This is a genomic window from Tessaracoccus sp., from assembly GCF_016714275.1.
Taxonomy (GTDB): domain Bacteria; phylum Actinomycetota; class Actinomycetes; order Propionibacteriales; family Propionibacteriaceae; genus Arachnia.
Genome location: NZ_JADJNP010000005.1, coordinates 1 through 55,068 on the forward strand (window position 1 = coordinate 1; position 55,068 = coordinate 55,068).

The 55,068-nt window shown below is 67.8% G+C and carries 47 protein-coding genes, 4 tRNA genes, 8 pseudogenes and 3 CRISPR repeat arrays; of the genes and pseudogenes, 30 read left to right on the plus strand and 29 right to left on the minus strand.

Annotation, left to right across the window (positions count from 1 at the left end; all coding sequences use genetic code 11):
* Both IPJ61_RS18050 and IPJ61_RS18055 read left to right on the plus strand, forming a co-directional pair.
* A pseudogene (locus tag IPJ61_RS18050) lies at nt 1-905 on the plus strand (amidophosphoribosyltransferase); the annotation flags it as partial.
* A gap of 144 nt (nt 906-1,049) precedes the next feature.
* On the plus strand, nt 1,050-1,298 hold the full coding sequence (locus tag IPJ61_RS18055; RefSeq protein WP_297111061.1) for a hypothetical protein: 249 nt from the start codon (nt 1,050-1,052) through the stop codon (nt 1,296-1,298).
* A gap of 1,938 nt (nt 1,299-3,236) precedes the next feature.
* Here the strand turns inward: IPJ61_RS18055 and IPJ61_RS18060 are convergent.
* Nucleotides 3,237-3,452, minus strand: a complete 216-nt coding sequence (locus tag IPJ61_RS18060) for a hypothetical protein (protein WP_297111064.1) — start codon at nt 3,450-3,452, stop codon at nt 3,237-3,239.
* A 2,323-nt stretch (nt 3,453-5,775) separates the two neighbouring features.
* On the opposite strand from IPJ61_RS18060, the gene IPJ61_RS18065 reads away from it, so the two are divergent.
* Nucleotides 5,776-6,312, plus strand: a complete 537-nt coding sequence (locus IPJ61_RS18065) for a hypothetical protein (RefSeq protein ID WP_297111067.1) — start codon at nt 5,776-5,778, stop codon at nt 6,310-6,312.
* Between the two features lie 1,045 nt (nt 6,313-7,357).
* Here the strand turns inward: IPJ61_RS18065 and IPJ61_RS18070 are convergent.
* Together IPJ61_RS18070 and IPJ61_RS22370 are read right to left on the minus strand one after the other, a co-directional pair.
* On the minus strand, nt 7,358-7,756 hold the full coding sequence (locus IPJ61_RS18070) for a hypothetical protein (protein WP_297111070.1): 399 nt from the start codon (nt 7,754-7,756) through the stop codon (nt 7,358-7,360).
* A gap of 10 nt (nt 7,757-7,766) precedes the next feature.
* The gene (locus IPJ61_RS22370) at nt 7,767-8,003 is read right to left on the minus strand and encodes a type IV toxin-antitoxin system AbiEi family antitoxin domain-containing protein (protein WP_366505883.1); all 237 of its coding nucleotides are present in this window, start codon (nt 8,001-8,003) and stop codon (nt 7,767-7,769) included.
* 292 nt (nt 8,004-8,295) lie between these two features.
* Here IPJ61_RS22370 and IPJ61_RS18075 point away from each other — a divergent pair, with 292 nt between their 5' ends.
* Entirely contained in the window at nt 8,296-8,715 is a 420-nt protein-coding gene (locus tag IPJ61_RS18075; RefSeq protein WP_297111073.1) for a hypothetical protein, read from the plus strand.
* A gap of 100 nt (nt 8,716-8,815) precedes the next feature.
* On the opposite strand, the gene IPJ61_RS18080 is transcribed toward IPJ61_RS18075, so the two are convergent.
* From IPJ61_RS18080 to IPJ61_RS22595, 8 genes and pseudogenes are all read right to left on the minus strand, one after another.
* Nucleotides 8,816-9,313 (minus strand): FAD-binding protein, encoded by a 498-nt coding sequence (locus IPJ61_RS18080; protein ID WP_297111076.1) that lies wholly within the window; start codon nt 9,311-9,313, stop codon nt 8,816-8,818.
* 138 nt (nt 9,314-9,451) lie between these two features.
* Nucleotides 9,452-9,583, minus strand: a complete 132-nt coding sequence (locus tag IPJ61_RS18085; RefSeq protein ID WP_297111219.1) for a hypothetical protein — start codon at nt 9,581-9,583, stop codon at nt 9,452-9,454.
* Nucleotides 9,584-10,050: 467 nt separating this feature from the next.
* Nucleotides 10,051-10,179: pseudogene (locus IPJ61_RS22570) on the minus strand (DUF7485 domain-containing protein); the annotation flags it as partial.
* A gap of 394 nt (nt 10,180-10,573) precedes the next feature.
* On the minus strand, nt 10,574-10,684 hold the full coding sequence (locus tag IPJ61_RS22575) for an NADP-dependent isocitrate dehydrogenase (protein WP_459251313.1): 111 nt from the start codon (nt 10,682-10,684) through the stop codon (nt 10,574-10,576).
* Nucleotides 10,685-10,860: 176 nt separating this feature from the next.
* Nucleotides 10,861-10,995, minus strand: a pseudogene (locus tag IPJ61_RS22580) (NADP-dependent isocitrate dehydrogenase); the annotation flags it as partial.
* Between the two features lie 59 nt (nt 10,996-11,054).
* Nucleotides 11,055-11,255 (minus strand): annotated as a pseudogene (locus IPJ61_RS22585) (NADP-dependent isocitrate dehydrogenase); the annotation flags it as partial.
* Nucleotides 11,233-12,471, minus strand: a pseudogene (locus IPJ61_RS22590) (NADP-dependent isocitrate dehydrogenase). The pseudogenes IPJ61_RS22590 and IPJ61_RS22585, both read right to left, overlap by 23 nt.
* Entirely contained in the window at nt 12,386-12,742 is a 357-nt protein-coding gene (locus tag IPJ61_RS22595) for an NADP-dependent isocitrate dehydrogenase (RefSeq protein ID WP_297111090.1), read from the minus strand. Before IPJ61_RS22595 ends, IPJ61_RS22590 begins: the two are co-directional and overlap by 86 nt.
* Nucleotides 12,743-12,921: 179 nt before the next feature.
* Here IPJ61_RS22595 and IPJ61_RS18130 point away from each other — a divergent pair, with 179 nt between their 5' ends.
* Nucleotides 12,922-13,668, plus strand: coding sequence for a hypothetical protein (locus tag IPJ61_RS18130; protein ID WP_297111093.1), 747 nt, complete (start codon nt 12,922-12,924; stop codon nt 13,666-13,668).
* On the opposite strand, the gene IPJ61_RS22600 is transcribed toward IPJ61_RS18130, so the two are convergent.
* Nucleotides 13,560-13,934 (minus strand): hypothetical protein, encoded by a 375-nt coding sequence (locus IPJ61_RS22600; protein WP_297111095.1) that lies wholly within the window; start codon nt 13,932-13,934, stop codon nt 13,560-13,562. The two genes, IPJ61_RS18130 and IPJ61_RS22600, sit on opposite strands and share 109 nt — an antisense overlap.
* On the opposite strand from IPJ61_RS22600, the gene IPJ61_RS18140 reads away from it, so the two are divergent.
* Nucleotides 13,933-14,154 carry a hypothetical protein gene (locus tag IPJ61_RS18140; protein ID WP_297111097.1) on the plus strand — a complete coding sequence of 74 codons (222 nt, stop codon included), beginning with the start codon at nt 13,933-13,935 and terminating at the stop codon, nt 14,152-14,154. The two genes, IPJ61_RS22600 and IPJ61_RS18140, sit on opposite strands and share 2 nt — an antisense overlap.
* A 210-nt stretch (nt 14,155-14,364) precedes the next feature.
* Here IPJ61_RS18140 and IPJ61_RS18145 read toward each other — a convergent pair whose 3' ends face one another.
* Nucleotides 14,365-14,670, minus strand: coding sequence for a hypothetical protein (locus IPJ61_RS18145; RefSeq protein WP_297111099.1), 306 nt, complete (start codon nt 14,668-14,670; stop codon nt 14,365-14,367).
* Here IPJ61_RS18145 and IPJ61_RS18150 point away from each other — a divergent pair.
* The 4 genes and pseudogenes from IPJ61_RS18150 to IPJ61_RS22385 form a co-directional block, all read left to right on the plus strand.
* Nucleotides 14,663-15,058 (plus strand): MFS transporter, encoded by a 396-nt coding sequence (locus tag IPJ61_RS18150; protein ID WP_297111102.1) that lies wholly within the window; start codon nt 14,663-14,665, stop codon nt 15,056-15,058. The two genes, IPJ61_RS18145 and IPJ61_RS18150, sit on opposite strands and share 8 nt — an antisense overlap.
* 118 nt (nt 15,059-15,176) lie before the next feature.
* On the plus strand, nt 15,177-15,413 hold the full coding sequence (locus IPJ61_RS18155) for a DUF3073 domain-containing protein (RefSeq protein ID WP_459251314.1): 237 nt from the start codon (nt 15,177-15,179) through the stop codon (nt 15,411-15,413).
* A gap of 2 nt (nt 15,414-15,415) precedes the next feature.
* Nucleotides 15,416-15,715, plus strand: coding sequence for a hypothetical protein (locus IPJ61_RS18160; protein ID WP_297111105.1), 300 nt, complete (start codon nt 15,416-15,418; stop codon nt 15,713-15,715).
* A gap of 23 nt (nt 15,716-15,738) precedes the next feature.
* Nucleotides 15,739-15,975 (plus strand): annotated as a pseudogene (locus IPJ61_RS22385) (alpha/beta hydrolase); the annotation flags it as partial.
* 50 nt (nt 15,976-16,025) lie between these two features.
* On the opposite strand, the gene IPJ61_RS18170 reads toward IPJ61_RS22385, so the two are convergent.
* The 10 genes and pseudogenes from IPJ61_RS18170 to IPJ61_RS18215 all read right to left on the minus strand — a co-directional run bounded on the left by IPJ61_RS18170 (nt 16,026) and on the right by IPJ61_RS18215 (nt 21,709).
* Nucleotides 16,026-16,292: a hypothetical protein gene (locus tag IPJ61_RS18170; protein ID WP_297111111.1), complete on the minus strand. Its 267-nt coding sequence runs from the start codon at nt 16,290-16,292 to the stop codon at nt 16,026-16,028.
* A 67-nt stretch (nt 16,293-16,359) separates the two neighbouring features.
* Nucleotides 16,360-16,608: an SUMF1/EgtB/PvdO family nonheme iron enzyme gene (locus IPJ61_RS18175; protein WP_297111114.1), complete on the minus strand. Its 249-nt coding sequence runs from the start codon at nt 16,606-16,608 to the stop codon at nt 16,360-16,362.
* Nucleotides 16,491-17,126, minus strand: coding sequence for an SUMF1/EgtB/PvdO family nonheme iron enzyme (locus IPJ61_RS18180; RefSeq protein ID WP_297111117.1), 636 nt, complete (start codon nt 17,124-17,126; stop codon nt 16,491-16,493). The genes IPJ61_RS18175 and IPJ61_RS18180 overlap by 118 nt, the downstream gene beginning before the upstream one ends.
* Before the next feature lie 580 nt (nt 17,127-17,706).
* Nucleotides 17,707-18,153, minus strand: a complete 447-nt coding sequence (locus tag IPJ61_RS18185; protein ID WP_297111120.1) for a saccharopine dehydrogenase family protein — start codon at nt 18,151-18,153, stop codon at nt 17,707-17,709.
* 101 nt (nt 18,154-18,254) lie between these two features.
* Nucleotides 18,255-18,536: pseudogene (locus IPJ61_RS22390) on the minus strand (saccharopine dehydrogenase NADP-binding domain-containing protein); the annotation flags it as partial.
* 168 nt (nt 18,537-18,704) lie between these two features.
* A tRNA-Phe gene (locus tag IPJ61_RS18195) sits at nt 18,705-18,778 on the minus strand.
* A gap of 27 nt (nt 18,779-18,805) precedes the next feature.
* Nucleotides 18,806-18,879, minus strand: a tRNA-Asp gene (locus tag IPJ61_RS18200).
* Between the two features lie 125 nt (nt 18,880-19,004).
* Nucleotides 19,005-19,077, minus strand: a tRNA-Glu gene (locus IPJ61_RS18205).
* 173 nt (nt 19,078-19,250) lie between these two features.
* Nucleotides 19,251-20,618 (minus strand): SH3 domain-containing protein, encoded by a 1,368-nt coding sequence (locus IPJ61_RS18210; RefSeq protein ID WP_297111126.1) that lies wholly within the window; start codon nt 20,616-20,618, stop codon nt 19,251-19,253.
* A gap of 446 nt (nt 20,619-21,064) precedes the next feature.
* Nucleotides 21,065-21,709: a TCP-1/cpn60 chaperonin family protein gene (locus IPJ61_RS18215; RefSeq protein ID WP_297111129.1), complete on the minus strand. Its 645-nt coding sequence runs from the start codon at nt 21,707-21,709 to the stop codon at nt 21,065-21,067.
* Nucleotides 21,710-21,745: 36 nt separating this feature from the next.
* Here IPJ61_RS18215 and IPJ61_RS18220 point away from each other — a divergent pair.
* A tRNA-Lys gene (locus IPJ61_RS18220) sits at nt 21,746-21,818 on the plus strand.
* 7 nt (nt 21,819-21,825) lie between these two features.
* Here IPJ61_RS18220 and IPJ61_RS18225 read toward each other — a convergent pair.
* The gene (locus IPJ61_RS18225) at nt 21,826-22,845 is read right to left on the minus strand and encodes a LacI family DNA-binding transcriptional regulator (protein WP_297111132.1); all 1,020 of its coding nucleotides are present in this window, start codon (nt 22,843-22,845) and stop codon (nt 21,826-21,828) included.
* Between the two features lie 171 nt (nt 22,846-23,016).
* Between IPJ61_RS18225 and IPJ61_RS18230 the strand changes: the two genes are divergently transcribed.
* From IPJ61_RS18230 to IPJ61_RS18245, 4 genes are all read left to right on the plus strand, one after another.
* The gene (locus IPJ61_RS18230; RefSeq protein WP_297111134.1) at nt 23,017-24,399 is read left to right on the plus strand and encodes an extracellular solute-binding protein; all 1,383 of its coding nucleotides are present in this window, start codon (nt 23,017-23,019) and stop codon (nt 24,397-24,399) included.
* The gene (locus IPJ61_RS18235; RefSeq protein WP_297111137.1) at nt 24,399-25,316 is read left to right on the plus strand and encodes a carbohydrate ABC transporter permease; all 918 of its coding nucleotides are present in this window, start codon (nt 24,399-24,401) and stop codon (nt 25,314-25,316) included. Before IPJ61_RS18230 ends, IPJ61_RS18235 begins: the two co-directional genes overlap by 1 nt.
* Nucleotides 25,317-25,326: 10 nt before the next feature.
* A complete protein-coding gene (locus tag IPJ61_RS18240) occupies nt 25,327-26,160 on the plus strand; it encodes a carbohydrate ABC transporter permease (protein ID WP_297111139.1) in 834 nt (277 codons plus the stop codon).
* Between the two features lie 140 nt (nt 26,161-26,300).
* On the plus strand, nt 26,301-27,722 hold the full coding sequence (locus IPJ61_RS18245; RefSeq protein ID WP_297111142.1) for a glycoside hydrolase family 32 protein: 1,422 nt from the start codon (nt 26,301-26,303) through the stop codon (nt 27,720-27,722).
* Here the strand turns inward: IPJ61_RS18245 and IPJ61_RS18250 are convergent.
* Complete coding sequence (locus IPJ61_RS18250) at nt 27,715-29,178, minus strand: patatin-like phospholipase family protein (protein ID WP_297111144.1); 1,464 nt, start codon at nt 29,176-29,178, stop codon at nt 27,715-27,717. The genes IPJ61_RS18245 and IPJ61_RS18250 overlap by 8 nt on opposite strands.
* Nucleotides 29,179-29,336: 158 nt before the next feature.
* On the opposite strand from IPJ61_RS18250, the gene IPJ61_RS18255 reads away from it, so the two are divergent.
* From IPJ61_RS18255 to IPJ61_RS18285, 7 genes are all read left to right on the plus strand, one after another.
* A complete protein-coding gene (locus IPJ61_RS18255) occupies nt 29,337-31,037 on the plus strand; it encodes an ABC transporter substrate-binding protein (RefSeq protein ID WP_297111149.1) in 1,701 nt (566 codons plus the stop codon).
* An 83-nt stretch (nt 31,038-31,120) separates the two neighbouring features.
* Nucleotides 31,121-31,588 (plus strand): ATP-binding cassette domain-containing protein, encoded by a 468-nt coding sequence (locus IPJ61_RS18260; RefSeq protein WP_297111152.1) that lies wholly within the window; start codon nt 31,121-31,123, stop codon nt 31,586-31,588.
* Nucleotides 31,585-32,394, plus strand: coding sequence for an ABC transporter ATP-binding protein (locus IPJ61_RS18265; RefSeq protein WP_297111155.1), 810 nt, complete (start codon nt 31,585-31,587; stop codon nt 32,392-32,394). The genes IPJ61_RS18260 and IPJ61_RS18265 overlap by 4 nt, the downstream gene beginning before the upstream one ends.
* The gene (locus tag IPJ61_RS18270) at nt 32,391-33,473 is read left to right on the plus strand and encodes an ABC transporter permease (protein WP_297111159.1); all 1,083 of its coding nucleotides are present in this window, start codon (nt 32,391-32,393) and stop codon (nt 33,471-33,473) included. Before IPJ61_RS18265 ends, IPJ61_RS18270 begins: the two co-directional genes overlap by 4 nt.
* Before the next feature lie 3 nt (nt 33,474-33,476).
* Nucleotides 33,477-34,466, plus strand: a complete 990-nt coding sequence (locus IPJ61_RS18275; protein WP_297111162.1) for an ABC transporter permease — start codon at nt 33,477-33,479, stop codon at nt 34,464-34,466.
* An 86-nt stretch (nt 34,467-34,552) separates the two neighbouring features.
* Complete coding sequence (locus tag IPJ61_RS18280; protein ID WP_297111167.1) at nt 34,553-36,784, plus strand: glycoside hydrolase family 3 N-terminal domain-containing protein; 2,232 nt, start codon at nt 34,553-34,555, stop codon at nt 36,782-36,784.
* 121 nt (nt 36,785-36,905) lie between these two features.
* Nucleotides 36,906-37,688, plus strand: coding sequence for a TetR/AcrR family transcriptional regulator (locus tag IPJ61_RS18285; protein WP_297111170.1), 783 nt, complete (start codon nt 36,906-36,908; stop codon nt 37,686-37,688).
* Here the strand turns inward: IPJ61_RS18285 and IPJ61_RS18290 are convergent.
* On the minus strand, nt 37,593-38,117 hold the full coding sequence (locus tag IPJ61_RS18290; protein ID WP_297111173.1) for a lipocalin family protein: 525 nt from the start codon (nt 38,115-38,117) through the stop codon (nt 37,593-37,595). The genes IPJ61_RS18285 and IPJ61_RS18290 overlap by 96 nt on opposite strands.
* A gap of 125 nt (nt 38,118-38,242) precedes the next feature.
* On the opposite strand from IPJ61_RS18290, the gene IPJ61_RS18295 reads away from it, so the two are divergent.
* From IPJ61_RS18295 to IPJ61_RS18315, 5 genes are all read left to right on the plus strand, one after another.
* Nucleotides 38,243-39,289, plus strand: a complete 1,047-nt coding sequence (locus tag IPJ61_RS18295; RefSeq protein ID WP_297111176.1) for a FecCD family ABC transporter permease — start codon at nt 38,243-38,245, stop codon at nt 39,287-39,289.
* Nucleotides 39,286-40,362, plus strand: coding sequence for a FecCD family ABC transporter permease (locus tag IPJ61_RS18300; RefSeq protein WP_297111179.1), 1,077 nt, complete (start codon nt 39,286-39,288; stop codon nt 40,360-40,362). The genes IPJ61_RS18295 and IPJ61_RS18300 overlap by 4 nt, the downstream gene beginning before the upstream one ends.
* Complete coding sequence (locus IPJ61_RS18305) at nt 40,359-41,159, plus strand: ABC transporter ATP-binding protein (protein WP_297111182.1); 801 nt, start codon at nt 40,359-40,361, stop codon at nt 41,157-41,159. Before IPJ61_RS18300 ends, IPJ61_RS18305 begins: the two co-directional genes overlap by 4 nt.
* Before the next feature lie 83 nt (nt 41,160-41,242).
* The gene (locus IPJ61_RS18310) at nt 41,243-42,283 is read left to right on the plus strand and encodes an iron-siderophore ABC transporter substrate-binding protein (protein WP_297111186.1); all 1,041 of its coding nucleotides are present in this window, start codon (nt 41,243-41,245) and stop codon (nt 42,281-42,283) included.
* Between the two features lie 502 nt (nt 42,284-42,785).
* Nucleotides 42,786-43,394: a pentapeptide repeat-containing protein gene (locus IPJ61_RS18315; protein WP_297111189.1), complete on the plus strand. Its 609-nt coding sequence runs from the start codon at nt 42,786-42,788 to the stop codon at nt 43,392-43,394.
* Here IPJ61_RS18315 and IPJ61_RS18320 read toward each other — a convergent pair.
* On the minus strand, nt 43,372-44,106 hold the full coding sequence (locus tag IPJ61_RS18320; protein ID WP_297111192.1) for a phosphotransferase: 735 nt from the start codon (nt 44,104-44,106) through the stop codon (nt 43,372-43,374). The two genes, IPJ61_RS18315 and IPJ61_RS18320, sit on opposite strands and share 23 nt — an antisense overlap.
* A 230-nt stretch (nt 44,107-44,336) precedes the next feature.
* On the opposite strand from IPJ61_RS18320, the gene IPJ61_RS18325 reads away from it, so the two are divergent.
* The 3 genes from IPJ61_RS18325 to IPJ61_RS18335 all read left to right on the plus strand — a co-directional run bounded on the left by IPJ61_RS18325 (nt 44,337) and on the right by IPJ61_RS18335 (nt 47,177).
* On the plus strand, nt 44,337-44,507 hold the full coding sequence (locus IPJ61_RS18325) for a hypothetical protein (RefSeq protein ID WP_297111195.1): 171 nt from the start codon (nt 44,337-44,339) through the stop codon (nt 44,505-44,507).
* 19 nt (nt 44,508-44,526) lie between these two features.
* Nucleotides 44,527-46,167 (plus strand): hypothetical protein, encoded by a 1,641-nt coding sequence (locus IPJ61_RS18330; protein WP_297111199.1) that lies wholly within the window; start codon nt 44,527-44,529, stop codon nt 46,165-46,167.
* 68 nt (nt 46,168-46,235) lie between these two features.
* Nucleotides 46,236-47,177: a nuclease-related domain-containing protein gene (locus IPJ61_RS18335; protein WP_297111202.1), complete on the plus strand. Its 942-nt coding sequence runs from the start codon at nt 46,236-46,238 to the stop codon at nt 47,175-47,177.
* Between the two features lie 304 nt (nt 47,178-47,481).
* Nucleotides 47,482-50,005: direct repeats of the CRISPR family, unit length 36 nt; unit sequence GCCTCAACGAAGTCCCGCTCGGTGACGAGCGGGAAC.
* A gap of 109 nt (nt 50,006-50,114) precedes the next feature.
* A CRISPR array of direct repeats spans nt 50,115-51,089; the repeat unit is 36 nt; unit sequence GCCTCAACGAAGTCCCGCTCGGTGACGAGCGGGAAC.
* A 327-nt stretch (nt 51,090-51,416) separates the two neighbouring features.
* A CRISPR array of direct repeats spans nt 51,417-52,624; the repeat unit is 36 nt; unit sequence GCCTCAACGAAGTCCCGCTCGGTGACGAGCGGGAAC.
* 366 nt (nt 52,625-52,990) lie between these two features.
* Here the strand turns inward: IPJ61_RS18335 and cas2 are convergent.
* On the minus strand, nt 52,991-53,191 hold the full coding sequence (gene cas2, locus IPJ61_RS18340; RefSeq protein WP_297111206.1) for a CRISPR-associated endonuclease Cas2: 201 nt from the start codon (nt 53,189-53,191) through the stop codon (nt 52,991-52,993).
* Nucleotides 53,188-54,817: pseudogene (gene cas1, locus IPJ61_RS22395) on the minus strand (CRISPR-associated endonuclease Cas1). The gene cas2 and the pseudogene cas1 overlap by 4 nt, the downstream one beginning before the upstream one ends.
* Nucleotides 54,818-55,068: the final 251 nt, after the last annotated feature.

Consider the following 55,068-nt stretch of genomic DNA (forward strand, 5'->3'; position numbering starts at 1 on the left):
AGAAGACGCTGTACGCGGCGCGCGCACCCCCAGGGCATCCGCCCGCTGGTGCTGGGGCGGCTGGCGAACGGCTGGGTCATGGCCTCGGAGACCGCCGCGCTGGACATCGTCGGGGCATCCTTCGTGCGCGAGGTCGAGCCGGGCGAGCTGCTGGCCATCGACGAGGCCGGCCTGGGCACGCAGCGCTTCGCCACGCCGAGCCCAAGGGCTGTATCTTCGAGTACGTCTACCTCGCTACGGCCGGACGCCACGATCGCGGGCACGGCGTACTCGAGCGCGGGTGCGGAGATCGGCCGGCAGCTGGCCGAGGAGTACCCGGTCGAAGCCGACCTGGTGATCCCGGTGCCCCGAGTCAGGCACCCCGGCGGCCATCGGGTTACGCCCAGGGTCGGCATCCCTTCGGACGGCAGAGCCTATGCTGAAGAACTCGTACGTCAGGCCGCACCTTCATCCAGCCCTCATGGACCATCCGCCAGCTGGCATCCGGCTGAAGCTGAACCCGCTCCGCGACGTCATCCGGGGCAGCGCATCGTCGTCGTCGACGACTCGATCGTCCGTGGCAACACCCAGCGAGCGCTGGTGCGGATGCTGCGCGAAGCAGGCGCCGCGAGGTGCACGCATCTCCTCACCGCCGGTCAAGTGGCCGTGCTTCTACGGCATCGACTTCGCCACCCGCGCCGAGCTGATCGCCAACGGGTTGACGGTCGAGGAGATCCGCCGCTCGATCGGCGCCGACTCGCTGGGCTACATCGCCTCGACGGCCTGATGCGAGGCCACCGAAGCGGCCGAGGGACGCGCTGTGCCTGGCCTGCTTCGACGGCGCTGTTCCCGTCGCCTTGCCGGACGGGTCGCGCCTGGGCAAGCATCGCTTGACAACTCTCGCGCCACAGCCGGGTCCTACCTGAGCCAACAACCCCTGGCCCGCAGGCGTGACCAATCAGCCCACCGCCACCGAGGGCGTCGCCGCCGAGGGCTGATCGAAGACCGACCGCGCGTCGCGGTGATGAGCCTGGGTCAGGAACCGCCGGCCGAGTGGTCGGCGGGCCCGGGTGGCCCCTGCCGGGCTCTTCGACGCCTGCGTGCTGAACTATCGCCAGCCGGTGCTGGCGACGTCACCGACGGTGTGGGCACCGAAGGTGGCCAGTCGCAGGTCGCTGGACAACCACGACACCATCGGCTTCGACCTGATGGGCATGTTCGTCGACGACCTGGTCGTCTGGGCGACGAGCCGCTTTCTTCGCGACCGACTACATCGCCTCCGGGCGGGTCTTGCCGAGCGGATCGCGGCGATCGTCTAAGGCGTCGCCGACGCCTGCGTCGCGGCCGGCTGCGCGCTGGTCGGCGAGACCGCGGAGCACCCCGGGCTGTTGAGCCGCAGGAGTACGACATCGCGGGGGCGAAGACGGGAGTCGCTGAGGGTGACAAGATGCTCCGGCGCGGGTCGCGTCGCGCCGGTGACGCGGTGATGGCGATGGAAGGCGTCCGGCCTGCACTGGAACGGCTACTCGCTGGTGCGGCACGTGCTGCTGAACCAGGCTGGTTGGGCGCCGGACCGGCACGTCTCGACGAGCTGGGCCGCACCTGGGCGAGGAGTTGCCTGAGCCGACGAAGGTCTACGCCTCGACGTCCTGACCTGATCGCCAAGGCCGACGTCCACGCCATGAGCCACATCACCGGCGGCGGCCTTGCCAACAACCTGGCCTGCGTCATCCCTGACGGCATGACTGTTGCTCCGGCAGCGTTCGTCCTGACCTCCCGCGATCTTCCAGTTGGTCCAGCAGGTGGGCTGTCCTGCAGGCAGATGTCGACGCCACGCTCAACATGGGCGTCGGCATGGTTGCGATCCTCCTCAGGGACCAGGTTGCCGCGGCGTTGGCGGCGCTGCAGGCCCGCGGCGTTTGGAGCGACCGGCGAGATCATCGCCTCCGACGGCTCCCGGCGCCGCCCGCCTCGTTCTCGGAGTCGCGCCACCATCGTTCCCCGAGCTGGGCCTCGGTGCGGAGCGCCGGGCGGGGTCACGCGACGAGGGTAACGCCACACCGCGGCGCGATGCCGTCGAGCGCCCGGGCCAACCTGGCGTCGGAGGTGCATCGCCCAGCTGCGCGTCAAGCGGGCTTCGGCGAGTGTGATGCGGTTTGCGTCGTGGGCTGTCACGTCGCCGCGCAGTTCCCAGATCCGCTCGAAGAACACCGTGGCGGGCCAACGGCGGGCGGGGAAATCCCGTAGGTCCGTGAGGGCGTAGGAGGCGCGCGTCTCAGTGAGGATGCTGCCGGCGACGAGCGTCCACGCAGCACGGACATGACCTCCATGTCCAGCAGGTGCGGCACGTGCACGTCTCCGCCTGCTGCGCGCACCAGCGGCGCGGCCCGCTCGCCGAGGGGTTCAGCATGAGCGTAGCTCCTGGTGACGAGATCGATGCGTCGAGGACGACGCTCATCGCATCGATTCGCGCTCAGCACGGAGGATTTCGGTGACTCTGTCGCCGAGGTCGACCTGTCCCCGCAGCCGTACCCGCTCAAGGAGCCTCGTCGATCGGGGGCTGCCGCGTCTCCTCGCGTGAGGATGTCCAGCATTATACTCCGAAAGGCTGCGTCCGGACTTCGGCAGCGTTTTGAGCGTGCGATGCACATCGCTGGGGACGTCCCTCACCTGAACAGCAGACATGCACTTCATGCTACTCGCATGCACAACGCATGTCCGTTCTGGAATCGAGGTCATTTCCGTCACCGAACGCGCCGGTTGTGGCCGCGCCCAAACCAGGGCTGAGGCCGCGACGAGAGGTCCACCGCCTCCGACGCTGAGGGTGAGCCAGGGGACGCCGGAGGATGGGGCGCGGGAAGCGACGGTGGTGTCGGCTCCGGCGTCGTGACGGCGCTAGTGGTGGGAGCTGGGGTCGGCGTGTCGGTGGAGGGTGGGGTATTGAGGGCTGGCGGTCGCAGGTCGGCTGGCAGCCTCGGTCGCCGACGACCTTCACCGTTATGGTGAGGGTACGGCCCAGGAGATGGACCTACAACCCCTGGGCTCCCGGACGACGTTGACCACGACTGCGGATCGCCGCCCGGCAACGCGTTCACGTGCTGGGTGGAGGCTTACTCCTGGGCTCGGAGCGGTTCCTGTAGGCGATCGCGCGGGTCGAGACGCTGACGTTGCCCCCTATCGCGGACCACCAGCCGAAAAGAGCCAGGCCGGGCTGACCCCGGGTGCGCGGGCGTCACCGCCGTAGGGCCGATCAATCCCTAGGTCTGCGGTTCGGGTTCCGATCCGGCGCCGGTCGTCGCCCCCCGAAGCCCGGCGAGTCGAGCTGCACCTGGAGGCGCTGGCCCCACCCACACAGGCACCTGGTAGACGGCGACCTCACCCGGCACGACGTCGATGCCGAAGGTGCCCGGGGCGAGGGTTGGCGCGTCGTCGAAGGTGCCGCCCGGCGGGGAGCCGCCGAGCCTCGGCCGCATTTCGTCTCTTCCAGACCGGTTCCGTCGGTGCGGGCAAGCTGCTCGTCCGCGACCGGCGGCTCCTCGTGGACCCTCAGCTGATGGGGTGGCTGTCGCGAGGTCGGCGCCCATGTTCGGCGAGACGGTGACGACCACCCTCCTCCCGCGGTGTCGCATGCCTCGTGGCGCCGCTGTCGAACGAAGTAACGAGCGCGCTGGAAAGGCCCTGCGCCGAGCCGATCCCCGTTGTTCTCCGACCGCCGACGCGGTCGCCCTGTCGCAGCGGGTGAGGCGCGCGTCGACGGCGGCGACCTCGACGTCGAGGCCGATCTGCGTTCCCCACGTCGGCGGGGTTCGTGAACGCCGGGCATGATCCAGAGGTCGGACCCGGGGATCGTCCGTCGGATCAGGTAGCTCTTGCCTGCGCTCCCGGTCGCGGGCGCGGTGTCGACCCAGGTGCTCCTCGCTGATCTCCGGCGCCGCGGCGCCGTCAGCCGCACCCTGCCACCGGCGTGCCGCTGAGCCCAAAGTGAGCGGAACGCGCGCTCGGCGAGCCGACTCAGCGCGAAGTCGAGGTGTCCTTGTTTCAAAGTGGGGGCGTCGACGTAGCGGCTGTTGCCCTTGTCCGCGATGCACTTCAGCTGCGCCCCGTGCCTTCGCGCGTTGCCGACGTCCACGCCGATGACGTCGATGCGCAGGTCGACTCCGGCCAGTTCCTCAGCGGTTGGGCAGGGGTCCGGCGCGCAGGTCTCCTCGCCGTCGGACACCAGGAGGATGGCTTTTTTTGGTGCGGTTTCCCTTCTCGGGGAGGTCTTTCACCGCCTGCCTCAGCGAGTAGGCTATAGGCGTCTCGCCCAGCGGCGCGTACCGCTTACGGCAGTGCGCAGCGCCGCGCGGTTTCCTGTGTCGATCGGCACCACGAGGTCGGAGTCCGCGCATTGGGCCTGTCCGCTCCTTCCGCCAGTCGGTACAGACGCGCCGTAGACCCGCATCCCCACCCGCGTCGACTTCCGGCAGCTGGTCGATCGCCCTGTGCAGCGACGCCTCTTGCCGCGGAGATCCGGGTCTTGCTGTCGGACAGCTTCTGCTTCATCGAGCCCGATGCGTCGAGCACCATCAGCAGCGGGTCTGTTCCGTGCCGTCGTCCGCGGTTGCCGGTCCGGCGACCACCACGCCCAGCATCAGGAGAAGAGTTCCCAGCAGCGCGACCGCTCGTCGTCCCATGTCCGCCTCCCGGCTCCGACGACGCGCCCCACCCCGTCGCGCCTTCCAGCTACAAAGCGACCGTCCGCGCTCAAGCGGCCCCTCAGAAAGCTGGGGATAACCCCGACGCTGGTGTCTCTTTGCGGACAACCCGTGGGCTGGCGCGCGGGGCCATCGTTGCGGGCATGGCTCGACGACGTCGTCTCTGGGGCAGGATTCTGCTCGCCGTCGCGCTACTGCTGGTGGTCGCCGGGGTAGCGGTCTATTGGTATGTCCGGCCGCTGCTCCTGACCGGAACTGGACGCGGCGGCCAAACGCCTGTGCGGTGCTGGAAACGCTGCGGGGCGGCGAGGACCTCGAGGCTTACCCTCCCGCCGAATCCCCGGTGCCCTCACCGATGCACAGCGGTGAACGACGACGGTTCCATCAGCACCACCGTCCTCAGATCTCGCGAAGCAGACCGCTTGGTACACTGAGGGCTTGGGCTGCACGATCGCGGCCGCAGCCCCCCCGCATCAGCGGCGCCCATCACGTCATCGAACCCTATCGCCGAGGCCACCGATCCCGCTTCGGTTCCCTGCCGGAGCTGGCGGCGGCGCTGGATGCCGTTTTCGCCGACGGCCTCGGCACCCGCGCCGTCGTCACCGTGGCCGGGCGGCGGGCGCACTGATCGCGGAGCGCTACGCCGACGGGTTCACCAAGGACACGCTGCAGCTCGGCTGGTCCATGGCCAACCCTGTGACCAACCTGCTCGTCGGCCGGATGGCGGACCAGCGGGCCATCCAGCTCATCCATAACGACCTCTCCGCGAGGATCGCCAGGGGATTGAGCGGCCGCGACATCTCCGTCGACGACCTCCTCCGCACGCAGTCCGGGCTGAGGTGGGATGAGACCTACGACCTCGGCACCGCCATCACCAAGATGTTTCACTGCGACGGCGACATGGCGGTCTCCGCAGGCGCAGTCCGCTCGACCACGCGCCGGGGACGTCTCCAGCAGTACTCGAGCGGTCGACGAATCGCACGGCCGAGGCTCTGCTCCTCGCTGCCCGCGACAGCGCCAACCTGCCTCGCACCCAGCTTCTGGCGCCGCTCGGGGATCCCTCGGCTGTGTGGGGAGCCGGATGCCTCGGGCGTCCCGCGTGCTCCTCGTACCAGGCGACCCGCGCGACTGGGCCGCAATCGGCCAGTTCGCGCTCGACGACGGCGTCGTCGATGGTCGGCGCTTGTTCTCGAGGGGCTGGGATGGCGGAGGCCACGACGAACACCACCGCCGGGACGCGCGAGGACGAGAACTACGGCCCGGGTGGTGGCTGAACTGCAACGTCGACGGCAGCCCTGGCCTTCATTCGCCGGCGGACACCTACCGGGCGTCCGGCCACGACGGCCAGCGCCTGTTCAGTCCCTGGCAAGGCCTCGTCATCGCACGGTTGGGCTTCAGCCCCGACCTCCATGGCGACGCTGGCGGCCCACGCCGTCGCTATCTCCTCGGCCTTGTGAGTTCCTTGATGGCTAGCTCCAAATCAGAGGTGGATGTGACTCCACCTCTTGTCCGCTGCGCTGCCGTCGAGTACCGGGTCGATGGAAGGTCTCATCAGGTCCGCGCTGCACCGGCGACGGTTCGAAGCGTCGCACGCTGGTGCATGGCGGCTGCGAGCCGGCTGCACCGCGGACCCTGAAGTGTGGTGCAGGCACTCCAAACGAGCTGGGGAGTGTGGGGAGTCGAACCTCTGACTCGGCGTCATGTCACGTCGAGCTTCTGCGGGCGCTGACATCCTGGGTGACGGCCAGTACGACGAGATCGACCAGGTCCTTTCCTACTGATGGGCGCCCGCCGTAGAGCGCGAGCGTTGCGCACACTTTGTCGGCGATCCGATCTACGACGGGATAGAGAAGGTAGGGGGTTGCTCGCGAGCTTCGGTAGGGGAGTGCGTTCGCCGGGGTCGCGACCTCCGCATCGTCGGTCGCGTGACGACGTTCACCACAAGGTCGACGTGAAGGTGATCCTTCCGCTTCGCACCGATGTAGACCCCGAAGGTCGCTCGGCAGCCCTCAGCGGTAGGTCTGCTGGTTCTCCGCCGATTGCGTCGGTGCGACCCGACATAGTCGAATCGGAAAGTCGCCGAGATCGATCGAGGCGAGGCGCCGAAGTGTTATCAAGCGCCGAGTCGAGAGAATGGCTGCGACGACGGCTAAACAGACCGACGTCGGTCGTCGAACGGGCAGACGCACGCGGGCCAGCATGCCCGTTCCTCCTCTGAGCACCCAGGCGGAGTCGGTTCCCCGAGAACACGGCGGCTCAGGAAGCGGTGGAAGTCACATGCCGGATCCGTCTTCTGATACTCAGCGAGGGATCGGCCGTGAACGCGGCCTGGGCGGTCGACGATCGCCGCCTCTACTGCGGCCGGGCTCGAGTAACGCTGATGATCGGTCATTGCTCGTCCTCGTGCCGGTGGACTTCGCGGCCGCTGTGAGCTCCGTCCAGTCCGCCGCCGTCAGTCGGTTTGACGAGTTGGGCTGCGTTCACCACGCCGTCGGCGGAAGAGTAGTAGCGACTGCGCTGAGATCCGGTGTAGGTATCTTGCGTAGAGCCCCAGACATTACTTCGGCGAACTTGAGGTAGATGCTGGGATCGATTACGGGCAGCCGCTTGAGCAGGGCCTCGGACATGGCTTCAGCCAGCTTGACGAACGCGTCAGGGAGATGGTGGTGGTGAGCGCGCGGCTAGTGGTCAAAGTTCATGCCGGCGACCCGCAGCAGCTCATTCAGAAGCGCGCCACCGTCGCCCTTCTTGTGGCCGCTGCGTTCGGCAAGCGGGCTGAGAAGTTCGGCGAGACGATCCGAGTCAAGGCGTGACTGGCCGGCTGCGTCGCGCAGCGCGTCGCCGATAAGGCTCAGGTCTTGACGGTCTTCGACCAGGTCGGCAATGGTGCGCTTGCGTGTGGTCACGGGTAGTCCGTCGCGAATTGTGACGTCCTGCTCGGGAAGCACGCGGGTCCGGTAATGGACGTCGGGGCGCTGCGTTTGCCTGCGCGTCGGTGTGGTGAACTCGCTTCGTGTCGCACGGAAGTCGCCGATGCCACGTAGACGCGCTGCGGACTCGCCTGAGATGACCGCGCTCATGGGGCGCCTGCTAAGTCGCTCGTAGGCAGGCTTGGGCGGGCCCGGCTGCGAGCCATGCTGCACGGAGTTCTTCGTGCTCGGTGCTTGGCGCCCCTGCGTCTCGATAGACGCCGTGCGTGACGCGCACGAGGTCGCCAGACTCGGTCAGCCGGGTCAGGTTCATATGTGTAACGCCACGCGGTGCTTGCGCCGAGGTGACCAGTCCCCACTGGGACTCAGTCACCTCGGCAAGCGTCTTTAGCGCCACGCGTGACTTTCATGCTTGGATACTAACGGACTTGTAGTTAGTATCCATGATATGTTCCGCCCAGAGAGCTATCCGAGCCCGAGGGCTTGGTCGAGGTGCGGGCTACGGAATGTGCCTGACGGGTCGACGCGTGCCATGAGCGCGGTGAATTCCGGCACCCGGCGATAGGCCGTGGCCTGGTCGAAGCCCCTCGCCGTAGAGCTTTCCCCAGTGGGCGCGCGGCTGAAGCGAGCGAGCGCCTCGATCTCGGCAGCACGCGCGCGACCTCCGCTGGGCGCTTCTGCCACGTGAAGTGGATGCCGAGTCGCGGGCCGCCCTCGCCGCCGCTGAGCCACAGGTCATCTCCGGCGAGGGTGCGGAACTCGCTGACGTGCAGCACCGGGTCGATGCGATCGGCAAGCGCGCGGACGGCCCGCAGCGCGTCGGATCCCCGGTCGCGGGGGACGAAGTACTCGGACTGGATCTCGTCGCCGCCCGCGCTCGGGGCGCGGTCGAAGCGGAAGTGCGCCAGGCGCGTCGCCCACGAACCGCGGCTGCCGACCGGGTGAGATTGTCGTCGGGCGAACCGCCGTCGGCGATGGCGCCCACACGCGGGCCCTGCAGCGCGGCGCCGAACCGGCTGGAGGATGGCCCGGCGTCGTCGTCGCGGCACTTCAACCACAGCGTCGACAGCGTCGGCTCGACCCAGCGGCCCAGCACGCTGACGCTGTAGGCGGCGCCTGCGATGCCGTCGAAATCGTCGAGGAACCGGTCCCAGGCGAGGCCGGTGTAGATGTGTTGGGTGATGTCGTAGGTGGGTTCGATCGCGAACGTCAACCTGGTGACGACGCCGAGCGCGCCGGAGCGACACGACGCTGCGCCTCGAAGTCGGGGTCGCCGGCGCGCACCCAAGAGAGGCTGCCGTCGGCCCCGATCCGCTCGACCCGCGCACGGCTGTCGCCAGGACGCCGTTGCCGTCGCCAGACCCGTGGGTGCCGGTCGAGTTGGCCCCGGCCACCGAGATGCGGCAGCGAGCCCAGATTGCGCAGCGCCCACCCACGCTCCTGGAGGAACCCTCGCGACGGCGCTGTAGGGGCCGACCCCGGCACCGTCACCGTGCGCGCGGTCTCGTCCAGGTCGAACGGAAGCTCGATCGCACGCATCGAGATCAGCGCGGCCGAGTCGGCTAGCGGGCTGAACGAGTGCCCGGTCCCTAGCGCGCGGATCCGTGACGCCGCGGCCACCATTGCCTGCGCCTCCTCGATCGTGCGCGGGACGAGGACATCAGACGGGGTGAAGGCGACGGTGCCCGCCCAGTTGGTGAGTGTCATGCCGACATCATGACAGTCGCCATGGAGGAATGGCGGACAACTGGGCTTCCCGTGCTCTGGCGAGCATAGGAAGGCGCACTGTGCGTCAAAACTCCACGGTCCTGCGGAAGACGCGTACGGCGTCCTCCCCGATCAGCATCAGCCAAGGCCGGTGATCGCCCCAGCGGACGCCGAGGCGCAGGCCGTCGGCGGGATCGGCCGAGCTGGTGAGCGCAGGAGGTCGTCGATCGCGGCGCGGCCGTCGTGGCGGAGGCGAAGCAGGCCCAACACGTCCTCGACCTCCCGGGTGTCTTCTCGATGAGCCCACTGAGCAGGATGTTCGCGACGCCGTCCGTGCCGACGGCGGCCTCGATGCCCAGGTGAACCTCGGCCCCGTCGGCGCCGGCGGCCGACACCGGCAGCTGCACAGCATGGGTGCCGAGGGTGACCGACAGGAGGCCGGGTTCCAGCGAGATCCGTAGGTCTTCCCTCGGTGATGGCGGAGAGCACGAGCACGGGGATCGACGTTCCTGCTTCGGGGATCGATGCGGACCATGAGCCCGCCATCGCTGAAGCCGTAAAGGTAGGTGCCGTTCGTGGTGTGCACCGACAGCCACTCGTCCAGCGGAGTGCGGGACAGCGTGCCATCGGGTGCGAGCAGCAGCATCTCCGGGTTGTCGGGGTTGTGCTCTGCAGGACGACGGTGCCGTCGCGCAGGGCGAGCGGCCGCGCCCACTGCAGGTACTGGCCTTGGCGAAGTACTCCTCGCGCAGGCGTAGGTCGCCGAGGTAGGCGCCGGTCTCCGAGTAGTGCGCGAGCCGGAGCTTCCCGGTATCGACGAACCACCACGTCCTGTCCGGGAGCTGGGTGCCGTAGCTCGGCCCCAGTGGATGCCCTTGCCGTCACCGCCGCCGAGTGAGGTACCGAGCAGCTCCGGCGCGTCGCCGTAGCCGACGGCGAACACCTCGCTCCACTCCGGTCCGAACGCGGAGATCGGTGGCCCAGCACGATCTCGGTCAGCAAAGCCGCGGCGGGAGGGTCGACGCTGACCGCCGGGCTGACGCTGTGTGTCGGCGTGCTGGTCCCACCCGGCGGCGGGGTGGAAGGCTGAGGATGCGGCGCAGCCGGCGAGAGCCATCACTACAGGCGATTCCGTAGACCCGCGCGCCCATGCGGACAGGTCGTGTGCGCATGGGTTCACGACTGACCATGGAGATGACGCACAACCGGGCCCCCCGTGCCCTATCGAGCACTGAGAGCCCAGTTGTGCGTCAAAACTCATCAGAGGGCGTCGATGATGGCGTTCATCGTGGCCGACGGGCGCATGACCGCGCGCGTCTTGGCCTCGTCGGGGCGGTAGTAGCCGCCGAGATCCGTCGGGTGACCCTGCACGGCGAGCAGCTCGGCGACGATCGCGTCCTCGCTCCTCGGTCAGGGCCTTCGCGACGGGGGCGAACGCTGCTGCCAGCTCGGCGTCCTCGGTCTGCGCCGCCAGCTCCTGGGCCCAGTACGGCCAGGTAGCAGTGCGAGCCGCGGTTGTCGATGCCGCCGAGGCGACGGGTGGGGGACTTGTCGTTGTCGAGGAAGGTGCCGGTGGCGCGGTCGAGCGTCGAGGCGAGGATGGCCGCGCGGGCGTTGTCCTCGGTCTGCGCCAGGTGCTCGAACGACGCGGCGAGCGCCAGGAACTCACCCAGGAGTCCCAGCGCAGCGGCGCCGAGCCGCCGGCGCCGGTCTCGAAGAGACCGCCGCCCTGCATCAGCGGCACGATCGACAGCATCTTGGCCGAGGTGCCGACCTCGAGGATCGGGAACAGGTCGGTCAGGTAGTCGCGCAGCACGTTGCCGGTGACCGAGATGGTGTTCTCACCGCGGCGGATCCGCTCGACAGAGAACTTCGTGGCCTCCACCGGGCTCAGGATGCGGATGTCGAGGCCGACGGTGTCATGCTCGCGCAGGACGCGCACCAGCTCGACGATGCTGGCGGTCGTGCGCGCGCTCCGGGTCGAGCCAGAAGACGGCCGGCCAGCCGGTGATGCGGGCGCGGCTGACGGCCAGCTTCACCCAGTCCTGAATCGGCGCGTCTTTGGCCTGGCAGGCGCGCCAGATGTCGCCGGCGGCGACGTCGTGGCTCATCAGGATGTCGCCGGCGGCGTTGACGACCTGGACCACGCCGTCGGCCGGGATGACGAAGGTCTTGTCGTGCGAGCCGTACTCCTCGGCCTTCTGGGCCATCAGGCCGACATTGGGGACCGTGCCCATGGTGCGCGGGTCGAAGGCGCCGTTGGCGATGCAGTCCTCGATCACGGCCTGGTAGACGCCGGCGTAGGAGGAGTCGGGGATGACGGCGAGCGTGTCGGCCTGGCGCCGTCCGGGCCCCACATGTGGCCCGACTTGCGGATCATGGCGGGCATCGAGGCGTCGACGATGACGTCAGACGGGACGTGCAGGTTGGTGATGCCCCTGTCCGAGCTGACCATCGCGAGCGCAGGGCCATCGGCGATGCCTTCTCGAACGCCGCGCGGATCTCCGCGCCGTTGTCGAGGGCGTCGAGGCCCGCGAGGATCGCGCCCAGGCCGTCGTTGGCGGAGAGGCCCGCGGCGGCCAGGTCGTCGCCGTACGCAGCGAACACCTCGGGGAAGAAGGCCTTGATGACGTGTCCGAACAGCACGGGGTCCGACACCTTCATCATGGTGGCCTTGAGGTGCACAGAGAAGAGGACACCTCGGCCTTGGCGCGGGCAACCTGCGCGGCGAGGAACGCGTCGAGCGCGGCAGCGCGCATCACGGTGCCGTCGACGACCTCGCCGGCCTGCACCTTCAGGCCGTCCTTGAGGACGGTCGGGCCGCCCTCGTGGATCAGGCGGATGGTCAGCACGTCGTCGGCGGGCATGACGACCGACTGCTCGTTGTGACGGAAGTCGTCGGCGTCCATGGTGGCGCCGGCGGTCTTCGAGTCGCTTCGACCACGCACCCATGCGGTGCGGGTTCTCTTCGCGCAGTTCTTCACTGACCCCGGCGCGCGGCGGTCCGAGTTGCCCTCGCGCAGCACGGGGTTCACCGCGGAGCCCATCACGCGGGAGTAGCGGGCGCGGACGTCACGCTCCTCGTCGGTCTGCGGGTCCTCGGGGTAGTCGGGAATCGCGAATCCCTGCGCCTGCAGCTCGGCGACGGCGGCCTTCAACTGCGGTACGGAGCGCGGAGATGTTCGGCAGCTTGATGATGTTCGCCTCGGGCGTCTTCGCCAGCTCGCCGAGCTCGGTCAGCGCGTCGGCTACCTGCTGGTCCTCGGGCAGGACGTCGGCGAACTGGGCGAGGATGCGGCCGGCCAGTGAGATGTCGCGCGTCTCGACATCGACCCCGGCCTGGCCCGCGAAGGCGCCCAAGACCGGCAGGAACGAGTAGGTGGCAAGGAGGGGAGCCTCGTCGGTGAGGGTGTAGATGATCGTGCCCATGGCGGCAACAACTCCCAGTGATAGACCCGGTGGCGGCGGGCTACAGCTTACCCAGAGCGGCATCCATCCAGTGGGCTCGCTCGCGAACACCATGCGGCGGTCAACCATCCTCGCCGTCGTGACGTCCCCCAGCGCCGCGCCGAGGCGGCCTTACCTCGTCGGCCTCGTCGGCTCCGGGGGTGCTGCCGTCGTTCACGCCGCCGATGCACATGGCGGAGGCCGCGGCGCTGGGAGTGAGCTACGTCTACCGGCCCCATCGACCTCGACGCGCTGGGCCCCTGCCCCGACAGTTGCCCGAGATTCTCGACTGGACCCGCAGGCTCGGCTACGACGCGCTCAACATCACCTTCCCGTGCAAGCGCGCGGTGGTGGACCTCCTCGACCATGTCGATCCGACGGCGCTGCGGCTCGGGTCGGTCAACACGGTCATCTTCACCGACGCCGGCGCGGTCGGCTACAACACCGACACCAGCGGCTACGAGCGCGCCTTTCGGGCCGGGCTGCCCGGCGCCGACCTCGGTGACGTCGTCCTCCTCGGCGCGGGCGGCGGGGTAGCGGCGTGGCCGACGCGCTGCTGCGGCTGGGAGCGAAGCGGCTCACCGTCATCGACGTCGACGGCGCCCGTGCCGCTGCCCTTGCGGCCAGTCTCGGCACCCACCGGCACGCGGAGGTGTGCTCCGGTGTCCCCACAGAGCTGTCCGACGCCATTGCCGCCGCATCGGGCCTTGTCAACTGCACTCCCATCGGCATGCACCACCATCCGGGGATGCCGCTCGACGAGGCCCTCCTGCGGCCCGACATGGGTCTCCGACATCGTCTACCGGCCGTTGCGCACCCGCCCCCTCACCGTCGCGCGTGGCCTCGGCTGCGCCACCTCGACGGCGGACGCATGGCCGTCTTCCAGGCCGTCGAGGCCATGGAACTGATCACCGGCCTGCAGCCAGATCCCGAACGTATGCGGAAGCATCTCCTCCACCTGCTCGCCGCCGAGCAGAACTGACAACCGGGCGAGCACCGATGTCGACGACGACCGCGCAGCCGCGCCGCACCCCGTCCGCGCGGCGGTGGCCAGCTTGCTGGCTCCGCCGTCGAGTACTACGACTTCTTCATCTTCGGATCCGCCGCCGCGCTGATCTTCCCGGAGGATCTTCTTCGGCAGCAACGACCAGGCCGCGTTGGTGATGTCGTTCATGACGTTCGGCTTCGCTTACATCGCGCGGCCCATCGGCGCGGTCGTGCTCGGCCACTTCGGTGACCGGATCGGCAGGCAGAAGGTGCTGATGTTCACCCTCGTGCTGATGGGCTCTCCACGTTCATCATCGGCTGCTTGCCGACGTTCGACGCCATCGGCTGGTGGGCGCCCGTCCTGCTGGTGCGCGCCGCCTGATGCAGGGCCTTTCGGCGGCGGGTGAGCAGGCCGGGGCATCGTCGCTCAGCCTCGAGCACGCGCCGGACCATCGCCGCTCCTTCTTCACATCCTGACCCTCACCGGCACGCAGGGCGGCCAGATCCTCGCCGCGCTGATCTTCATCCCCGTCGTCGCGCTGCCCGACGAGATTGGCACACCTGGGGCTGGCGCCTTCCGTTCTGGCTGAGCGCGGTCGTCGTGCTCGTGGCGTTCTCTACATCCGCCGCAGCCTGCACGAGACCCCGGCGTTTGAGGACGCGAAGAAGGACGGCGAAATCGCCAAGCTGCCGTTCGTCGCGTTGATGACCAACCACTGGCGCGACGTCCTGCGCGTCATCTGCTGCGCGTTCATCGCCGCCGTTTCGACGGTGTTCGGGAACTCGCGCTGGCCTACGGCAAGGAGGTCGGGCTGCGCGAGTCGCTCACGCTGCGGCTCGTGGTCGCGGCCAACATCGGCGCGCTCGTCACGCAGCCCTTGTTCGATCCTGGCGGACAGGATCGGACGCAAGCCGGTGTTCATCTACGGGGCCGTGTCGTCGGCGGTGTTCATGCCGTTCTACCTGCTGTCGATGAGCTCGGGCAACGTGATCCAGACGTTCGCGTTGGCGGTCGTGACGTTCTCGTGCGGATACGCCGCAGCAAACGCGGTGTGGCCGTCGTTCTACGGCGAGATGTTCAGCACGAAGGTCCGGTTCTCCGGCATGGCGATCGGCACGCAGCTGGGCTTCCTGATGGCCGGCTTCGCGCCGTCGATCGTTGCGTGGCTGGGCGGAGTGCGAGAGGGCGGATGGGTCGTCATCTCGGCGTTCACCGCCACGATCTGCCTTGTCGCGACCGTCAGCGCGCCTACCGCGAGGGAGACGAAGGACGTCCCCACCGCGCAGCTCGGGCCGTCGCGCGCCGCGTGACCAGGAGGTGACCAGGGCTTTGGCGTAATTCCGTGGATTGGGTAGCCTGTACCCCACGAGTTGGTTGAAGATCCCGCGGCAAGGCCGCGAGGGACACAAGGCAAGGGGTCGACCCGATATGGGGCGCGGCCGTGCAAAGGCGAAGCAGACGAGGGTGGCCCGCGATTTGAAGTATCGCGCGGTGGACACCGATTTCGCATCTCTGGAGCGTGAGCTCCGCAGCGACCCTACGGGGAGTACGTCGAGGTTGAGGACATCCCTGACCCTTACGCCGACCTCGTTGAGCAGTACGCGGACTACGAGGACGAAGACGACGAGCGCGCCTCGTCATAGCCCTGGTGGTGCGTCCCGGTAGTCATGGGTGAGTGGTCGCCCGATACGGAGCTTGACGGTTACGAGCAGCTGGTCTTCCTGCTGCCCGAGGAGCCGACGTACGCCCTGGAGCCTGAGAACTCGCTGGTGGCGACACTCGTGCGCCACGACGCCCCTCGATATCCCTCCGCGTTGCTCTACCTCCATGGCTGGAAAGATTACTTCTTCCAGACGCACCTGGCTGACGAGATCGATGGCCCCGGCTACGACTTCTACGCGCTCGACCTCGCCGCTACGGCCGCTCGCTGTGGCCTAAGCAGCTCGCCGGCTACGTCGCGGACCTGACGCACTACTTCGTCGAACTGGACCTGGCCGTCGAGCAGCTCCGCGCCGAGGGTCACGACCGCATCGTGTTCATGGGCCACTCGACGGGCGGACTGGTCGGCTCCCTGCACGCCAACGCGCGCCCAGGCACCTTTGCCGCCGTGATCCTGCACTCGCCGTGGCTCGAGTTGCAGGGGAACTCGGTGCTGCGCCCCGCGACGCAGCCGGTGTTCACGGCCATGCGGGCCGTGGCGCCGACGTCGTCCCTCCCGGCCTCCGAGATCGGCCACTATCGTCGGTCCATCGCCGCGGACCAGGACGGGGAGTGGGTCTACAACCACAACCTCAAGGGGACCCCGCGTTTCTGCTGCGCTTCGGCTGGCTCGCCGCGATCCTCGCGGGCCACGCCGTCGTCGCCTCGGGGCTCGACATCGACTGCCCCGTTTTCGTCGGTGTCTCGGAGCGCAGCGACTTCCGCCGCAAGTGGGACGAGGCGCTCACGAAGGCCGACACCGTCCTCGACGTCGAGCGGATCGTCTCGCGCGCCGACGGCATGGGCCGGTTGATCGTGATCGCCCGGTTCGCCGACGCGCTGCACGATCTGGTGCTGTCCGCGCCGTCGGTCCGGGCCGAGGTGTTCAGGAGTACGCGCGCTTCCTGCGCTGCTACGCCGAGTAGGCGTCGCGCGCGCAGCGGAAGCCCACATGTGACATGCCCGAATCCTCGGTCTGTGCCGACCTCGCGGCCGGCCGGAACCTCAGACAGTAGTCCGGCGAGCAGAGGAACGATCCGCCCTTCAGGACGCGGCGGGGTGTCGTGGCGGGCGGGGAGCGAGCAGATTCGGCCGTCCTTCGGGGTGGACGACGACCTCGTCCGGTGGGCGGTGCCGCGGCGTGTAGACGTCGGTCGTCCACTCCCACACGTTGCCGATGAGGTCGAAGAGGCCGTAGCCGTTGGCGGGGTAGGTGCCGACGGGCGACGTCCCGCCGACGCCCAGGTTCTGGTACGGGAACCGCCCCAGCCAGGTGTTGGCCTGCGCGACGCCGTCGGGGTAGGGCTCGTCGCCCCAGGCGAATCGCAGCCCGTCGCGGCCGCCACGGGCCGCGTACTCGTGCTCGGCCTCCGTGGGCAGACGGAGACCGGCCCAGTCGGCGTAGGCGCGGGCGTCGGCGTAGGCGACGTGCACGACGGGGTGCCTGTCGTCGGCGGAGGAGCCGGGCCGAACGGCGCTCGCCACGACGCCCCGGGCTGCCACCGCCACCAGTGGCGCCAGTCGCGCAGGTCGACAGGGCCGTCGGTTGGGGTGAAGACCATGGATCCCGGAACGAGGTCGGCGGCGTCGGCGCCGGGAAGTCGGCGGGGTCGGGGAGCGTTCAGCGACCGTGACGTGGCCGGTGTCCGCGACGAACCTCGCGAACTGTGCGTTCGTCACGGGGGCACGGTCGAGCAGAAGGCATCGACCCGGCGCGCGTGCACCGGGCCTTCGTCGGCGTAGAAGTCGGCGGACCCCATCAGGAATGCGCCCGCGGAGATGCGCACCATGTCGTGGGACTCTGAGGGAATCACTGTCCGGGCCTCCGTAGGTGCTTCTGAAAAACCCGGAGGCCACGTCGACCGCTCATCGTCGGCGTCACCCAGGGGTCTCACGAGCGGTGGGTCCGCCCGCAAGGCTTTCAGGCTACCGATGAGCGGGGTCTCGTGCCGGAACTTCGAGGGCACTGTCCGCGTATGAGGCTCGCCGTCGTACAGGCCCGTTCGAGTCCGTCGACGCCGAAGGCCTTCACCGGACCGAGCGCGCCGACGCCGTGGAGGCCGTCTTGGACGGCGGTCCTAGCTCCCCAAGCGAGGAGGTCGGCGGTGACCTCGTACGGATCAGGCCCGGCCAGGGGTGACCCGTGCCAGTTCGCGATGGGGTGATCGTGCGACGGCAACCACCGCCGACCTGGCCTGGGCCCGGCTGTGCGCATCGGGTCCGCCGGTCGATCCCGTCATCATCCGGTCGGCGATGGCTGTCAGCCCTCGCTTGAGCGCGCCCATGTGCAGAACGGGGCCGAGCAGTCGCGAGCTGATGGCGAGGGAGCGGGCCGCGCCTCGCGGGAATCCGAGGAACTCTGTGACATCTCGTAGGCCGGGATAGGTCTGGGGGAGCCCAAACTGTTCGGCAGCGGGAACCGACGCGCCCAGCAGGGGCCGGCCGTCGACGGTGAAGCGTCTCGTCCAGCGGCCCGGTCGCTCGGCCTGGATGCGACCTTCACGAAACGCGTAGCCCCTTCGACCACGACCCTGACCGCGGTGGCCTGGCTGCCTCCGCTGGGAACGAAGCCGGGCGCGAAGTAGGCGATGTCGACGGCTGTCGCCTCATCGCCCGCTTCGTCGAGCGCCGCGGCGGCGGCGTAAGCACCGGGACCGTAGTCGTAGCCGAACGCGGGGACCAGACCGGCTCCGTTGCGCTCCGCCACCGGCCCCAACGCTCGAAGACCTCGCGAATGAACGGGCCCTCGCCCGCGGAGTCGAAGTAGTGCACGCCGATCTCAGCTGCTGCTTCGACGGCGGTGCGACCGTATTTGAGGAACGGTCCCACGGCGCTGATGAGTATGTCGCCTTCGTGCAGCACGGCTCGAAGCGTGGTGGGCTTTTCGATGTCGACGGTCGCTGTGTCGAGACCTCCGAGATCAGCTGCGAGTGCCGCAAGCCGAGCTGGGTTGCGGCCAACGAGCACCGGGCGGGCCCCTTGGCGAACGAGGCTGCGGGCGGTGAGGTCACCTGTGTAGCCAGTGGCGCCGAGGACGACGATGCGCGGCGCGGCGGTCATCCCGTGACTCGGTGAGGTCGTGCTCTCCATTCGTCGGGACCCGCCGGTCCATGTCGGGTCGGATTGCGCCCCTGTGGTCGACGATGCCGTGGAGCGGTGGTTCGATGAGATGATACGTGTTGCGGCTCGCGGAAACAGGAGATTACTGTGGAATCGCGCCGGTCCGCCGACGGCGGTGGTGTGAACAACGAAGGCGGGTGGCCAGGGCCGGGGTCGAACCGGCGACCTTCCGCTTTTCAGGCGGACGCTCGTACCAACTGAGCTACCTGGCCGTGGTCTGACATATCTGTCTGACCGAGCGACCCCGACGGGACTCGAACCCGCGACCTCCGCCGTGACAGGGCGGCGCGCTAACCAACTGCGCTACGGGGCCAATTTCTTGACCTGCTGGCCAAGCCAGCCCGGTAACTATAGCGTGACTCCGCTGAGCTTGTCACATCCGTCATAAGCCCTTGTCGCCACCGGTTTGCCTGCTCCCTGGAGGGGGAGAAGACGTCGCATCCCCAACGGGATTCGAACCCGTGCTGCCGCCGTGAAAGGGCGGAGTCCTAGGCCGCTAGACGATGGGGACCAGCGCGCACCAGCATAGGGGCTGGTGCCGTCTTGCTCCAAGCCAGGGGCTGGGCGCCGGAAGGAATGCTAGCAGGATTCGCCGGGCAACGTCGTCGTCGGCATCGTCTGCTGACAACGTTGAGTCTCGCGCAATGAGCAGCGGATCACGCTCGAAGTTTCGGGTGTCTGGGCCTACCCGTAGGTGTTGATGTGGACGTGGTCGTAGTGGTTGGCGGTGTCGCCGCCGCGGTCCGACATCGAGCGCCAGCCCTCGCCGTTGCGCTGCACCGACCAGATCTTCTGCCCGAAGATGATGTAGTTGATGTTGAACTTCTTGGCGTTGACGCGGTAGTACTTGGCGATCTCCCAGCCCAGGTCCTGGTTCGACTTGTAGCCCGGGATCATCACATCGACGGCGCGTCCGGCGGGATGATCAGGGGTGACGTCGCGGCGCCAGCCGTACTGCGTCTTGATCTGCGGGAAGCGGTCCCAGACGTCGCGGGCGATTGCCTGGACGTTCGCGTTGGCCTTGTCGAGGCCGCTCGACCAGCCGCGGTTCAGGCTATCGCCGCTGCCGCTCGAAGCGCTCCCGGAAGAAGGCTTGCTTGCGGAGAGGTACCGGGCCGTCACCCACCTTGTCGCACCGTTGTGCACGATCTGCGCGCGGCCGTCCTTCACGGTTCCGGTCACCTTGACCACGGCGCCTCGGGGCAACTCACCGCTGTGGGAGGTGCCTGTGCTGGACTTCCAGATGTTGAGGACCGTCGTCGCGTACTGGGTCGACGTCTTGGGCGTCGACGGCGCCGAGGGGGCGTCGGTCTTGCTGCCCACGTTGACCAGGTATGCGGCATTCACCCAGCGGACCGCGCCCATCCAGACGATCTGCGCCATCCCGCGGGAGGTCTTGCCTGTGACGTCAAAGATGGTGCCCTTGGGTGCATCGCCGAGGCTCGCGAACCCGCTCGTCGAGGTCGTGCGGATCATTAGCGCCGTCGTGCCGCGCTTCTGCCCCGTCACCTTCGGAAGGGAGGAGCCGGTGCTCGGCGTGCTCTCGGACAGGTAGCTGAGCGACGCCCAGAGCGTCTTGCCGTTGTAGGTCACCTGCGCGTAGTTGCCGCTGACCTTGCCGGTCAGTGTGAGTTTCGTGCCCTTCGACGCGACCCTCGACACGGAGTCGCGGAGAGACGCACCGGTGCGGAGGTTCAGGTTCGCCGTGGCGTAGCGGGTGCCCTTCGCCGCCGAGTCCGACACGGAACCGGAGTTCGAGGAGGAGCCCTTCAGGTACTGGCTGTATACGTAGGCGGTCTTGCCCTTGTAGGTGACCTTCGTCCAGCCGTTTGAGCTGCCCTTCGACGGGAGCGAATCGCCGACGGAGAGGACCGCGAGGCTCGAGGAGGAGGTGGAGGGGCCGGAGCGCACATGCACGCGCGCCGTGGCGGTCACCGGCGAGGTGCCCGCGTCCGCGAGTGGACCCGCGGCGAGAGTGCCGAGTCCCTGGACCAGGATCGCCAGCCCCATGGCGGCGGCAGCCCCCCGGATGCCCTTGACTGCGTTTCTCACGTCTCTCCTCGTTGAACTGAATGAGGGACGTGCCGCTTCCCCGGGTCGGGTGACCCCGGCACGTCCCCCTTCCGGTGGACAGTAAGAAGGGCGGAGGGTGGTCAGCAACGGCGACGTTGAGAGTTGCCTGAGAGCCGGTCAGGTGAAACGCCCGGGGAAGCTGAAAACCACATTTGTGTGATTTTCAGGGTCATGAGTGGCGTTGACTACGGGTTGACTAGGGGTTTATCCCGAGGCCCCAAGGTCGCGGCTCGTACTTTCGTCGGAGAGGGCCTGGGTCGATCCTCTCAGTTTCGATCCGCCTCAAGTCGACCTTGAGGTTTACCCCCCAGGTTGAGGTTCGAGGTTGAGGGTTTGCGGACACCCTCGGGCCGGGTCGCGTACGCAAATCTGCGGAGGTTCGCTCAGCTGAGCCATAGGCGGGGTGCCGAGCGGCGATGCTGGTGTCAGCGGACCAGGGCAGGGGCGACCCACGATGCGCGGAGCGTGCTCGTCCATCGGGCGGCGCGACCGAAGGCCTGCTCAGGGACGTAGCCGGCGCGGAGATCCTCCGGCGTGAGCTGCTCGGCGCCTGTCAGCTCGGCCAGTCGGCGCCGGTCCTTGGGGCCTGCGACCGCGGCGACGACGGAGAGGCCGACGGCGCGGCGGTTGGCGGCCAGCGTGGTCAGGACGTCGTCGGCGAAGCCGGCCGCGACGACGACGAGCGGCACCTCCGCGGTTGCCGTGGAGAGAGGGACGAACAGCTGGCGCATCGCGTCGATCTCGCCGTCGACAACGAGGATGCGTGGATTAGGGCAGTCGGCGCCGGAGGTCTGGGTCGCGAAGTCCGGGTGTGCGTGACCGAACCCGAAGCCCTCGCCCTTGTGGGACAGGTCGCCGGCGACTCCGCGCCCGGGCGCGGGCAAGGCATCGACCTCGTCCTGGGTGATGTAGGCGGGGACTTGGGAGTCGACGGCGGGGATCCCGCGCTCCGGGGCGGGCTCGCCTTCGCCGGACTCGCGCCGTCGGGCGCGCCTGTCGGCGAGGACGGCGGCTGCGAGCAACCCGCCGCCGACGACGACCGCGAGCAGGAACCAGCCCCAGAAATCCATGCCCCTACAGTGCCACGCGCCGCTACACTCGACACCGCCCCTATAGCTCAGTCGGTAGAGCAGTGGACTTTTAATCCATGGGTCGCGGGTTCGAGCCCCGCTGGGGGCACAACGCCCTACGAGATCACCCGCACGGAGTCGCGGGTGATCAGCGGCATGGGCAGCACCTCGTGCGTCAGGTCGCGGAGGCCGAGGATCATCTCGGTGGCCGAACGCGCCATGTCGATGTACGGCAGCCGCGCCGTTGTGAGGCCGGGACGCAGGAAGGTGGCGAGTTCCTCGTCGTCGAACGACACCACGGAGAGATCGCGGGGGATCTCCAGACCCAGTTCGTGCGCGGCCTGGTACACGCCCATGGCGACGCCGTCGGTGCAGGAGATGATTGCGGTGAGATCCGGGTGGGCGGTCAGCATCCGCAGGGCGGCGGCGTAGCCCGTCTTCGGGTTCCAGGCAGGCAGCGTCGTCCGCTCCGGAAAGATGCCGACGTCGCCGAGCGCGTCGTAGATCCCTTCGAAGCGCTGGGGGATGGTCACCGAAACGAGCGGGTCATCTGCGTTCTCCAGCTCGCCGACGACGCCGATCCTCGTGTGCCCGGCGCGGACGAGGATGTCGGCCATGCCCCGTCCGGCCGCGTACTCGGCAGGCAGCACATTCGGGTGGTCGCCGGGGGTCGTGCCGTTCGCTATCACCACCGCCACGTCGTCCGGGATGTGGGGGAGGGCGATCAGCCGCGCCTGCATCAGCGCGACGACGATGCCGTCGACACGCTGGTGCAGCATGGAGGCGACGCCGTCGACGAGTTGCGCGGGGTTGCCCTCGGTCTCCGCCATGAGCACGGTGTGTCCGTGGGTGCGCGCGGTGTGCAGCGCGCCGCGGATCATCCCCGTCGCGAGCCGGGTGATGGTGACGCTGTCGGAGATGAAGCCGATCGTGCGGGTCTTGCCCCAGCGGAGGCTCTGCGCTGCGGGGTTCGGGCGGTAGCCGAGGGCGTCCGCGGCCGCGCGCACCCGCGTCGTCGCCTCGGAGGACAGCCGCGAGCCGGGACGCTCGTTGAGGATCATGCTGACGGCCGACTTCGACATGCCCGAAGCGGCCGCGACGTCGGCAAGAGTGGGGCGCCGCGCGGGCTTAGGCATGGGTACCCCTCTCCGTTGGAATTCGGCTCACAGCCTACGCGTGTGTTTCCGCAGGGAGACCCTTGACCAGTGTTCGCGCAGACTGCTAGTTTCAGCGTGCTGAATGCATTTAGCTGTTCAGCAAGACCCACCGGCACTATGGGCCGGGTCTCCAACGAAGGAGGAAACAAGGTGGTTGACCTAAGTCGCAGGGCAGTCATAGGACTGGCCGGGCTCGGCGCGGTCGGAACAGCGATTTCCTGGCCACGACTCACGGGAGGCGACATCCCCGGGCGCCGCGACGACGCACTGACCGTCGCGTTGTTCGGAACGCAGCAGGACGCGGCCGCACGTCAGGGACTCGTCGACGGCTTCCAGACCCTGCACCCCAACATCGCCGTCCGGATCGTGGCCATCCAAGGCCAGGACTGGGGCGATTACTTCGCCAAGATCCTCACGATGATCGCGGCGGGTACACCGCCGGACGTCGTGACCGTGGCAACGGAGGGCACTCAGCTCTTCGCCTCGCGGATGGCGCATCCCATCGACGAGTACGTCCAGCGCGACGCGGCCGATATGCAGGAGTACTTCGACGACGTGCACCCGTCGCTGATCGAGGCCTTCCTCTACAAGGGAAACCTCTTCCAACTCCCGGACAACTTCAACGCCGCGAACGTGTTCTACAACACGAAGGCACTCGAGCGCTCCGGCATGGGGCGCCCGGACGACAACTGGACCATCGACGACTTCTTCACCCTCGCCCGGGCCATGAAGGACGGCGCGGAAGGCAACTTCCTCCCGTACTTCTGGAACAACCGGCTCTGGGGTGGCGTCGTGCCGTGGCTCTACATCAACGACACCAGCTTCCTCACCGAGGAGAAGGCGCCCGGCGGTGAGTGGCTGTGGGACCGGTTCTACCCCAACGAGGCGCCGCGCGGCGGCGGCTACCTGTGGGAGGGCGCCAACGCGCTCCACGAGCAGACGATCGAGAGCTTCGAGGTGCTGCAGGCCCTGGTGGAGGAGCGGCTGGCCGCCAACCCCGCGCAGGGCGGCGGCAACGAGCTCGTCGCGCTGTTCTCGCGCGGATCGGTCGGCATGACGGCGGCTGGTGGGTTCTGGGCGCAGGGCCTCTACGACGCCGGCTTCGCGAACGAGGACTACGACGTCACGTTCTTCCCGAAGATGCGCAGCCAGCGGCACCAGTTCGGCGCCGGCGGCTACGCGATGATGGAGACCTCGAAGCGCAAGGAGGAGGCGTGGCAGTGGATCAAGTACTGCGTCTCCATCGACGGCATGTCCATCGCCCATCCGAAGCCCGACTCTTCGCTGCCGAGGAAGACACTCAACGACAAGCTGTATGGCGCCGGGATCGGCCCCAAGCACTGGGAGGTCTTCTACGACACGCTCGAGAAGTTCCCCACCACCGGCCCGATGCCGGCCCCGCCGCAGCAGGCCGCGGTCGAGTCGGCTCTGGTAAAGAATGTCGTTTCGACGATCACCAACGGCAAGGCGGGCGTCCGGCGTGGCTTGGAGACCATGCAGCGCGACCTTGAGATCGCACTGGGAGGACGCTGATGTCTGTCACCGCAACCAAGGGTCGGCCGAAGCGTGACGCGCTGTCGCGCAAGAACAGCAAGCTGATCTGGATCTTCCTTGCCCCGACGCTGATCGGACTCGGGCTGTTCAACTTCCTTCCCATCATCGGCTCCACCCTCCTGGCGTTCTTCCGCTGGGACATCATCACCGCGCCGGAGTTCGTCGGACTCGACAACTTCACGAACATGGCGACCAACCCCACCATCCGGGTGTCGTTCCTCAACACCATCGGGTTCGTGGCGGTCGCCGTCGTCATCCAGTTGGCGGTGGCGCTGCTGCTTGCACTCCTGGTCCAGTCCAAGATGCCGAGCTGGCTGCGCAACTTCTTCCGTTCCGCGCTGTTCTTCCCGCTGATCCTCTCGGCCGCGTCGGTGTCGCTGATCATGGCCTACCTGTTCAACCAGGAGTTCGGCCTGATCAACCACGTGCTCGGCTGGATCGGCATCGCCCCCGTGGGATGGCTGACCACCGGCTTCGGGGCGAAGGTCGTCGTGCTGATCGTGTACGTCTGGCAGAACTTCGGCCTGACGTTCCTGCTGTTCATCGGCGGCATCGCGGGCATCCCCAAGGAGGTCTACGAGGCGTCGTCGATCGACGGCGCGACGGGCTGGTCCCAGTTCCGCCACATCACGATCCCGCTGATCAGCCCGACGACGCTCGTGGCGTCGGTCATGGCCATCATCAACGCGCTGCAGATCTTCGACCAGCCGTGGGTGCTCACCCGCGGCGGGCCCGGTGACGAGACGAGAACCGCGGTGATGGTGATCTACGAGTCGGCCTTCCGGCAGCTCGACTTCGGTGGCGCCTCCGCCATCGGCATCGTCCTGACGCTGCTGATCATGTTGGTCACGGCGATCCAGTTCAAGCTCAGCCAGCGTTACGTCTTCTACGGGTGAGGGAACGGCTATGTCAATCGAAGCAGTAGAAACGAAGTCCCCGGCAGTCAAGCTGGGCACGATCGGCAAGTACCTCCTCCTCGCCCTCGGCGCGTTCCTGACGCTCGGCCCGATGGTCTGGACGGCATACACGGCTCTGACGCCGACGAACGTCGAGACCGGCGAGACGATGGTCGGGTTCTCGGCGTTCAAGGACGTCTTCGACCGGGTTCCGTTCTGGCTGTTCTTCTGGAACAGCGCCCTGGTGACGTTGCTCGTCGCCGTCGGGCAGATGCTGAGCGCCGCCATGGCGGGCTACGTGTTCGCGCGGTTCCAGTTCAAGAACAAGAACCTGTTGTTCGGCCTGGTGCTTGCCACCATGATGGTGCCGATGCAGGTGACCATCGTGCCGGTCTTCATGATCATCCGTGGCATGGGCCTCGCCGACACCTTGCTCGCCCTGATCATCCCCGCGCTCCCGACGGCGTTCGGCACCTTCCTGATGAGGCAGTACTTCATGGGTCTGCCTGCGGAGTTGGGTGAGGCGGCGGAGATCGACGGCGCGGGCCCGTGGAAGACGTTCTTCGGCATTTACCTGCCGTTGGCCACTCCCGGGTTGGCGATCGTCGGCATCCTGGCGTTCAACTATCACTGGAACGAGTTCTTCCGTCCGCTGATCATGACCATCAGCGAACAGAACTTCACCTTGCCGCTCGGCTTGGTCTCGCTCCAGGGCAACCTCGGCACCGGAAGTGTCGCGACGGTGCTCGCCGGCGTCGTGCTCTCGATGATCCCGGCGTTGATCGTGTTCATCTTCGGGCAGAACCCGCTGCGCGAGGGCCTCACGGCCGGCGCAGGCAAGTAAGGAAGAGGGGACGGCGTGGTCGGCCGACGCGCCGCGCGGCCGACCACACCGTTTCCTTCTACGTCCACTAGGCTGCTTAATCGATTACCCGATGGGGGTAACGACAACGCCCGACGAAGCTGAAAGGGTCGAACGAAACCGTGACGAGCTCGCCCAGCCAACCGATCTTCGGTGACCTCCCGCAGGTCCACTTCTCGCCGCGCCGCAACTGGCTGAACGACCCGAACGGGCTCGTCTTCCACGGCGGCAGGTACCACGTGTACTACCAGTACAACCCCGAGGGTTACGACCACGGGAACATGAGCTGGGGCCACGCCTCAAGCACGGACCTGGTCACGTGGGAGGAACACCCCGTCGCGATCCGCTTCACCGACGATGCCGAGATCTACTCAGGCTCCATCGTCTGGGACGGAGAGGGCGACGCCGGGTTCGGGCCGGCGCTGGTCGCCTTCTACACCGCGCACTCGTCGCTGCGCCGGCACCAGGCGCAGGCGATCGCCTACAGCCACGACGACGGACTCACCTGGACCCAGTACGAGGGCAACCCGGTGATCGACCGCGACTCCGGCGACTTCCGCGACCCAAAGGTGCTCCGCTACAGCGGCCCTGCGGGTGACTACTGGGTGATGTCCGCCGTCGAGGCGGTCCAGCAGCTTGTCGTCTTCTACCGCTCCGACAATCTCCGCGACTGGGAATTGCTTTCGGAGTTCGCCGCGCCGCAGGTCGGCGACGGCATCTGGGAGTGCCCTGACCTGTTTCCGCTGGTCGGCGACGGCGTAGAGAAGTGGGTGCTGATCATCAGCCTCGGCATGTCGCCGCTGGTCGGCGGCTTCGGCACCATCTACTTCGTCGGCTCGTTCGACGGCACGACCTTCGTTCCCGACGGCGACTTCGCCCTCCTGGATCACGGCCGCGACAACTACGCGGGGGTCTCGTTCTACGGACTCCCCGACGAGGACCGCACGCTGATCGCGTGGATGGCCAACTGGATCTACGCGCGGGAGATTCCGGTGAATGCCGACGAGCCGCGGCGCGGCTCGATGACGCTCGCCCGGAAGGTCTCGCTCGTGAACGTCAATGGCTCTTACCTGCTGCGGCAGGTGCCCGTGATGACGGAGTGCGCCGTCGTCGGGGAAGGGAGCGTCGTGAGCTCGGGCGGGCCTGAGCCGCTGCCCGTCTCCGTGCCCGCCTGCTGCCGCATCGACCTCACGCTCGACCTCGGTGACGCCGAGGCCGTGCGGGTCCGCTTCCGTCACGGTGAGGAGGGCGGGGGCGTCGTCCTGTCGTACAACCGCGTCTACGGCGAGGTGAGCCTTGACCGGTCGGCCGTGGGGGCCGAGTTCCCGTCGAATTTCCGCGCAGGCCAGAGCATGCACATCACCGGCGGGCCGAAGGTGACGTTGGCGCTATGGACGGACCTGACCTCCGTAGAGATCTTTGCCGACGACGGCCTGGCGAGCCTCACCTCGCTCGTCGGCGTCCCCGATGGGGAGGGTGTCTCGGTCGAAGGGATCGGGGGAGAGGTCGCCGTCACCGCGACCGTCTCCGTGCCCGTCAGCTAAGCCACGGCGGCGCGATCGTCGGCTGCACGGCGTGCCGCTCCCAGGTCGACCACCAGGTGTCGGCGCCGGGTGGGAGTGGCGAGCCGTGGGCTGAGCGGAGCGCGTCGCGGAGTTCAATCTTCGCGCCGCGCAGCGAGGCCCCGTGGCGTCGTGTCGGCTCTGCGGCCGCAAGGTACTCGTGCTCCGCGTGGAGCGCCCGCATGCGCAGCTGGATGAGGAGCCGGTGGCGCGCCTCCATCGACTCGTCGAGCCCGAGGTGGCGCTCCGCGGCGCGCAGCCAGCCGTAGTCGCCGTTGATGGCGATGAGTCCTGGGTCGACCGTCATCGCGTCGTGCACGCTCAACTCCGGCGCGATGACGATGGCACCGGTTGAGTGGGCGTAGGCCAGTTCGTCGCGCCCGGCCTCGTCGATCAGGATCTCGGTCGAGCGCATGACGACGGAGAACACGTCCGCGTCGGCCATCGAGGGCCGGCGCGGCACGCCGATCGTCTGCGAGCTGACGACGTAGTTGCGGGCTGCGCCGAGGTGGCCGATCGCCAGTTCGGCGGGCAGGTTCTCGCGGGCACCGCCGTCGACGTAGGTCTCCGGGCCGATCGGCACGGGGCGGAACACCGCGGGGATGGCGCAGGAGGCGAGGACGCCGACGGTGAGGTCGCGGGTGATGTCGTCGAACGGGGCGTTGTCGCGGTCGACGAGCGTGCCGCGCTCGGTCATGTAACGGAGCTGTCCGGACTCAAGCGCGACCATCGCCACCCGCAACACCATCCCGGAGGCCGTGACGCGGGCGGGCGAGAACATCTCGTCCTCGAGGAGCTTCGCGAGCACGGGCCCCGGCCGGTACATGGACTTGCTGTTCTCGAGTCCTACGGCGATCGTCGTGAGGTCGCTTCCCATCCGCGGCAACCGGCCGAGATGTGACGCCAGTCCCGAGAGCGCCGCGAGCGACCACTCCGACTGGATGTCCTCGTCGGGCGCGAGGGCGAGCTCGAGGGGATCGAGCGGTTCGGGTGGGGTCTCCGGGCTGGCGGGCGTCTGGGGCTTGCGGAAGGGGAGCAGCACGGACCGCGTCCGCGGCGGCTCGACGCGCGCGCTCCTCATGGGCTTGACGAGCTCGAGCCAGCCAGGTCCCTCGGTCTGGAGTCGCTCGTACCAGGGCCGGGGTGTGAACATGTCGGCCGGACCGGTCATGGAGTGCCAGATTTCGGTCAGGCGCTGCAGGTACTCGCGTTGCTTGTCGCGCTCGGCGGCCTGAGCCAGCGACGACGCGATGATCGAACCCGCCGACGCCCCGACGAACACCGTCGGGGTGAACCGGTCGTCGTGCTCGTACAGGTAGGCGAGCGCCCCCAGCTGGAAGCTGGCGCGTGCGCCACCGCCGGAGAGGATGCAGGAGACGACCTCGGGCTGCGGGGTGAGCGCGAAGAACGGGAGCCCGAACCAACCCTTGCCAGCCATGGACCCAGCATAGGCGGGCCGACGGCTCCCGCCGATTGATAACGATTCGGACACGAAAAGCGCTGGGCCACCACATTACTTACTTACTTACTAGCACGTAACCTTACGTGCATGGGCACATGGACGTGACCCGAATCCGATATCTCTGAGGAGAGGCAATGACGCTAAGAAAGACACTCTCGAGGAAGGTCGTCGCGCTCACCGCAGCGATCGCCCTCAGCGCGACGCTCGCCGCGTGCGGCGGCGGCGAGAAGCCGGCCCCCGGCGGCGGCGCGACGGGCGGAACGGGACAAGGCACGGCGGCGCTGACCATCGCCAAGCCCGACGGCGCGATCACCACCCAGTCCCACAACCCCTTCCTCGGCGCGTACTCGGCGTCGATGTACGGCTACAAGATGGTCGTCTTCGAGCCGCTGGCCTTCGTCAACCCCACCGGCACCCTCGAAACCACTCCGTGGCTCGCCGAGACCGTGACGTGGAGCGACGACTACACCGAGCTCACCGTGAAGGCCCGCTCCGGCGTCAAGTGGTCGGACGGCACCGACTTCACGATCGACGACGTCGTCTACACCTACGACATGTACAAGGAGGGTCGCCTGACCGACACCTCCGGTCTCAACTACCAGGGCGCGACGGTCGACGGCGACACCGCCGTCCTGAAGTTCGGCGGGTCGATGTTCGTCCGCCAGCCGCAGACCCTGCACGTTCCGATCGTGCCGAAGCACATCTGGGAGAAGATCGACGATCCGGACACCGCGACGCTGACCGGCGAGGGCGAGTTCGTGGGCACCGGCCCCTACAAGCTGAAGAACTGGTCGACGGAGTCCGTGACGCTGGAGGCCCGCACCGACTGGTGGGGCGGACCGCTCGCCGTGCCGACGCTCCACTACATCTCCTACGGTGACAACGCGGCCCTGACAACGGCCCTCATCTCGGGCGACGCCGACTGGGCGCAGGCCTTCATCCCGCAGATCGAGACCTCCTTCCTCTCCGCAGACAAGGAGCACAACAAGACCTGGGCCGCGCCGACCACCGGTGCCGCCACGTTCTTCATGAACCTCCAGGAGAAGCCCTTCAACGATCTCGCGTTCCGCGAGGCGATGGCGTACTCGATCGACCGCGACGCCTACGTGACCGTCGCTCGCGAGGGCGCCTCGGAGGCGATCTGGAACAAGACCGGCCTGGTCTCGCTCCTCGAGAACGAGATCCTGCCCGAGTTCAAGTCCGAGAACTTCTCTGTCGACAAGGACAAGGCCCATCAGATCCTGCAGGGTGCCGGCTACAGCTGGGACGGCAGCGGCAAGCTGCTCTACCCGGACGGCTCGCCCGTCTCGTTCCGGGTCTCCGTGCCCTCCGGCTGGAGCGACTGGAACACCATGCAGGCCATTCTCGTTGAGAACGTGAAGGACAACATGGGCGCCGAGGTCAAGATCGATCAGCCCGACTGGGGTGGCTGGGACGCCGCCCGCACCGAGGGCACGTTCGACTCGATCATCCACTGGCTGGAGTCCACGAACAACGCCTACGGCCTCTACACCTCCACGATGGACACCCGCTGGATCGTCGATGGTCGCGCGGCCTTCAATTTCGGACGCTACGACAACCCCGAGGTCACGAAGGCCCTGAACACCTACGCGACGGCGTCCTCCGACGAGGAGCGCACCGAGGCGCTGAAGGTGGTCCAGACGGCCTATGTGAACGACATCCCGGCGATCACGCTGGGCGCTCACCCGCTGCTCGGTCACTTCAACACGCGCAACTACGTGGGATGGCCGAGTGCCGAAGATCCCTACGCGCCGGCTGACCCCACTCAGCCGATGGTCGTCCAGGTGCTGCAGAAGCTGAAGCCTGCCTCCTGACATAGGCCGGTGAGGGTGCGGGCGCCCGGCGCGTCCGCACCCTCGCTCCCCACTGAAGCGACCAAGAAAGTGAAGACTCGACGATGAGCAACACCCTCCACCGGCCCGGCCTCTCAGTCAAGCAGCGCAAGGCCGAGGTGGCCGAGCTGCTCGAGATCGTCAAGGTAGGCGCCGATCGCGCTCGCTCCTATCCGCACGAGCTGTCTGGCGGCATGCGCCAGCGGGTGATGATCGCCATGGCCCTCGCGCTGCGGCCCCAGTTGATGATCATGGATGAGCCCACCACGGCGCTCGACGTTCTCGTCCAGCGCGAGATCCTCCGTCAGATCTCAGCGCTTCGGCACGAGTTCGGCTTCACCGTCGTCTTCATCACCCACGATCTTCCCCTCCTCTTGGAGATCTCCGATCGGATCGCCGTCATGCGCGAGGGCAGGATCGTCGAGTTGGCCGCAGGCGAGCAGATCTGGAGGAGCCCTCAGGACGAGTACACCAAGAAGCTCCTCGCGTCGTTCCCCCGCCTCACCGGCGAGAAGGGAGTTGTTTCACGATGACAACCCTCGAATTCACGCACGTCACAAAGGCGTACAACGTGCGCGGCGCGGGCCAGATCAAGGCCCTCGACGACGTCAGCTTCGTCCTCGAATCGCACCAGACCATCGGGCTGGTGGGGCAGTCGGGATCCGGCAAGTCCACGATCGCCAAGATCCTCACGGGCCTCGAGGTCCCCACGCGGGGAGAGGTGCTGCTCGACGGCGCGCCCATCCCGCGGCGGGGCAAGGGGCTGCGTAAGTATCGCCAGCAGTTGCGCATGGTCTTCCAGGACCCGTTCGCCTCGCTGAATCCTTACCACACCATCCGGCACCACCTCGCGCGGCCGCTGCTGCTCGACAACGTGGTGCCGAAGGACGAGATCGAGAAGGAGGTGCGCAGGCTCCTCACGCGTGTGCGGCTCGAGGCGGACTCCGTGATCGACCGTCGCCCGCACGAGCTCTCCGGCGGTCAGCGTCAGCGCGTGGCCATCGCCCGCGCTCTCGCCTCCCGTCCCACCCTCCTGGTGGCCGATGAGCCCGTCTCCATGCTCGACGTCTCCATCCGGCTCGGCGTGCTCAACCTCCTTGCCGATCTGCAAAGGGAGGAGGGGCTCGGCGTCCTCTACATCACACACGACCTCGCGACGGCGAGGCACTTCAGTGACGAGATCATCGTCCTCAACCAGGGGCGCATCGTCGAGCACGGCCCCGCCGACGACGTCATCCTCAAGCCGCAGGATCCCTACACCAAGAGCCTGCGGAACGCGTCCCCCGACCCTGAAAAGCATTTCGCTCAGGCGACGAGCATCCTGGGAGGTGCCCAATGAGCCCCACCGAACCCGTCGTCGTCGAGACCGCCGACGTCGATCCCCTCGAGGTCGGCACTACAGCCACGAAGGCCGTCAAGACGCGCGCACGCATCCCGTGGCGCTTCCTCGGCAAGCGCGCCGTCTTCTATCTCTTCACGTTCTGGGCCGCGCTCACCATCAACTTCTTCATCCCCCGGATGATGAAGGGCGACGCCGTGAGCCAGTACCTCGCCCGCAACCAGAACATCAGCGCAGAGGCCGCCGACGCGCTCCGCGCGCTGCTCGGACTTGACGCCAACAAGTCGTTGTGGCAGCAGTACGTCGATTACTGGGCGCACCTGGCGCGGGGAGACCTCGGAGTCGCGCTGACGCACGGCCTCCAGCCGGTCTCCCAGGTGATCGCCAGCGCTCTGCCGTGGACCATCGGCATCGTGGGCATCGCGACCGTCATCGCGTTCGCCCTCGGCACGATCGGCGGAGCTGTCATCGGATGGAAGCGTGGCAGCAGGCTGGACATGCTGATCCCGCTCACCACCTTCCTCAACACGATCCCGTACTTCTGGCTCGGCCTCTTCGCGATCTCCATCTTCTCCGTGAACCTGAAGTGGTTCCCGATCGGCAAGGCCTTCGGCCCCGGCATGTCGCCCGAGTGGTCGTGGGAGTTCATCTCCCAGGTCATCCACCACGGCACCCTGCCCGCGCTGACCATCGTCATCGCTTCGTTGGGCGGCTGGATGCTCGGCATGCGCAACATGATGCTGACCGTGCTCGACGAGGACTACATCACCGTCGCGCAGGCCAAGGGCATGCCGAACCGCAAGGTGCTGTGGAACTACGCCTCGCGCAACGCCGTGCTGCCGCAGATCCAGAGCTTCGCGCTGTCGCTCGGCTTCATCGTCGGCGGCACGGTCGTCATGGAGATGGTGTTCAGCTACCCGGGCGTCGGGAAGATGCTGCTCGATGCCACCAACGCGAAGGACTACGCGCTGATGCAGGGCGTGTTCCTCGTCATCACCTTGTCCGTCCTGATCGCGAACATCATCGCTGACATCGCGTACGCGTTCCTCGATCCCCGCACGCGCCAAACGGAGGCCTGAGCCATGACTACACCAACGACAGTCGACGAGCAGACGGCCCCGGCGCCCGCCGCGAAGGGGAGCAAGCTCGGCTCCGCTTTCGCGATGTTCCGAAACGGCAAGTCCATCGCGGGGCTCACGATCCTCGGCTTCTTCATCCTCATCGCCATCTTCGCCCCTGTCCTCGCACCGTCGTCGCCGACCCAGATCGACCCGATGGCGCGCCTCCAGCCGCCGTCGGCGGAGCACTGGCTCGGCACGACCCACCTGGGCGAGGACGTCTTCAGCCAGATCATCTGGGGCACCCAGGGCGTGATGTACGTGGGCATCCTCGCGACGGTGATCGCGATCTCGATCGCCATCACCGTCGGGGTTGTGGCCGGGTACACGACCGGTTGGAAGAGCGAGTCGCTCTCCGCGCTGGCCAACGTGTTCCTGGTGATCCCGGGCCTCCCGCTGATCATCGTGGTGGCCTCGCTGTTCGACGACCCGCCGCTGTGGGTCATCGCGCTGGTGCTCGGGCTCACCGGATGGGCGTGGGGTGCGCGCGTGCTGCGCGCGCAGACGATGTCGCTGCGTAACCGCGACTTCGTCCAGGCGGCCAAGGCGAACGGCGAGCCGCTGCACCGGATCATCGCCGTCGAGATGCTGCCGAACCTGCTGGGCTTGATCGCCGCGAGCATCGTGGGCACCATGACGGCGGCCGTGATCGGCCTGACCACGCTCTCCTTCATCGGTGTGATCCCGCCGAGCAACTACAACTGGGGCACGATCCTCAACTGGGCAACAGCCCAGGGCGCGTTCCAGCAGAACCAGTGGTGGTGGTACCTGCCGCCGGGGCTCTGCATCGCCGCCATCGGCGTCGCGCTCTCTCTGCTCAACTTCGGCATCGACGAGTACGTGAACCCGCGCCTGCGGTCCGCGGGCGAGCGTGCGCGCGCGATGAAGAAGCGCGGCATGAACGTCAACGACACCGTGACCCAGGTCCGCAAGGTCGCAGGCGTCAACGACTGACCGCAGTCACCACCTCGGTTGCCCGGCGGCTACGCACCTCGGTCGCTGGGCAACCGTCTTTTACCCACCCCTGAGAAGGAATCACCATGCCCACTGAAGCCCCCTATCTCGACCCGTCGCTTTCCGTCTCCGAGCGCGTCTCGGACCTGCTGGGCCGCATGACCCTCGCCGAGAAGGTCGGCCAGATGATGCAGATCGACGCCCGCGGCGACCTTGAGACGTTCGTGCGTGAGCGCACCGTGGGCTCCATCCTTCACACCTCGCCCGACCGCATCCGCACGGCCTACGAGCTCACGCAGCAGACGCGTCTGCGCATCCCTCTCCTGATCGGCGAGGACTGCATCCACGGCCACTCCTTCTGGCCGGGGGCGACGATCTTTCCCACCCAGCTCGGGATGGCGGCGTCGTTCAACCCCGACCTGATGCGGCGGTTCGCCCGCGCCACCGCGACGGAGGTGGCCGCCACGGGGACCCATTGGACGTTCTCGCCCGTGCTCTGCATCGCGCGCGACCTGCGCTGGGGCCGCGTCAACGAGACGTTCGGCGAGGACCTCCATCTGATCGGGGAGCTGGCGACCGCCGTCGTGGAGGGCTATCAGGGTGACGGCCTCGACGATCCGACCGCGATCCTCGCCACGGCGAAGCACTTCGCGGGCTACTCGGAGACCCAGGGCGGCCGGGACGCCTCCGAGGCGGACATCTCCCATCGGAAGATGCGGTCGTGGTTCCTGCCTCCCTTCGAGCGGGTCGCCCGCGCGGGCTGCCGCACCTTCATGCTGGGCTACCAGACCACGGACGGCATCCCCGTCACCCTCAATGAATGGCTGCTCACCGATGTGCTGCGCGGCGAATGGGGCTACACCGGCACGCTGATCACCGATTGGGACAACGTGGGACGCATGGTGTGGGAGCAGAAGATCCAGCCCGACATCGCGCACGCCGCAGCCGCGGCCACCAAGGCGGGCAACGACATGGTGATGACGACGCCGACCTTCTACGAGGGCGCGCAGCAGGCCGTGGCGGAGGGCCTCTTGGGGGAGGACGCCTTCGACCGCGCCGTCGCACGCATCCTCACGGTCAAGTTCGAGCTGGGGCTCTTCGAAGATCCTCGCCTGCCCTCGGAGGAGCGCATCGCGCAGGTGGTCGGCTCGCACCAGGACCTGAACCTGGAGGTGGCGCGCGAGTCGCTCGTGCTCCTCGAGAACGACGGTGTGCTGCCGCTGGCGGCGCCGCTGAACGTGGCGGTCGTCGGCCCCGTCGCCGACGACGTCGACTGCCTTCTCGGCGACTGGGCAGGCAGGTCCGGGCAGGCCGAGATGCCGGACGGTCAGCCGCGCGAGATGTCGACGACGCCGCTCGACGGCATCCGCGCCGTCGTGGCCGAGCGCGGGGGCCGGGTGACCTTCGCGCGCGGCGCGGAGATCGCCCACCTGCTCCCGAACCCGAAGGGCGCCACCTACCCCGACGGCCAGCCGCGGCTGCCGCTCGTCGCCTCGGCCCCCGTCGACAAGGCTCAGCTCGACGAGGCGGTCGCCGTCGCGGCGGAGGCGGACGTCGTCGTCGCCGTCGTGGGCGACAACATCTACCTGTGCGGCGAGGGTCGGTCGACGGCGACGCTGAACCTGATGGGTGGGCAGAACGCGCTGATCGACGCGCTCATCGCGACAGGCAAGCCGGTCGTGATCGTGCTGCTCGCCTCCAAGCCGCTGGTGCTGCCGCCGTCGGCCGAGCAGGCCGCCGCCGTCGTCTGGGCCGCGAACCCGGGCATGAAGGGCGGCCAGGCCCTGGCTGAGCTTCTCTTCGGCGACATTGAGCCGGTGGGCCGGCTCCCGATCTCCTTCGCGCGGCACGCCGGCCAGCAGCCCACCTACTACATGCAGGTGCGTGGCCAGCACGGCGACCGCTACGCCGATCTCACCCAGGAGCCCGCCTGGGCCTTCGGCGAGGGCAAGTCCTACACCACCGTCACCTACAGCGATCTGAGCCTCGACTCCGCGGAACTCGGCGTCGACGACGAGGTGGTGGGCCGAGTGACCATGACCAACACGGGAACGCGCCCCAGCCGCGAGACCGTGCAGGCCTACATCCGGGACGAGGTGACGAGCGTCAGCTGGGCGGATCGCGAGCTGAAGTCCTTCACGCAGACGTGGGTGCAGCCGGGGGAATCCATGGAAGTCGAGGTGCGGGTGCCGGTCGCGGACTGCTCGATCGTCGACGCGGCAGGCAACCGGGTGGTCGAGCCGGGCGACTTCACCTTGTTGGTTGGCCCGTCGTCCCGAGAGCCCGATCTGCTGGGAGCGCCGTTCACGGTTCAGTGAGATACGCACCCGCGACGCCCCGGCTCCCTGCCCAGTCTCCTGAGACTAGTATGAGGCGCTACGCATGACGCGCCCGGGCCAAGGACCCCGGCGCACACCCGAGAACAGTGAGGGGTCGGTGATGTCGAAATCTGCCAGGCGGCCCCGTACCGGCCCGAAGAGCCGGCCGGAGACCATCCGGAAACGCAAGGAGATCCTGGAGGCGGCCGCTGAGGTGTTCGGCTCGAAGGGGTACGAGAAAGCGACCCTGCAGGAGATCGCCGACCAGGTCGGGTTGACGCACGCGGGTGTGCTCCACCACTTCGGAAGCAAACGGAACCTCCTGATCGAGACCGTTCGCTACCGCGACTTCGCCGATCTCGCCATGCTGGGTCGCAAGCAGATTCCCATGGGGCGGGCGCAGTTCGATCACCTGATCGCCACGGCGTTTCGCAACAGCGAGCGCCCGGGCATCGTGCAGGCGTTCGAAGTGCTCTCCGCGGAGGCGCTGACCGACGACAGCCCGGTCCTCGGATACTTCCTGAAGCGCTACCGCACCCTGCAGAAGGAGATCTCGACCAACTTCCGAAAGCTCTGCGCGGCCGAGGGCATCGTCGAGCCGGCGACGATCGATCAGGCGACGGCGTCCATCCTCGCCGTGATGGACGGGCTTCAGTACCAGTGGCTCATCGATCCCGACGACATGAATCTCGGGGAGACCACGGCGTTCGCGATCCGCACGATCGTCGACGCCGTCCTCGGTCCGGAGAAGCCGCGCGCCAAGGGAGCGGGCGCGACGGCGGCGCCGGCGCGCAAGGCGCGGGTGCGGTCAGCGCCCCAGCAGTTCGTCGGTGACGCGTTGCCCGGTCTGTACGGGCCGGATCCAGCTGCTGACGACAAACCCCTGCCGCACGGCCTCGGCTAGATACCGGGTCTCCGTCGCGGCATCGACGCGTGTCTCGCGGGCGAGGAGCCAGAGGTGCTTCCTGTCCGGCGTGCCGATGAGGGCGTGGCGGTAGTCGTCGTCGATCTTGAGGACCCAATAGTTGGCCTTGGTCCCGGGGATCCAGCGGAGCCCCGCGGGTAGGAAGGTGACCTGTAGCTGGGCGGGATGGTCGTCGTCGGCGATGGCCTGGCCGACGGCCTGGGTCGGCTTGCCTTCGCCGTCGATGCAGCGGTTGTCGACGCGGACGGTGCCGTCGTCGTTCAGCGTGTAGGTGGCGGTGACGTCGCGGGCGTCCTCGTCCTCGAACCGCAGGGGAAGGCGGCCGATCTCGAACCAGAGCCCGAGGTAGCGCTGAAGGTCGAGGTGGGAGACGGAGGTGACCTCCGTTGTGGGCTGCGGGCCGAGCATGTCATCCCTTTCGTTCGTTTGCTGCCACGGTACGTCACCGATTCACATCGCAATCTGTTTAGGTTAGGCTCGCCTTGCTTAAGTACTGGGGGTGGAAGCGCTCCCTTCGGAGACCCTGGAGCTGCATGACCATCGCCTCGCCGACCGACGCTTCGGTCGCCGCCCCGCCGGTGACCGCGATGCTGCGGCGTCGCGTGGCCGTTGCGGCGATCGGGGTGGGACTGCTCGCGCTGCTTGCCCTTGCCAGCCTCTTCGTGGGCTCCGGCGGGTTCACGCCGGACCAGGTGTGGCGGGCGCTGCAGGCCGATGACGGCTCCACCACCGCGCTGCTGATCCGCGAGTTCCGGGTGCCGCGCACGCTGATCGCGATCACGGTAGGCGCCGCTCTCGGGCTCGCCGGATCTGTCATTCAGGCCATCACGCGCAACCCGCTGGCCGACCCGGGCATTCTCGGCGTCAACGCCGGCGCCTACACCGCCGTCGTCATCGCCGCGGCGTTCCTCGGGTCATCGCTGTCGGCCAGCCACGTGATCTTCGCGCTCGTCGGCGCGCTGCTCGCCTCGCTCATCGTCTACGGCATCGGCACAACAGGCCAGGCCGGCGGCACCCCCACGAAGCTGGTGCTCACGGGCACCGCGCTGGGCGCCGTGCTTTCGGGCGTCAGCTACGCGGTGACGCTGACCATGCCGGAGGTGTTCGACAAGATCAGGTTCTGGAGCGCGGGCTCGCTGCAGAACCGCCAGTTCGACACGCTCTGGGCGACGCTGCCTTTCATCGCGGCCGGCACCCTCATCGCGCTGTGCCTTCCCCGCGCGCTCAACGCCCTGGCGCTCGGCGACGACGCCGCCGTCGCCCTGGGCTCGCGGCCGGGCGTGACGAAGTTCGCCGGCGTGGTGGCGGTCACGCTCCTCTGCGGTGCCGCGACGGCGGCCGCGGGGCCCATCGCCTTCGTCGGGTTGATGGTTCCGCACGCGCTGCGGTCGGTCGTCGGTCCGGATCAGCGGTGGATCATCCCGCTCAGCCTCCTCGCGGCGCCGATCCTCCTGCTCACCGCGGACATCGTCGGCCGCCTCGTCGTGTCGAGCGAGCTGCCTGCGGGTGTCGTCACCGCGTTCCTCGGCGCGCCGGTGCTGATCGCGCTCACGCGAAGGAAGGGGGCGAGGGGCCTGTGAGGACGAAGACCATGGGCGATCGCGGGCCTGGACTCGCCTGGCCGGGCGCGATCCTGCCCCTGCGCTCCGGGCGGTTCAGCACGCGCGTCGAGCTGCGCTCCGTCGTGGTGACCGCTCTCGTGATCGTCGCGGCCCTCGGGTGCGCCGTGTGGTCGTTGACCATCGGCAGCGCGGGGCTTGGCGTCGCCGACCTCGTCGAAGCGCTGCGCGGGACGGCCAGCGCGAACACCACACGCACCCTGCTCGAATGGCGCATGCCGCGCACCGTGTTCGCGCTGCTCGGCGGGGCCGCGCTCGGCGCGGGCGGCGCCGTGTTCCAGTCGATCACGCGCAACCCGCTCGGCAGCCCCGACATCATCGGCTTCTCCACGGGCGCATACACCGGTGCGCTGCTCGTGATGCTGTTCGGCGCCAGCGGCTCGCTCGCCACCTCGCTGGGCGCGCTCGCGGGCGGCGTGCTGACCGGCGTCGTCGTCTACCTTTTCGCCTACCAGCGCGGCGTCACAGGCATGCGGATCATCGTCGTCGGCATCGGCGTCAGCCTTTTCCTCGGCGCGTTCAACACGTGGCTGCTGACCACCATGCGGGTCGAGAGCGCGATCGCGGCCGCGAGCTGGGGTTCCGGGTCGCTGCTGGACATCGCCTGGTCCCACACCATCCCCGTCATCATCGCCGTCGTCATCGCGGTGCCGGCCCTCATGCTGGGTGAGACCGACATGCGGATGATGGAGATGGGCGACGACATCGGCCGCGGGCTCGGCGTCAGCACCGACGGCGTGCGCGTGCGCATGCTGCTCATCGCCGTCGCGCTCGTCGCCGTCGTCACCGCCTCGGCCGGGCCCATCGCGTTCGTGGCTCTCGCCGCCCCGCAGCTCGCGATGCGGCTGGGCGGCACCCCGGGCGTGCGGATCCTCCCCGCGGCGGCGCTCGGCGGTCTGCTGCTGCTCGCCAGCGACATGGTGGCGCGCACCGTCCTCGCCCCCACGCAACTGCCCGTCGGCGTCGTGACGCTCTGCGTCGGCGGCGCCTATCTGGTGTGGCTGCTCGCCTCGCAAGGAAAGAAGAATCGATGACCATTTCGGCAGCTTCCCGCCTGCAGGCCCGCGGGCTCTCCACCGGATACGACGACCGCGTCATCGTGAAGGAACTCGATGTCGACATCCCGACGGGGTCGTTCACGGTCATCATCGGGCCGAACGGCTGCGGCAAGTCGACGCTGTTGCGTTCGCTCGCGCGGCTGATCAAGCCGTTCGCGGGCTCGGTGCTGCTCGACGGCACGGATGTCGCCAGCATCAAGACGAGGGAGCTCGCCACGAAGATCGGGCTGCTGCCGCAGTCGTCGATCGCGCCCGAGGGCATCACGGTGATCGACCTCGTCACCCGTGGCCGGCACCCGCACCAGCGGATGCTGCAGCGGTGGAGCAAGGGCGACGAGGAGGCCGTGCAGGGCGCGCTGGAGCGCACCCGGTTGACGGACCTGACCACTCGCGTCGTCGACGAGCTGTCCGGAGGCCAGCGGCAGCGCGTTTGGATCGCGATGGCGCTGGCGCAGGACACGCCGCTGCTGCTCCTCGACGAGCCCACCACCTACCTCGACATCTCGCACCAGATCGACGTCCTCGACCTCTGCAGCGCGCTGCAGAGGGAGGGCCGCACGCTGGTCGCCGTGCTGCACGACCTCAACCAGGCCACCCGTTACGCCACCAACCTCATCGCCATGAAGAACGGCCACATCGTCGCCCAAGGCAATCCCTCGGAGGTGGTCACGGCGGAGCTGGTGGAGGAGGTCTTCGGCGTGCGCGCCAGCGTCATCCCCGACCCCGAGACCGGAACCCCGCTCATCGTGCCGGCAGCGCCGGCCTTCGCCTAGCGATCCCCCAGGGGGATCCCCTCATCGTGCCGGCCGAGCCGGCGTTCGCCCAGCCCGACATCCATTCACAAGGAGAACCGCATATGACCATCTTCCGCACCGCCGTCGCCGGGGCCGCCGCCCTGGCGCTCGCGCTCGTCGGCTGCTCGTCCCCGTCCACCCCTGGCGGCACGACGAGCTCGACCACCAAGCCGACGGAGACCTCCTCCTCGCCGGCGCCCGCCACGGGCACGTCGGTCGCCGACACCATCTACGGTCCCGTGGAGATCCCGGCTCCCGCGGACGGCGAACTCACCGTCGTCGCGCTCGGCTGGTCCGACGCCGAGGTGGCCCTCGCGCTCGGCGTGAAGCCCGTCGGCGTGTCCGACTGGCTCGTCTTCGGCGCCGACAACAAGGGCGTCGGTCCGTGGGCCGTCGGGGAGTTCGGCGACGTGACTCCGCAGATCTTCGAGAACCCGTTCAACGGCTACGACTACGAGGCCATCTCCGCGCTCGAGCCAGACATCATCCTCAACACGCGCTCCAACGCGGACGAGGACGTGTACAAGCGGCTGAGCGAGATCGCCCCCACCGTCTACGCGCCGAAGGACACCGCGGACTTCGGCACCGCGTGGGACGTCCAGGTGAACCAGGTCGCCCAGGCGCTGGGCGCCGTCGAGGAGGGCAAGAAGCTGGTCGACTCCGTCGGCGCGGTGATCAGCGAGCAGGCCGCCGCGCACCCCGAGTTCAAGGGCGTGAAGGCGGTCACCGGCACGAAGTTCGGCGACCAGTACGGCGCCTACATCGCCGGCGACTTCCGCTGGGACCTGATGGAGTCGCTCGGCTTCGCGCAGAACCCGCCCGTGCTGGACCTGACGCCGTCGGGCTTCTACGTCGCTTTGTCGGCTGAGCAGATCAGCGCGCTGGACGCCGACGTCGCGGTGTTCTTCCCGATCGGCTACACGCTCGAGGAGATGACGAAGGATCCGCTGCTGTCGTCGCTGAACGTGGTGAAGAACAACCGCGTCGTGTGGCTGGAGGCGACCGACGAGGTGACCCAGGCCTTCAGCGCGGCCAGCCCGCTGTCGATCCCGGTCGCCGCGAAGGGCGTCACCGAGCGCCTCGCGGGCGTGATCGGCGGCTGATTCCTCCGATCCGCGAGCCGCGGGTGGGCTGAATCCCGCTGGTTGAGCCGCCGCGCGAGGCGCTAGCCGAGCCGGGGTGTCGCGCTGTACTGAGCCGACGCGCCGGGCGTAGCCCCGCCGTCGTGTCGAAGTGAGACCAACAGGCCGAGGCCGTCTGTGGACTGATCCACAGGCGGCCTCGTCGCGTTTCCGGACGTAGCGCGGCTGCGTCCGTCGGTTTCGGCCGGCATGTCTGTCTACTGCGGCTGCGTGAGTCGGCATAGCGACGCATGCAGCCGCGTTGTTGGTTGATCGACACCCACGGCGACGCACGCAGCCGCGTTGGTCGTTCCTTGGATCCCGAGGCCCCGCGCGAAGCGCCGGGCCGGTGTGATCGTGCTTCGCGCTGCAACCCCTTCCTTGGCCTCGGCAACCGGGCAAGCTCGATTGCCCTCGGCCTTCGTCGGTGTCGAAAGGTCCCGCAGCCGTGCGGTGGCTCAATCCACGCGCTACGGTTCGGCGCATGGTGGCATGGCACGAGATCCTGGACGGCGGCGAGATCGAAGGCGTGGATGCGGTCGACGTCGACTTTTCCGGCGCGGACGAGCACGGGCTCGTCGTCCTGGAGTCGAGGTTCTCGCGCGCCGTGCTCGCGGATGCGCGGTTCACCGGGTGCCGGTTAGTCGACGTCGAGTTCGCTGAGGCCGATGCCCCCGACCTCGGGCTCGCGAAGTCGGTCCTCCAGGATGTCAGGTTCAGCGGCTCGCGGCTGGGGGGCGTGCAGGCCTATGCCGGGGTGTGGACGCGGGTGCGTGTCGCGTCGTCGAAGGTGGGGTACCTGAACCTGCGCGGGGCGAAGCTCACGGAGGTTCGGTTCGAGAACTGCGAGATCGAGGAGCTGGACCTGTCGGAGGCGCAGCTGGCCGGCGTGCGGTTCAGCGGGTGCAGGATCGGGAAGCTGACGTTGACCAGCGCGAGGTGCGCCAACATCGACCTGCGCGGGGCCACGGTGGTGGGCCTCGAGTCGAACCCCGACGGCCTGCGCGGAGTGACGATGAGCCCGGCTCAGGTCGTCGATCTCGCCCCGGTGCTTGCCGCCATTCTCGGCATCAAAGCGACTCCCGGCGGGTGAGCCGGCGCGCGTCGCGTCGGTACATCTCCGCGTGAGCCGCGAGGTCCGCCCGCCCCGTCGTGGCGGCGCGATCCTCGGTGAACTCCGCCAGGGCGTCGAGCCGCTGCGCGACGATGCGACGGACCTCGTCGTCGGGATAGCCGACGCCGTACGCGGCGAGGAGTTCCCGCAGCCGGTCGGCGCGGCTCCCGTCCCTGCCCGGGTCGAAGCCATGGGCGTCCTCCGCGTAGGGCACGAGACGGTAGGCGAGGTAGGCGATGTCCCACAGCCGCGATCCGGGGGAGGCCATGTCGAAGTCGATGACGCCGATGAGCCGGTCGCCGTCGATGATGAGGTTGTACGGGGCGAAGTCGTTGTGGCAGATGACCTCCACGGGTTCGCGCGTGGGTTGGCGCCAGGCGAACTCCGCGCCGACGAGCGGCGTGCTGGCGTCGTGGAGCCGACGGAGCAGCCGGCCCGCGGCGCGAAGGAGCGGCAGGCTCCACAGCTGTTCCGGGGTCGTCGTCATCACCTCGCCGGAGAGGTAGGTGAGGATCTCGCGGCCGTGCTCATCGATGCCGAGCGGCCGAGGAGCCTCGACGATCCCGGCGCCCTCGTAGCGGCGGAGGAGTTCGTGCACGCCCGCGGTCCAGGGCCCGGTGACGCGCCGGACGGTGTCGCCGATGCGCACCACCGGCTCCATGTTCCCGCCCGCCAGCGCCTCTTCGTCCATCGCGCCATCGTAGAACCATCGTCCCTTGAGTCAGGCCCGGCACGGAGCGCTGGGCCTGTGTCGAAAGGTCCGAAACCGTCGGCGGAAGCCGCGGCCGCGACACGGCCGACATCGATGTAGCCCCGCCGTCGTGTCGAAGTGAAACCAATAGACCCGGCCATGGGTACGAAGCCCAGCGAGGCACACGAGACTTCCCCGAAATGTGGGGTGTGTTCTCGTAGAGTCCGCACATGACCGCATCGCACAGTGGCGACGAGCTCGTCGCATTGATCCCGCGGTTTTTGACGGGCCTGGACGGCGGCGAGGTTGCCGACCCTGTCGCGGTGCGTGCCGCAGCCGAGGTCGTCGGCTTGAGGCCGGAGGTCGAGGACGACCCCCGACTACATCGTGTTTCCCTTTGAGGGTGACAGGGACGCGTTGATGCGCAAGCTGCGGCCAGCGATCAGCCGGGCGCTGGGCAAGCCGTCGGGCAGCCTCAAGGTGTGGTTTCACGGGCCGTACGAGATCCATGTCAGCGCCTACTCCGACGGCGTCGAGGTGTGGCTTCGGCCGCAGTATTCGATCCTTCGGCTGCGCCGGGTGGCCGCCGCATGGTTGGCGGGTGCGGAGGTGCGGAAGTGGCTGGTTGACGGCGGCTTCGTCGATGACGGCTCTGCGCCCGATGCCGACGGCACCTGGTCGAGGCCGGAGGACGGACCGGTCAGCCCGTTCGTGCGCACGGGTGGCCAATCGCCGGCCAGCGTGAGTTTCTTCCTGGAGCCGGGCGTTCATCCGCCGGGAAAGCCGGCGGATGCCGACGATGAGCGTTACGCACAAACGCTGGCGTTCTTCGCGGAAGAGCTGGGGGAGGAGGCGACGCCGGGCTGCTGGTTGCGGGGGAGTCGGTCGTTCACGTTCGTCCAGATGCGCAGCCGGACGCGCAGCGTCGAGTTCGATGAGGCGCCCGCGGGAAAGGTCACCGTTGGCGGGCAGTGGGTTGATATCCCGACGACGCCCGACCCGGACCCCGCCGAGGCCACCGCCCTGCTCTCGCAGCTCGCGAAGCAGCGCGGCGCGACGCTCGAGGACGCGCTCACTCTGCTGGGGAAGGCGGGGGTGATCGTGCCCGGCGAGCCGCGGCGTTGGCGGCACGGCGTCGTCCTTGCCACGCCGTCGGGGGTTCCGGTGCGCATTCGGCTGATCGATAACCGCGTGGCGAGCGCCGTCGTGAGGCTGTGTCGGGTGAGGCCGGGCCGGGACGTTCCGGGGGCGACGATGACGGCCGCGTTCGGCGAGCCTGGGCCGCTGCGCATGTGGAGCTTCGGGGCGATGTCGGCTTGGTATGGCGGCGATGCGGGCCCAGAGGGTTTCCGCTATCGCCTGGTTGAGCTGCAGGACGACATGCGGGCTGCGACGGAGGCGATGCGCAAGTGGCTCCTCGACGGCGAGTTCCTGCCTCCGCTCCGGCTTGCCGACAGTTGGCGGGGCAGGGTGCTGGGCGCCGAGGTGTCGGCGAAGGTGGTGCCCGCGAGCATCCCGAGCCAGCCGCTGTGGCGGGTTGACGACAGGTTGGCGTGGTTGAGCCGCGACCAGGTGCTGATCGCGGATCGGGACAGCTGGCCGGACTGGGCGACGGGCGAGATCGCGGGTCTCCGCACGGTGCCGCTCAGCGCGGAGTCGGCGGCGGCGTTCTTGCGCGTGGTCCGAGGTTGGCGTTCGCCGACGTTCGACGAGCTGTGGCAGGACTTGACGGCCATCGGTTGGGCGTCCCCGGACCCGGACACTGTTGAGTGGCTGGTCTCAGACGACCGGACGGACGCATACGTCACGCTGAGGTTGACCAGCGCGGTCGGCGCCGAGTTGACGGCCACCGTCGACGCCGACGGCACGGTGGAGTCTTGGACCTTGACGGTGATCAGAAGCGCCGACGAGCGCCTGGTCGAGGAGACCGCCGCGGTAGTCCGCGAGGCCTTCGTACTGGCCTCCGAACCGGCTGAGGGCGGCTTCGTTGTGAATGAGCTCGAGTCAGGTGCGGCCCCCGATGGTTCTTACCTTCTGATGGTGACGGGGACACAACGATAAGGTGAGGAAGACCCGGCGGGGGCGACGGGCGATCAGGGAGTTCACGACACTGCGAGGGGGCCTCCGCGATGGAGCCATCGGCGTCGCCCGGCGCGGCCGACGACAAACGGATGAAACTCCGCTATGCGGGAGTCTGCCGCGTGTGCGGAATCGACTTGCCTACCCGGGCGGACGCGATCTACGAACGTACGACGAAGACGGTGCGCTGTGTGGATTGCCAGCCGGAGGCCCGTGCCATTGAGGGTGTGTTGGGAACGGTTGGCGACGCCGGATCGTCACCAACCATCGAAGCCGCAACATCGGGTGCTGGGCCTGGGTTGTCCCCGGCTGGTGAGCCGGAGTCAGTCCCGACGGTCGAGACACCGTTCGCTATCGACGCCGGCGCGGCGGGCTCCTCCGCGCGCCGTGAGTACGAGCGACGCAAGGCTAAGGACGAGGAGCGACTCCGACAGAAGTGGGGCAAGCTCGGCGGGGTGGCGGTCGCGCTCTCTGAGGAGAGGCAGAGCACAAGGGCGTGGGCCGTCGGCGCTGTAGGGGAGGAACGGCTCGGCGCCCGGCTCGATTCGATGGCGTCGGAGTCGTTCGCCGTGCTCCACGACCGACGCATTCCGGGATCGAGGGCCAACATCGACCACATGGTCGTCACCACCGCAGGCGTCTGGGTGATCGACGCCAAGCGGTACAGGGGCCGGCCGCAACTGCGGATCGAGGGCGGCATCCTGCGACCTAGGACCGAGAAGGTACTCGTCGGCGGACGTGACTGCACCAAGCTGGTCGACGGCGTCCTCAAGCAGGTTGGCCTCGTTCGCGAGGTCGTCGGCGACGTGCCGGTCATCGGTGCCCTCTGCTTCATCGACGCTGATTGGCCGCTTGTCGGTGGCGGGTTCACGTCGCGGGGCGTCCATGCGTTGTGGCCCAAACGCCTCTACAAAGTGCTAACCGAGGAGACGGGCGCAACTGACGTTTGCGCGATCCACGAGACTCTCGCGGTCCGCTTTGAGCCCGCCTAGTCCACGCCAGGTTCCGGACTCGACAGGCCCGGCCGTTGACGAGCGGGAACCCGATGTGCCCATTCGGAGGTGGCCAGGATGCCGCCTCGTCAGTCCCGCGCGTGAACGAGCGGAAACCGTCCGCATCACCCTCAGCGACAAGCCGCCTGATCAACGCCCAGCCTCCACAGAGATCACCCATCCGGTCGTGGTCAGGTGGCCTCGTTTTCGGCTGGCCTTGGGGTTCAGCAGCACGCCTCTACGAAGTCCCGCTCAGAATGAGCGGGAACAAGAGATCCAGGAGCCGGGCCTTGGTGCGCTCGACACCTCAACGAAGTCCCGCTCAGAGATGAGTGGAAACGCCGCTGCGGTTGGCTTTGCGCGGGTCAGGCACCAGGCCTCAACGAAGTCCCGCTCGGAGACGAGCGGGAACCCGTCGCCGCAGGCGAGGCCGAGTACGCCACCTTCCTGCCTCTACGAAGTCCCGCTCGGAGACGAGCGGGAACGCCCTCGCCCTAGCCTCGAATAGCGCGGAGACCGACTGGCCTCTACGAAGTCCCGCTCGGAGACGAGCGGGAACTGATCACGGCCGCGCGGATCCTGTGCTTGACCTCGAGGCCTCTACGAAGTCCCGCTCGGAGACGAGCGGGAACCAGAGCAAGCTGACCAAGACGTTGTGGGACGACGGCAAGCCTCTACGAAGTCCCGCTCGGAGACGAGCGGGAACGGCCGAGCCTGTGAGGGCGGCCTCGAGGGTGGTGCTGCCTCTACGAAGTCCCGCTCGGAGACGAGCGGGAACCCGGGCTTCACGGTCTGCTCGCAGCCTCCACCCATATGCCTCTACGAAGTCCCGCTCGGAGACGAGCGGGAACCTCGATCTAGGCCGGTGTGGCGCGCGTGATCGGGGCCGATGCCTCAACGAAGTCCCGCTCGTTAGCGAGCGGGAACAGCCAGCTCGAGCCGCGCATCGATCACTCGGCCGTCCATGCCTCAACGAAGTCCCGCTCGTTAGCGAGCGGGAACCCAGGTGCTGCGTTCCGGCGCTGAGCCCGCCGAACTCGCCTCAACGAAGTCCCGCTCGGTGACGAGCGGGAACCATCTGACGCCGTCGGCTGCGCGTCAGGTCACGGCGCCTCAACGAAGTCCCGCTCGGTGACGAGCGGGAACCCGCGACCGCCGGCCCGTGCGTCGCACGCCGCGGAGCCTCAACGAAGTCCCGCTCGGTGACGAGCGGGAACGACGACAGCGACTTCTCAGGGCACAGCTCGTCGGCGTGGCCTCAACGAAGTCCCGCTCGGTGACGAGCGGGAACGCGGACTGTTCCGCGGCGCCATTGCTCACAGTGAAGCCTCAACGAAGTCCCGCTCGGTGACGAGCGGGAACGTGCAGCAGCGTCGGCTCCTGCACCCACGTCCGCGCGCCTCAACGAAGTCCCGCTCGGTGACGAGCGGGAACGTGGCCGTGCACGACCGCATCCGTGCGCTGATCCGGCCTGGCCTCAACGAAGTCCCGCTCGGTGACGAGCGGGAACCCGCTGAGATAGCGGCCGAGGAAGGCGGCCTTCTCGAAGCCTCAACGAAGTCCCGCTCGGTGACGAGCGGGAACCCCGAGAACCATCCCGGCGACCGTCGCGCCGCTGGTGCCTCAACGAAGTCCCGCTCGGTGACGAGCGGGAACCGGCGGTGACGTCCTGCCCGGCGCCGTTGACGTAGGGGCCTCAACGAAGTCCCGCTCGGTGACGAGCGGGAACCCACGCGCCGGTAGACGTTGCCATTGGTCAGCGGACGAGCCTCAACGAAGTCCCGCTCGGTGACGAGCGGGAACCATCGGAGAGGCCCTCACCAACGTCTACCTGGGCAAGCCTCAACGAAGTCCCGCTCGGTGACGAGCGGGAACGCTCGGAGTCCTCGGTGATCGCCTGCTTGATCCAGTCGCCTCAACGAAGTCCCGCTCGGTGACGAGCGGGAACCGTGCTCGAGGACACCTCCGTGCATGTGGATTGTCGAGGCCTCAACGAAGTCCCGCTCGGTGACGAGCGGGAACGGTTTCGGCGCACCCCGGTGGCCTCGGCCGTGACGGAGCCTCAACGAAGTCCCGCTCGGTGACGAGTAGGGAACCGACTACGGACTCGATCGGCGTCGGGGAGTCGCCGAAGGCCTCAACGAAGTCCGCCTCGGTGACGAGCGGGAACGCGTCAGATGCGCCGATAGCGCCGGTAGTGACATCGCCTCAACGAAGTCCCGCTCGGTGACGAGCGGGAACTGGGTATGGGCGCGTCGCCATTTAGACCGCTACTATAGGCCTCAACGAAGTCCCGCTCGGTGACGAGCGGGAACACCGTGCGGGCGAGATCGGCGCGGGACTGTCGGGCGAGCCTCAACGAAGTCCCGCTCGGTGACGAGCGGGAACGAACGCCTGCACCGTCTCCGTCAACGTCTCCGTCGCCGCCTCAACGAAGTCCCGCTCGGTGACGAGCGGGAACTCGAGGGCACCAACGAGTCGATGCTGTATTTCCAGGGCCTCAACGAAGTCCCGCTCGGTGACGAGCGGGAACGCTCCTTATGGGGTGTGTCTCGGCCAGGTGAGGTCGAGGCCTCAACGAAGTCCCGCTCGGTGACGAGCGGGAACGCGAGGCGTACTTTGTCGCTCATGGGATGAGCCCTTCCTGCCTCAACGAAGTCCCGCTCGGTGACGAGCGGGAACCGCTTGCCCCTACGGCGTGTGGCAGGACGTCGGCTGGCCTGAACGAAGGCCCGCCCGGTGCCGAGCGGGATCACTCGTACGCGGCCTGCGCGGAGCCATCGGCCGCGTAGCCTCAACGAAGTCCCGCTCGGTGACGAGCGGGAACCTCCACGTTGGCACGGGCACGCACGCTTGCCGTAGATGCCTCAACAGGAGTCCCCGCTCGGTGACGAGCGGGGACGGGATGTCTTCCGGGTCGGGCGACCCTGGCCTCATGCCTCAACGAAGTCCCGCTCGGTGACGGGCGGGAACGCCGCTGGTTGGGGATCTTCTCGTGCGCTGCGGTGCCGCCTCGAAGTCCCGCTCGGTGACGAGCGGGAACCTGGTAACACCGTCACCAAGCCTCCAGCCCCGACAGCAAGCCTCAACGAAGTCCCGCTCGGTGACGAGCGGGAACCTGCGCAGGGGGCTGCTGCGCTGCCGGGGCCTGGCCTCAACGAAGTCCCGCTCGGTGACGAGCGGGAACGCACGAGGGCGCGGCGGTACGCGGCAACCCATTTGGGGCCTCAACGAAGTCCCGCTCGGTGACGAGCGGGAACCTCCGGCGGCGTCGGCCTGTGGGAGCCGTGTGAGTGGCGCCTCAACGAAGTCCCGCTCGGTGACGAGCGGGAACGCGGCGGCCTCCTCCTCAGTGAGTCGCACGACGCCTCAACGAAGTCCCGCTCGGTGACGAGCGGGAACTCGGTGAGATCGCTGATCGGCTGAACGGTGACACTGAGCCTCAACGAAGTCCCGCTCGGTGACGAGCGGGAACCCGGTCGATCCGCACGTCGTCCCACACCGATGAGGCGCCTCAACGAAGTCCCGCTCGGTGACGAGCGGGAACTCCGTTCTCCGCGGCGGCTTCGGCGACCTGGCGTTCGCCTCAACGAAGTCCCGCTCGGTGACGAGCGGGAACTCCGGGCTGAGTGGCTGAAGGCCGCCGACGCGATGGGCCTCAACGAAGTCCCGCTCGGTGACGAGCGGGAACGCGCTTCGTATGCCACTGCGCGACCGCGAGCGTCTTCGGCCTCAACGAAGTCCCGCTCGGTGACGAGCGGGAACCGCGCGCCGGGTCCGCTTCGAGGCGTTCATGGACGAGCCTCAACGAAGTCCCGCTCGGTGACGAGCGGGAACCAGGGTAAGCGCATCGGTAAGATTGTAGCCGTTACCCGGCCTCAACGAAGTCCCGCTCGGTGACGAGCAGGAACCCGCGTTCGCGGGTAGCCCGTGGTCGCCGCGTTCGCGCCTCAACGAAGTCCTCCCGCTCGGTGACGAGCGGGAACTGCAGATGGATCGAGCCGTGCCAGGTTTCGTTGTCGGTGCCTCAACGAAGTCCCGCTCGGTGACGAGCGGGAACGCGGCCAGTACGCCTCCGGGACCTGGCAGAGGTCGATGCCTCAGCGAAGTCCCGCTCGGTGACGAGCAGGAACCCAGGGACGAGTTCCTCGCCGTTGTCTAGGGTCGCTGAGCCTCAGAAGTCCCGCTCGGTGACGAGGCAGGAACCACGATCATCGGACAAAGATGCCCCTGAACGCAGCCTCAGCGAAGTCCCGCTCGGTGACGAGCGGGAGAACCGATCTCGGGCTTACGCGGGTCGCCGTTCATCACGGTCAGGCCTCAACGAAGTCCCGCTCGGTGACGAGCAGGGAACGCCAACTGACCCCACGCGGCATACCGGGTGCGGCCTCAACGAAGTCCCGCTCGGTGACGAGCGGGAACCGCGCGAGCGCCGCCGAGCTGATGGGCTGTGCCGGGCCTCAACGAAGTCCCGCTCGGTGACGAGCGGGAACTCGGTCGCCTTCACGCAGGTCTCCCACGCGCCGGGCTCGCCTCAACGAAGTCCCGCTCGGTGACGAGCGGGAACCCGACGGCGAGGTGCTCGACGAGGTCGCCTGGAACACGCCTCAACGAAGTCCCGCTCGGTGACGAGCGGGAACCGGCTGCCAACTCATCTAGGGTGCTCATGGAACTCATGGCCTCAACGAAGTCCCGCTCGGTGACGAGCGGGAACTCTGATTGTCGGATGCGTTTGTACTGCATCTCGACGTAGCCTCAACGAAGTCCCGCTCGGTGACGAGCGGGAACCTCCGATGCGAGGGAGTCGGTGTTGCGGGGGTCGGACCGCCTCAACGAAGTCCCGCTCGGTGACGAGCGGGAACCTCCGAGCACCTCGCGAAGAGCCATGGGGTCGAGGCTGCCTCAACGAAGTCCCGCTCGGTGACGAGCGGGAACGAGCGCGTCGAGGATCATGCTGCACCTACCTGGGGTACGCCTCAACGAAGTCCCGCTCGGTGACGAGCGGGAACCCGCGGCTGCGGCGCCGACCTGGTCACGGCGTCGCTGCCTCAACGAAGTCCCGCTCGGTGACGAGCGGGAACGGGGCGGTGATCGCGCAGCTGATGACCTGTGCCGGGGTGCCTCAACGAAGTCCCGCTCGGTGACGAGCGGGAACCGAAGGCGTCGCGACACCTGGCTGGCGTACTGCGTGAGCCTCAACGAAGTCCCGCTCGGTGACGAGCGGGAACGATTAACCTTGCCGCAGAGATGCAACATTGGTGGAGTGGCCTCAACGAAGTCCCGCTCGGTGACGAGCGGGAACAACACTGACGTAGCTGACCAGCTCCTCCGCCAGGTCGAGTCAACGAAGTCCCGCTCGGTGACGAGCGGGAACAACCCAGGCGGCGTCGACCGTCGCGTTAGAGTACTGGCCGTCAACGAAGTCCCGCTCGGTGACGAGCGGGAAACCTTACACCTCGGGCGGATGCCTTTGCTTCGAGACCGGTCGGTCACGAGTCCCGCTCGGTGACGAGCGGGAACAACTCCCGATTCTACACGTCGCTGGCTAGGCCATATGTGACCCGCCGCGAAGCCTCGCGTTCGATCTGGTAGCGAACTGACGCTATAGAGTTGTCAATCAACGGAAATGCCGCCTGGCAAGCGGATTTATGTGACGAACCCTCCTGGTGCAACTGAGGATCACCGGACCGTTCGCGACGACTGATGCTGGCTTCAGACGACGAGGGAGTTGGTGCTGGTGATCGGTCGGCTGCGCCCGATCACCAGGAAGGTGTTGGCGTCAATTCTGTCGAGAATCCCGAGGTCGCGGGCGATCACCAGAAGTCCTCATCCTGCTGGATCACGTTGCGAACGCGGTCACGCAGACGGATAAGTTTTGAGCGAGCGCCGTCCACCAGGAAGACGGAGTACTGGATTCTGTCGCCGTAGCCCGACAGGATTTTTGCCAGTTGACTGCGTCGACGGTCGCTTGGAATGTCGTATGCGATGAGGTATCGATGAGCGTCGTTCCTCATCGGACTCGTATTCCTATATATCTTTCCTGTGTGCCGTCAAGCACGCCGAGGATCATGCGGGCTTGAATCTCGACCGCTCGTCGCCACGTTGTTCGGTAGCCGAATACCGGATGTTTGAACGGCGTGGTGATCCGGCGCTCGTACGCAGCTATTAACGCCTTCCGCGTGGAGTCTTTCAGCTTCATCGACCCGCCGATATCCCAGAAGCCATCGGCGCTAATCTCGCCATTGTTGATCGAGCCCAGCACGACTGAGTCGCCAATCGGGGAGCGGAATTCCTCTACCAGATCTAGAGCGAGAGCCGGCTTGTTCCGCTGGGAGCTATGCAGGAACCCTGCGTGCGGATCGAGTCCGCATGCGACGATGCCTCGAAGGCATTCGCCTACGAGAAGACCGTAAACATAGTTCAAACACACGTTCAATCGATCAGTTGCACCGCGCCCGACGCGTCCCGGGAAGTCCTCGGCAAACCGGGCGCTCTTCGGGGCCAACATCGTGCTGGCTCCGGAGAAGTAGACTCTGGCAGCGGTGCCTTCGACGCCGAACAGGGCTGGAACGTCGGCCGTTGTGAGTGACTGTCGTGCCAGCCGGCGTAGCAACTGGACATCTTCTGGGCGATTTCCGTGGCGGCGCAACAGCGTCGCCTGGTTGTGGATCTTGGCGGACACGAACTCACGAGCTAAATCCAGCCGTCCCTGCTCGGAGGCGACATGCTGCTTCACGTACGGCGCCGTTCGGCGAGTCAGCCGTTGTCGCCCAGCCGACAATGCGGCCGCTGCTCGAACACCAAGTAACCGTGATTCGTCGCCACAAGAGTTCGCGTAGAAGCCCGCTGCTCAGGTCCACGTTGCCATGAACGGTCACCGCATGGACCCGTTCGATGGGGAGGCTGGCGATTTCTTCACCAGCCTTGCGGACCCGGATCCGTCCATCGCGGATCGACGCGAGCGCTCCGTAGGTTGCAAGGTGTAGTACCTGGGCATCGGGATCGGCAACCGCAATCCTTCGCTGAGTCCTCATCTCGCGCCGCTCATCAGGTAGACAGAGGCTCACATGGGAGCACCGTGAGCATCGTGCGTCGTCTTCCAACGGTGCCGGTGCCTTGTCTGATTCCACAATGAGCCGAGTGGCTGTGACATCGATGAGCGCCGCCTCGAACGCGGCGGGTTCGAGTTCGACTTTGACCCTTCGCTTCTGAGTCGTGAAGTAAACCTCGGCTCCCTGTACTGAATGGCCCATCTCTTCCAGTGCATTCCACTGGAGCGCAACCTGTCGCTTCATGGGCTCAGTTACTTCTGAGCGATGTCTAAGGGGCGTTGCCTTGTACTCGACTATCTTCAGAGTGCCGTCGGATGAGACCTCTGCAACGTCGAGCAGCCCGTGATACCCATGACGCTCGCTTTGGATCGCCATGCCGCGCAGCGTAGTCACGCCAGATTCACGCTGCCGTGGTGACTCGCTAGGGGACTGAGTCGCCTGACGCCATCGCGGAAGTTCCTTGTTTCTCCCCGACTGACTCAAGCCAGGCGCGCCTTGGGCGAAGGCGTGGTGTGCGACCAGTGAGATGGGGACAGACTCGCTATCTGGGCGCTCTCTGGCGCATGCGCCGTCATTAGTTTTGCTCATATCCCCACAAAGCTTCCGGCTAATGTCTGCCGCTCCGGCGCGCTTGCGCTGCCCACGACTCGAACAGGGAACTGCATGATGATGCCCAGGACGCCACGTCCTCGTAGCCGAGCCCGAGCTGCCCTCCTGTTCCGCTGGATGTCGTTCAGGTCTTGAGGACCGCGTGTACGGCGGTGGCCACTGTCAACGGCGTCGACCAGCCACCTGCTTCGAGTCAGCGCCGCCATAAGAGGCACGGACGTTGGTGCTGT

What these genes read in the sequence shown, in the direction of transcription:
- IPJ61_RS18060 (WP_297111064.1), bottom strand. Translation starts at nt 3,452, where the DNA reads ATGCGGCCGAGGCTCGGCGGCTCCCCGCCGGGCGGCACCTTCGACGAC.
- IPJ61_RS18070 (WP_297111070.1), bottom strand. Translation starts at nt 7,756, where the DNA reads ATGAGCGCGGTCATCTCAGGCGAGTCCGCAGCGCGTCTACGTGGCATC.
- IPJ61_RS18080 (WP_297111076.1), bottom strand. Translation starts at nt 9,313, where the DNA reads ATGACACTCACCAACTGGGCGGGCACCGTCGCCTTCACCCCGTCTGAT.
- IPJ61_RS22595 (WP_297111090.1), bottom strand. Translation starts at nt 12,742, where the DNA reads ATGGGCACGATCATCTACACCCTCACCGACGAGGCTCCCCTCCTTGCC.
- IPJ61_RS18140 (WP_297111097.1), top strand. Translation starts at nt 13,933, where the DNA reads ATGACGTTCGGCTTCGCTTACATCGCGCGGCCCATCGGCGCGGTCGTG.
- IPJ61_RS22600 (WP_297111095.1), bottom strand. Translation starts at nt 13,934, where the DNA reads ATGAACGACATCACCAACGCGGCCTGGTCGTTGCTGCCGAAGAAGATC.
- IPJ61_RS18145 (WP_297111099.1), bottom strand. Translation starts at nt 14,670, where the DNA reads ATGAACACCGGCTTGCGTCCGATCCTGTCCGCCAGGATCGAACAAGGG.
- IPJ61_RS18155 (WP_459251314.1), top strand. Translation starts at nt 15,177, where the DNA reads ATGGGGCGCGGCCGTGCAAAGGCGAAGCAGACGAGGGTGGCCCGCGAT.
- IPJ61_RS18160 (WP_297111105.1), top strand. Translation starts at nt 15,416, where the DNA reads ATGGGTGAGTGGTCGCCCGATACGGAGCTTGACGGTTACGAGCAGCTG.
- IPJ61_RS18215 (WP_297111129.1), bottom strand. Translation starts at nt 21,709, where the DNA reads ATGGATTTCTGGGGCTGGTTCCTGCTCGCGGTCGTCGTCGGCGGCGGG.
- IPJ61_RS18225 (WP_297111132.1), bottom strand. Translation starts at nt 22,845, where the DNA reads ATGCCTAAGCCCGCGCGGCGCCCCACTCTTGCCGACGTCGCGGCCGCT.
- IPJ61_RS18235 (WP_297111137.1), top strand. Translation starts at nt 24,399, where the DNA reads ATGTCTGTCACCGCAACCAAGGGTCGGCCGAAGCGTGACGCGCTGTCG.
- IPJ61_RS18240 (WP_297111139.1), top strand. Translation starts at nt 25,327, where the DNA reads ATGTCAATCGAAGCAGTAGAAACGAAGTCCCCGGCAGTCAAGCTGGGC.
- IPJ61_RS18250 (WP_297111144.1), bottom strand. Translation starts at nt 29,178, where the DNA reads ATGGCTGGCAAGGGTTGGTTCGGGCTCCCGTTCTTCGCGCTCACCCCG.
- IPJ61_RS18255 (WP_297111149.1), top strand. Translation starts at nt 29,337, where the DNA reads ATGACGCTAAGAAAGACACTCTCGAGGAAGGTCGTCGCGCTCACCGCA.
- IPJ61_RS18260 (WP_297111152.1), top strand. Translation starts at nt 31,121, where the DNA reads ATGAGCAACACCCTCCACCGGCCCGGCCTCTCAGTCAAGCAGCGCAAG.
- IPJ61_RS18265 (WP_297111155.1), top strand. Translation starts at nt 31,585, where the DNA reads ATGACAACCCTCGAATTCACGCACGTCACAAAGGCGTACAACGTGCGC.
- IPJ61_RS18270 (WP_297111159.1), top strand. Translation starts at nt 32,391, where the DNA reads ATGAGCCCCACCGAACCCGTCGTCGTCGAGACCGCCGACGTCGATCCC.
- IPJ61_RS18275 (WP_297111162.1), top strand. Translation starts at nt 33,477, where the DNA reads ATGACTACACCAACGACAGTCGACGAGCAGACGGCCCCGGCGCCCGCC.
- IPJ61_RS18280 (WP_297111167.1), top strand. Translation starts at nt 34,553, where the DNA reads ATGCCCACTGAAGCCCCCTATCTCGACCCGTCGCTTTCCGTCTCCGAG.
- IPJ61_RS18285 (WP_297111170.1), top strand. Translation starts at nt 36,906, where the DNA reads ATGTCGAAATCTGCCAGGCGGCCCCGTACCGGCCCGAAGAGCCGGCCG.
- IPJ61_RS18290 (WP_297111173.1), bottom strand. Translation starts at nt 38,117, where the DNA reads ATGCTCGGCCCGCAGCCCACAACGGAGGTCACCTCCGTCTCCCACCTC.
- IPJ61_RS18295 (WP_297111176.1), top strand. Translation starts at nt 38,243, where the DNA reads ATGACCATCGCCTCGCCGACCGACGCTTCGGTCGCCGCCCCGCCGGTG.
- IPJ61_RS18305 (WP_297111182.1), top strand. Translation starts at nt 40,359, where the DNA reads ATGACCATTTCGGCAGCTTCCCGCCTGCAGGCCCGCGGGCTCTCCACC.
- IPJ61_RS18310 (WP_297111186.1), top strand. Translation starts at nt 41,243, where the DNA reads ATGACCATCTTCCGCACCGCCGTCGCCGGGGCCGCCGCCCTGGCGCTC.
- IPJ61_RS18315 (WP_297111189.1), top strand. Translation starts at nt 42,786, where the DNA reads ATGGTGGCATGGCACGAGATCCTGGACGGCGGCGAGATCGAAGGCGTG.
- IPJ61_RS18320 (WP_297111192.1), bottom strand. Translation starts at nt 44,106, where the DNA reads ATGGACGAAGAGGCGCTGGCGGGCGGGAACATGGAGCCGGTGGTGCGC.
- IPJ61_RS18325 (WP_297111195.1), top strand. Translation starts at nt 44,337, where the DNA reads ATGACCGCATCGCACAGTGGCGACGAGCTCGTCGCATTGATCCCGCGG.
- IPJ61_RS18330 (WP_297111199.1), top strand. Translation starts at nt 44,527, where the DNA reads ATGCGCAAGCTGCGGCCAGCGATCAGCCGGGCGCTGGGCAAGCCGTCG.
- IPJ61_RS18335 (WP_297111202.1), top strand. Translation starts at nt 46,236, where the DNA reads ATGGAGCCATCGGCGTCGCCCGGCGCGGCCGACGACAAACGGATGAAA.
- cas2 (WP_297111206.1), bottom strand. Translation starts at nt 53,191, where the DNA reads ATGAGGAACGACGCTCATCGATACCTCATCGCATACGACATTCCAAGC.